Source organism: Candidatus Methylomirabilota bacterium (assembly GCA_035764725.1).
Classification (GTDB): domain Bacteria; phylum Methylomirabilota; class Methylomirabilia; order Rokubacteriales; family CSP1-6; genus DASRWT01.
Genome location: DASTYT010000044.1, coordinates 1 through 55,631, shown reverse-complemented (window position 1 = coordinate 55,631; position 55,631 = coordinate 1). Strand labels below are relative to the sequence as shown.

The following is a 55,631-nucleotide window of genomic DNA, read 5'->3' as shown; positions in this document are numbered from 1 at the left end:
GGGCCTTCATGGCCGACGGCGCCATGTCAAAGCGCGTCCATCCCGGCCGCTCGGCGGAGATCGGGCTCACCGCCGCCGTGCTCGCCCGCCGGGGCGTCACCGGGCCGCGCGAGGTGCTGGACGCGCCGTGGGGCGGGCTCTTCGCCACCTACGCCCCGGGCGAGTCCGACGCACGCGCGCCGCTGGAAGGTCTGGGCGAGAGCTTCAGGATCCTGCGCAAGGGCTTCAAGCCCTTCCCCGTGTGCTGGGGCATCAACAGCGCGGCGGACTCCATGCTGGCGCTGCGTGAGAAGCACGATCTCAAGCCGGACGACATCGCCAGGATCCGCATCGTGCTCTCGGAGATGAGCCGGCGCATGATCGGCGGCACGCGGCTGGACTCCGTGCTCCACGCCCAGATGAGCGTGACGTACTCGCTGGCCTCGATCCTCCTCCACGGCCGGCTCACGCTGCGCGAGTTCTCGCCCGCCGCGCTGGCGGATCCCGCGGCGCGCGCGCTCATGGCGCGCATGGAGCTGGTGGTGGACCCGGCCGCGCACGGCGAGCGCCAGACGGTGGAGGTGGAGACGCGCGACGGCCGGCGGCTCACGAGCCGCGTGGAGCTGCCCCTCGGCCACTGGGACAACCCGCTCTCCGACGCGGACCTCGAGGCCAAGTTCCTTCGCCTGGCCGGCGCCGCGCTGGGCGCCGCGCGCGCGAAGAAGGCCGCCGCCCTCGTGGCCGGCATCGAGAAGCCGGGCGCCCTGCGCCGCCTTTTGGCCCTGCTCCGCCCGGCCTGAGGCGGTGCTCCCCTACGTCGCGCGCCGCCTGGCGAGCCTGATCCCTCTCCTCGCCGGGATGGTGGTGCTGGGCTTCGCCATCATCCAGCTCGCGCCCGGCGATCCCGTGCAGGTGCTGGTGGGCGACTACCCCGCGCCGCCCGAGTACGTCCAGCAGGTGCGCGAGCGCTTCGGCCTCGACCGCCCTGTGATCGTGCAGCTCGGCCGCTACGCGGGTCAGGTGCTGCGCGGTAATCTCGGCCACTCGTTCTTCTACAACGAGCCCGTGCTCGATCTCGTGCTGGGGCGCTTGCCCGCCACGCTGTTGCTGATGGGCGCGGCGCTCGTCGTGTCGAGCGTGGCGGGCGTGCTGCTCGGCGTGGCCTGCGGCCGGCGCCCGGGCTCGCTCACCGATTCCACGCTGCTCGTGCTGGGGCTCGTGGGCTATTCCCTGCCCGTGTTCTGGCTGGGCCAGCTCCTCCTGATGGGCCTTTCGCTCAAGCTCGACTGGTTCCCGACCCAGGGCATGCGCTCGCTCACCGTCGGGCTCTCACCGGTCGCGCGCGGGCTCGACGTCGTGCATCACCTGGCATTGCCGGCACTCACTCTCGCAACGCGCTATCTGGCAATCAATATTCGCCTGACCCGCACGAGCATCGTCGAGGTCTCCGGCATGGAGTATCTGCAGACGGCGCGCGCGAAGGGACTGGCCGAGCGCGTGGTGATCTACAAGCACGCGCTACGGAACGCGCTTCTCCCCGTGGTGACGATGATCGGCCTCAACGTGGGTCATCTGGTCGCGGGCGCGGTGCTCACCGAGACCGTGTTCGCCTGGCCCGGGCTCGGGCGCCTGATCTTCGACGCCATCCTCCACCGCGACTACCCGCTCATGCTGGGGGGCCTCCTCGTCGTGACGGTGTGCGTGGTGGTGGGGAATCTCCTCGCCGACATTGCCTATGCGTGGATCGACCCGCGCATTCGCCTCACGAGCCGCGCATGACGAGCCGTGCTTCGCCATGGGCCGCCTGAACCTCCACGAGATCTGGCTGCGGCTGCGCCGCCATCCCGCTGGCCTCCTCGGCCTCGCGGGGGCCATCGGCTTCACCCTGCTGGCCGTCGTCGGGCCCTGGGTCGCGCCGGCGGATCCAATGGCCCTGAATCCGAACGCGCTGCGCCCGCCGGGCCGCGGGCACTGGCTGGGCACGGACGACCTCGGCCGCGACATCCTGAGCGGCGTGCTCTTCGGCGCGCGCGTGTCCCTGGTGGTGGGGCTCCTCGCCGCCGCCGGCTCGGTGCTGGTCGGCGTGGCGGTGGGCGCCGCCGCGGGCTACTGGCGCGGGCGCGTCGAGGGCACGCTGATGCGCCTCACGGAGTGGGTGCTGGTCATCCCGCAATTTCTCATCGTCTTGGTCGTCGCGGCGATCTTCGGCGCGGACCTGCGCCTGGTGGTCGTGGTGCTGGCGCTGGTGGGCTGGCCGGCCACCGCGCGGCTCACGCGCGCGCAGTTCCTCGCGCTCGGCGAGCGCGAGTTCGTGCTGGCGGCGCGGAGCCTCGGCGCGGGCGACGGCCGCATCATCGGGCGACAGATCCTGCCGAACGCGCTCGCGCCCATCGTGGTCGCCGGGTCACTGCAGATCCCCGCCGCCATTCTCGCCGAGGCGAGCCTGCGCTTCCTGGGCCTGGCCGATCCCAACCGCGTCTCCTGGGGCGGCATGCTCAATCAGGCGCAGAACTTCCTCCAGCAGGCGTGGTGGATGCCGGTGTTCCCCGGCATGGCGATCTTCCTCACCGTGCTCTCGTTCAACCTGGCCGGCGAGGCGTTGAACGAGGCGCTGGCCCCGCGCGGGCGCGGAACGCGCTGAGCCGCTAGCCGCGGATCAGCGCGGGGCGTGGCTCAGCGCCGGGCGCCGGCCGCCCAGCGCCGCCGCCACCGCGCCCACGTCGTAGACGCAGCCGCCCCAGGTGCCGCCGCCGGCCTGCTGGAGCGCTGCCCAGAGCCGCGTGTCGTCGGGCAGGTCGGGATCCGGTGCGAGATCCGGACGCGGGGCCCGCGAGGCGAGCACGCGGGCGCCTTCCTCGGGGTCGTACTCACGCCCGTCGTGGCCCACGAGGTCGATGCTGCCCTCGAGCTTGCCGCGGTCGATGACGATGCGGATGCGATCCCCATCGCGCACCTTGCCCACCGGCCCGCCGGCCAGCGCCTCCGGCCCCACGTGGCCGATGCAGGCACCGGTCGAGACACCGGAGAAGCGTGCGTCGGTGATCACCGCCACCTGCTTGCCCCAGGAGAGGTGCTTGAGCGCGGCGGTGATCTGGTAGATCTCCTCCATCCCCGCGCCAATGGGCCCGCGGCAGATCAGCACCAGGATGTCGCCGGGCTTGAGCCGCTCCGGCCCCTGGCTCTTGATGGCGGCGATGGCCGCCTTCTCGGTGGTGTAGACCCGCGCGGGGCCCACCTTCCGGTACACACCGTCCGCGTCCACCACGGTGGGATCGATCGCCGTGCTCTTGATCACCGCCCCTTCGGGCGCCAGGTTCCCCCGCGGAAACGTCACGGTGCTGGTGAGCCCTCGCTCCCGCGCCCGCAGGGGATTCATGATCACGTCGTCTGGATCCACGCCGTCGGCGGCCCGCAGCCGCTCGCGGAGCACGCGCCGGCGGTCGGAGCCCTCCCACCAGTCGAGATTCTTTCCCAAGGGCTCCCCGGTCACCGTCAGGGCGCGCTCGTCGAGAAGGCCGGCCCGGCGGAGATGCAGCATTACCTCTGGCACCCCCCCGGCGAGGAACAGGCGGACAGTCGGATGGTTGCGGGGGCCGTTCGGCAGCACGTCGACCAGGCGCGGCACGCGGCGATTCACATCGCTCCAGTCCTCCACGGTGGGGCGGCGAAGCCCCGCGGCGTGGGCGATCGCGGTCAAGTGGAGCAGCAGGTTGGTCGAGCCGCCCACCGCCGCATGCACCATCATGGCATTGCGAATGGCGGCGTCCGTCACGATGTCGCGCGTGCACAGGCCACGCGCCTCCAGCGCCATCAGCGCGCGGGCCGAGCGGCGCGCCATGTCGAGCCATATCGGCTGGCCCGACGGCGCCAGCGCGGAGTGCGGCAGCGTAAGACCGAGCGCCTCGCCCACCACCTGCGAGGTGGCCGCGGTGCCGAGGAACTGGCAGCCGCCGCCCGGCGAGCCGCAGGCGCGGCAACCGAGGTCCTGGGCCTGCTCGAGAGAGAGTTCGCCGTGGGCGAAGCGCGCGCCGATCGATTGCACGGTGCCCGCGTCTTCGCCGCGCTCGGGCGGCAAGGTCACGCCGCCAGGAACCAGCACGCAGGCGAGATCACGCAGGGCGGCCAGCGCCATCATCATGGCGGGGAGGCCCTTGTCGCAGGTGGCGACGCCCAGCACCCCTTTTCTCGTCGGCAGCGAGCGCGCGAGCCGGCGCAGCACGATGGCGGCGTCGTTCCGATAGGCGAGGCTGTCCATCATCCCGGTCGTGCCCTGGGTGCGCCCATCGCAGGGATCCGAGCAGTAGCCGGCGAAGGGCATGCCGCCCAGCGCGGTCAGCTCTTCCGCCGCCGCCTGGAGCAGGAGGCCGATCTCCCAGTGGCCGGTGTGATAGCCGAGCGCGATGGGGCGCCCGTCGGCCGCGCGGATGCCGCCCTGGGTGGAGAGCATGAGGTACTGCGGGCGGCCCAGCTCGCGCGGGTCCCAGCCCATGCCGGCGTTCTGCGTCCAGCCGAAGATGTCGCCGCTGGGGCGCTCGATCAGCATCTCAGCGGTGAGGGGCAGGCGCCCCGCCGGCCCCGCGCCCGCAGTCTTCACCTCGGCGGAAACCGCACCGCCCACGATCTCGTCGAACGCGATGCTCGGCCGCGTGGGCATGGCCTACTTCCCCGACAGTCGGCGGTTGATGCGCTTCTCGATCACGTGCGTCACCGCGGAGAAGTCCTCCTTGCCCCATCCCGAGTCGAGCGCCTCGTCGTACGTGCGCTTGGTCTCTTCCAGCATCGGCGTCGGCACGCGCACTGCGTGCGCGAGGGTCAGCGCGAGCGTCGCGTCCTTGCGCATGTGCTCGAGCATGAACGTGGGCGAAAACTCGCCGTCGAAGATGCGCTTCGCGCGGCGGTCGAAATAGGTGCCGAAGGCCATGCCGCCGCCCTTGCGCACCACGTCGTAGAAGGTGGTGGGGTCCACCCCGGCCTGCACGGCCATGGCGAGGGCTTCGGCCACCGCCACCGAGGTGACCGCGGCGAGCCCGTTGTGGATCAGCTTCACGCGGTTGGCCATGCCGGTGCCGCCCACGTACATGTTGAGCTTCCCCATGATCTCGAGGTAGGGCTTCACCGTCGCGACCTTCGTCTCGTCGCCGCCCACGATGAAGAAGATCTCGCCCGAGACGGCCTGGGGCTGCGAGCCGAGCATCGGCGTGTCCATGTGCGTGATGCCCTTGGCCTTGAGCGCGCCGGCCACCTTCACCGTGATCTCCGGCCCGACTGTCGAGCAGTCGCAGGTCACGAGGCCCGAGCGGCCGCCGTGGATGATGCCGCCGGCCTCGAGATAGACGCCGAGCACGATGTCGTTGTTGGGAAGGCACGAGAAGAGCACGTCCGACTGCGCGGCCACCTGCGCCGGCGACTCCGCCACCGTCACGCCGACGAGCCGCCGCGCGTCCGCCGTCGCGGTCGGGCTCGTGTCGTATACCACCAGCGGCACGCCGGCCTTGGACAGATTGGTCGTCATCGGCATGCCCATCGTGCCCAGTCCCACGAATCCCACGGTGTCGCTCATGTCGGTTTCCTCCGAGGAGGATTATACTTGCAGCCCATGGCCCCGAGCCCCGCGCCCTTGTCGCCCCTGGCGCCCGAGACCCTCGCGCGCTTGGCGCGCGTGTCCACTGCGACGCTCTGCACGCGGCTCTTCAAGGCCGGCTTCCGCAGCGTGTTCCTCTCCGGCCTGAAACCGGTGGGAGCCGCCATCAAAATGGTCGGGCCCGCGGTGACGGTGCGCTATGTGCCGGCGCGTGAGGACCTCTCGACATTCGAGAGCCTGGGCGACCCCGCGCATCCCCAGCGCAAGACCATCGAGGAGATCCCCGCCGGCGCCGTGCTGGTGCTCGACTGCCGCGGCATCGAGTCGGCGGCGGGGCTCGGCGATATTCTCGTCGCGCGGCTCAAGGCGCGCGGGGCCGCCGGCGCGGTGCTGGACGGCGGCGTGCGCGACTTCGCCGGCATCGAGGGCATGGGCCTGCCCGTGTATGCCAAAGGCCCCGCGGCGCCCGCCAACGTGCACCGTCACCTCGCCGTCGAGGCCAATGTGCCCATCGGCTGCGCCGACGTGCTGGTGATGCCGGGCGACATCATGGTGGGCGACGGCGACGGTGTGGTCTGCATCCCGCGCGCGCAGGCCGACAAGATCGCCGAGGGCGGACTCGAGCAGGAGGAGCTCGAGGCCTTCGTGCTCGGGAAGATCCAAGCGGGCGCGCCGCTCCGCGGCACCTACCCACCTTCGGCCGAGACGATGTCCGAGTTCGAGGCCTGGAGGAAGAAGCAGCGCGGCTAGGCGAGGGCGGGCTCGCCGGAGACAACGGACACCGCGCGCAGCCTTGCCAGCACGGGCGCGCCCGGCGCGAGCTCGGCGACCAGCGTGGCCAGCTCCTCGACGTGGCCCGCGTCGTGGGCCGCCATCATGCGGGGCACGCGCGCCAGCGTGAGCTCGCCCACGCCGTCCTGGGTCCCACGCCGCGACAGCGTGGCAGCGTCCAGCGCGGCCAGGCGCTCGATGTTCCGCGCGCGGGCCCGCGCGAAGACCTGCAGGGCCAGGGCGGGATCCCCGTGGAGGTACTCGCGCTCGCGCGCGATGCGGTCGCCATCGAAGTCGGGCAGCGCGGGGGCCGTTTCCGTCAGCAGGCGGCTGATGCGCGTGCCATAGCCCTCGCGCTCGAGGTCGGCGAGATGCCACGCGTGCTCGACGAAAGCGAAGCCTCCCGCGGCTGGACGGCGATGCGTGGCGTCTGCCAGCGCAGCGGCGACCTCACGCAGCAGCTCCGGCATGGCGCCGAGTCGCGCCAGCAGCTCAGGGCGCGGAGAATCGCTGGGCATTGCCCATGTGCGGCCAGGCGTAGGCCTGGATATTGGTCATCATCTGCTTGAGGTGATTGCGATCGTGATGCACCCACTCGTGCAGGATGTCGGACACGGTGAGCGGACCCACCTTGGGATGCTGACCCCCGCGCGAGAGCCCTGCCGTCGTCAGCGTCTCGACGACCTTGAGCCCTTCCGCGCGCGTCTTGCCCAGCTCGTCCAGCAGCGCCGACACCGGCTTGCCGCAGTCGCCCCGGCCGCGCGCGACCTCGTCCTGATCCCAGCCGACGCAGGCCGGGTTGTCGGCGTCGAGGAACTGCTGGATGCGCCCGCCGAAGCCACGCCGGTCGGCCTCGATCAGATGGCCCAGCACCTCCTTGGCGCACCACTCGCCCGCCTTGGGATGCCAGGAGGCGGCACCGTCGGACAGGGCCGAGGCCTCAGCGCGAATGGCCTCGAGACTGGCGCGCAACAGCGCGGCCGCCTCGCGGGGCGAGAGCGGCGCGGTCGAAGGCTCAGCGGACATGCACGCCTCCCGTCGCGGAGCGCGCGTCCGCGATGTCATGGCGCGCGCCGTCGATCAATAGCGTGATCCGCCCGCCCCGCTCTTCCAGGTGGGACGCGAGCTGCTGCATGGCGAGACGCCCCATGCGCGCGCGGAAGGCGCCGCGGCGCACGCGGCAGTAGAGGCGGCCTCCTTCGGCCGCGAGCGTGGCGGGGTCGAGCAGCTCTTGCAGTTCACCCGCGAGCACGAGCCCGACACGGTGGAGCCGCCCGCCCTCGACGTCCAGGCGCAGCCGCTGCACCACGAACGGCGTGTCCTCGACCTCGAACCAGTTCTGCTCGCCCTGACACGGCACGAGCCAGCGCCCGTCGACCTCGCGGCGCATGCCAAGGAGAAAGAAGCGCAGCGTGGCGGAATCGACGATCTCGGAGCCGTCGTGGAAGACGCGGCCGTCCGCGTCCACCTTGTACTGATACTCGCGCACGGTCATGCTCGCCTCACGCGACGCGCGCGGGCCACTCCGGCGGATGGGTACCAAGCGGCGTGGAGGGCCTCGCGAAGCGCCCCGGTGTCTCGGAAAGCCGTGCCACCGGCGCCACCGCCCGCATGCGGCCCCATGGGGTGTCCGTCTCCTCCATGAGGTCCGCGACGGCGTCGGCGCGAAGATCGTCCAGGGCGAGGCCGTTCACGCGCCCCAGGCGATCCAGCCAGCGGCCGGTCTGGGCGAGGGAGAGGCGCACCAGCCAGCTACCGCCCTGCGTGGCGCGCCGGGCCAGCGCCACCATGGCGCCGAAGGCGAGGAGATAGCCGCTCGCGTGGTCGAGCGCCTGACAGGGCAAGGGGCGCGGCTCGTCGAGGCCGTGAGCGCGACCGCCCTCCGCCGCGATGCCGGTCACCGTCTGCACGATGCTGTCGAAGCCGCGGCGGTCGCGCCACGGGCCCTCGTGGCCGAAGGCGGAGAGCGACACGTAGACGATGCCCGGGCGCAGCCGCGCCAGGTCCTGCGGCGCGAAGCCGTGAGCCGCGAGGGTGCCCGGGCGATAGCCCTGGCTGAAGACGTCGGCCTCGCGCGCAAGGCCGCGCAGCCGCTCGGCGTCCGCCTCCTTGTGGAGATCGAGGTATGTCGAGAGCTTGCCCCGTCCCATGTCCTGGACCAGCCGCTCCATGCTCGGCCAGCCCGGCGCGGTCACGCGCAGGACGTCCGCGCCATGCTCGGCGAGCGTGCGGCCGCACACGGGCCCCGCGATCACGTGCGTGAGGTCGAGGGCGCGGACGCCGGACAGCGGACGCGAGCCCGCGGGCAGTGGCTCGGGCGGCGCGTCGCCGATGCGGATGATCTCCAGCGGCAGCAGCATGGCGAGAGCGAGGGCCTGGGGATGCGCCTGCCACTCCTCCGGCGCGCGCAGCAGGCCCGCGCACATCCGCGCATTGACGAGCGCTTCCTCCAGCTCGACAGCCTTCCAACCCTGGACAGCCTCGGTGACCGCCTCGCGCGTGGCCTCGCAGCGCAGCACGCCGAGAGCCCGATCGCGATGGTGGGGGAAGTTACAGTGGAGCTGAATCCATCGCCGGTCGCCGGCGCGGAAATAGCCGGAGGCCGGTCCCCAGGGATCGTCGCCGCCCTTGCCGTCGACCCGGAGATAGCGCTCGGCGCGGAACGCGGCCGCGGCCGCGCGCGCGTCCACGTCCACGGTCTGCTCGCGGCCGGTGCGCAACTTCCAGAGCTCCGCGGCGGCCAGCCCGGACGCCGCGATGGAGGCCTGCGCCGCCGTGGCGATCTGGAAGATGCCTGGGAGCACCGGGTCACCGCCGTGGAAGCGGACGCGCTCGAGCGCGAACGGGTCGCAGCCGGCCCAGCGCCAGAGCTGGGCGAGGGCGATCTCGGGCGAGGTCATGAGACAGGTCCGCGGCGCGGATCAGTCTGAGTCGGCGTCGGCGTCGGCGTCCGCACCCGGCGCAACGAGGGCGCCGCAGCGGCACCGGCACAGCAGGCGCCCGTCCACCCGGACCAGCGTCCAGTGGGTCGCCCCGCACGCGTCGCAATCCTGCGGCAACGCTTCCAGCGCGGCGGCCGCCCCCTCGTCCATCATCTCGGTCTCGCCGACCTCGACGCTGGCCTCGGCGTCCTCCTCCTCACGCTGCAGGAGCTCCTCGAGGTCGGGGTGCATCCACGAGTGGCCGCAGGTCCGGCAGTGGTGCTGCTCGTCGCGAAACACGCGCTGCGCGCAGCCCGTGCAGATGAAGACATCACCGTAGAGCTCGGGCTGACAACGGAGCGGCTTGCGTCCGCATGAGGGACATTCCACGACGGGGGACGCGCCGAGGTAGATCACCTCGGAGGATTCGGCCATGTAAGCGCCCGAGCAGACGCTCTCGACGTCACGAGACCGGCAGGCTATGCAAGCTGGCATCGCCACCTCCTCGCCCCCACTCTACGCGCAGGGAGGCATCTGATCAAACTCCCGGCACGATTTTTTTTCAGAAGCGCGACGCGGTCAGGGTCACGTCCGCGCGCGCCCAGGCGCGGCGGAAGCGCTCGTCCACCGCGGCGGCCTCGTCGGCCTTGCCCTGGACCCGCAAGCTTTGGGCGAGACCGTAGAGCGACCAGCCGTTCTCGGGATTGCGGCGCAGATCCGCCCGGTACACCGCCTCTGCCTCGCCGGCACGGCCGGCCTGCAGCAGCACGGCGCCCAGAGACTGGCGCACGGGGTAGTACCAGGGCGGCGGCTCGGTGAACCAGTGCCCGTCCTGGATGCGTACGGCCTCGGCGAGATGGGTGATGGCGCCGTCGGTGTCGCGGCGCCGGGCCGCCATCTCCCCCGCGAGCACCTCGACCGCCAGTGTCAGCATCTCGCGCGTCTTGAAGAAGCCCGCCACCGTGCGGTCGGTCGGCGTGGCGTCGCGGACGGCGGTGAGCGCCGCCAGCTCGACCTGCGCGGCGGCCGGCTGATCCTTGGCGGACTGGGCGAGCCCCCGCGCGTAGTGCCAGACCCCGCGGACATAGGGCAGCTTCTCGCTGGGCGCGGGCAGCGCGAGCACCTCGTCCCAGCGACCGAAGCGCACCAGGGACACGATGGGCGCCACCGGCACCGTCTCCATGTCCGACATCTGGCCGATCATTTCTGCCGGCACCGCCGCCTCGAAGTCGCGCGCGGCTTTCAGGGTGTCGGCGCTCCGGCCATCCATGCTGGCCGCCTGCCAGATGAAGTCGAGGTTGTGCGGGTAGTACATCATCCGGTAGATCGGGCTCGGCTGGCTGCGCTGGAAATACGCACGGTCGGAGGCAGCCGCGTCCACGTTGACCGCGAAGGCGTCCTGATAGCGTCCGACCCGGTAGTAGATGTGCGACGGCATGTGGACGAGGTGGCCGGCGCCCGGGAGCAGCCCGCGCAGCCGGTCGGCCGCGGCCGCCGCCTTGCCTGGATCCTGGCTCGCCTCCACCGCGTGGATGTAGAGGTGGAGCGCGCCGGGGTGATTCGGGTTCTTGGCGAGCACCCGCTCCAGCGTCGCCACGATCTCCTCGGTGCCAGGCTGGGGCTGGCCGTCCGGCGTCCAGAGGTTCCACGGCCGGAGATTCATCATGGCGTCGGCGAAGAACGTGGCGATCTCGAGATCGTCGGGGAAATCACGCGCGGCGGACCGCATCGCCGCCGCGTAGGCCTGGTCCTTCGGGGCGCGGTCGCCGCCCGGCTGATGCCGCCGCACCAGCGCGTCGATGATCGCGCGCTCGGCGGGCGTGGCCTGTCGGCCCGCCGTAAAGGCCATCTGGGTCGCATCCCACGCGCCCTTCTCGCGCTCGGGGTTGGTGGGGTCATTGTAGTTCGACCCGTACGTGATCGCGATGCCCCAGTAGCACATCGCGCACGCGGGGTCGAGGCGCGCCGCCTCCCGGAACGCGCGCTGCGCCTCGAGGTGGTTGAAGCCGTAGGTCAGGCGCAGACCCTGGTCGAAGTACTGCTGGGCCTGCGGCGACGAGGTCGTGATCTTGTGGCTGTACGTGCCCAGATCGGTCAGCAGCGCGGGCGGTGTCGCCGTCGCGCCCGCGGCCGCCGGTGTGGCGGTCCCGTGCGCATGCGGCGTCGAGCCATCCGGCTGCCCGGCGCAGCCGGCGGCAAGGACGACGAACGCGAATGCCAGAAGACGCGTCCAGAGCGTCATGACGTGGTCCTCCGATCAGGGGGTGAGACGGAAGAGACGCCCGGTACCGCGGGCACGGGGAGCAGATCCACCTTGGAGAAGCCGGCAGCCCGCGCATACACCGCGTCCACCAGGGCATCGTCGCCCGCGCCGGCGGCCACGACCACGGTGCCGCTCGGCGCCGCGAGATGCCGCATGCGACGCAGCGTCCGAAGGGAATGCGCGAAGTCGTCGCGTCCGTCGAAGGCCACGACCAGATCGTAGGGACCGGCCAGCGGCGCCTCGTCGGGCGGCGCCACGTGGAAGACCACGCGCCCCGCCAGGCCCACGCGACTCGCCTCCGAGCTCGCGGCGGCGATATCGGCCTGGTTCTCGCTCACCGCGTCCACCTGCGCGCGGGGGAACTCACGCGCGAGATCGATGCTCGACCGCCCTACGTGCGAGCCCAGCTCCGCCACGCGCCCGCCCAGGCGAAGGCGCTCCGCCACATCCGGCATGGCGGCCATGCAGACATCCTCCAGATGCTCCCCGTGTTGCCCATTCCGACTCATCCATTCCTCCGTTCGTGTTGGGTCACGAGGCGGGGAAGACTGCAGGGGCCATGCCAGCAGGTAAGGCGCGATCCGGCGCACAATTACGACGCAGCGCAAGGTCACATTGCGGGCAGCCCGCCCTGGACCGGGCGGCGACAAGGGCATCGCGCCGGGACGCTGCGCGCGATGGCGGACATCGGCTCAGCGCGGCTTGTCACCCGCCAGGGTGATGCGGTGCATGAGGCGCCGGTGGCCCTGGTAGTCGTTTACCGCGTTGTGCTGCACGCAGCGGTTGTCCCAGAAGGCGATGGAGCGGGCGCGCCAGCGGAAGCGGCACGTGAACTCGGGCTTGATTTGATGGCGGTAGAGATAGTCGAGGATCGGCGCGCTTTCCTCGCGCGTGAGGCCCTCGATGCCGACCGTGTGCGCCACGTTGACGTAGAGCGCCTTGCGTCCGGTCTCGGGGTGCGTGCGCACGAGGGGGTGCGTGGCCACGTATTCCTGGCGCGCGTCGGCGCGGCCGCTGTCCTTCATGCGGTCCTCGCGCGTCTTCGACACGTCCGCGCTCGCCGAGCTGTTGATGCCGCGCAGCCCCTCCAGCAGGCGCTTCATGCCGTCGGAGAGCGCCTCGTAGGCCAGGTACATGTTGGCGAAGAGCGTGTCGCCCCCGGCCGGCGGGACTTCGCGCGCGATCAGCATCGACGCCATCGGCGGGATGTCGAGATAGGCGGTGTCCGAGTGCCAGATGCCGCCGAAGTTCACGTGCTCGTCGGCTTGCTTGAGCACGGGAATGATCTCGGGCGCCTCCGGCAGGCCCTTCACGAACGGATACTCGATGGGCTCGCCGAAGCGCCGCGCGAAGGCGAGGAACGCGGCGGGCGGCAGCTCCTGGTCACGGAAGAAAATCACGCCGTGCCCGAGCCAGGCGCGCCGGATGGCGGCGACGGTCGCGTCGTCGAGCGGCCCTGAGAGATCGACGCCGGAGACCTCGGCGCCGAGGGCGCCGGCCACCGGCTCCACCACGAGGGCTCGGATGGTCATGGCGTCACGCTCACGCGGGCGTGAAGGTCGGGACCGGCGGCCCGCCCTCGGTGGGCTTGAACACCACGCGCACGCGCTGGCCGATGTGGATGCCGTCGAGGTCGCAATCCACGATGTTGGTCATCATGGTCACGCCCTCCTCCAGTGTCACGTACGCGATCGCGTAGGGCACCTCCGCCCGGCGCATCACGCTCCAGGAGTAGATGGTGCCGCGGCCGGAGGCTTGCTGCCACTCGGTGCGGTCGCTCCCGCAGAAGGGGCAGATCGCGCGCGGGTAGTAGTGCACCTGGCTGCAGGCCAGGCACTTCTTGAGGAGCAGGCGGCCCTGGGCGGCGCCGTCCCAGAAGGCCCTGGTCTCGGGATTGGGGTGCGGCGCGGGGATCCTTCGCTCGGCGGTGGCCATGACGCTACTCCCGCTCCAGGATGACGGTGGCGCTGCCGTGCCGCGTGCCCAGCGAGCCGCCGGTGCCGTGGGCGAGCGCCAGGTTGCAGTTCTTCACCTGCACCTTGGGATGGGCCTCGCCGCGGAGCTGGCGGACCGCCTCGACGACCTTGGTCATGCCGCCGCGATTGGCGGGGTGATTGTTGCAGAGCCCGCCCCCGTCGGTGTTGAAGGGCAGCCGCCCCGTGCCGGAGATGAGGTTGCCGTCCGAGACGAAACGACCGCCGCCACCGCGCGGGCAGAAGCCCAGGTCCTCGAGACAGATCAGCACGGTGATGGTGAAGCTGTCGTAGATCGACACGTACTTGATGTCGCCGGGCTTCACGCCCGCTTCCTCGAAGGCCATGGGACCGGAGCGCGCCGCGCCGGTGTACGTGAGGTCGACCTTGCCGCCCATCTGATGCTTGGGTGCCTCCCCCGCCCCCAGCAGGCGCACGCGCGGCCGCTTGAGGCTCTTCGCCACCTCCGGCGCCACCACCACGAGGGCGCCGCCGCCGTCGGTGATCACGCAGCAGTCCAGGCGATGCAGCGGATCGGCGATCATCGGCGAGCCGACCACGTCCTGCACGGTGACCACCTCGCGCAGCAGCGCGTGCGGGTTGTGCTGGGCGTGGTGCGAGGCGGCGACCTTGATCCACGCGAGCTGCTCGCTCGTGGTGCCGAACTCGTGCATGTGCCGCTGCGCGGCCATCGCGTACAGGTTCACCACCGTGGGGCCGAACGGATACTCGAACTGCACGTCGGGCGCGGCGGTGCCGTAGTTGCGGGGGGCGGTGCCCGTCGCCATGCCTTCTGCGCGCGGCCGGCCGGCCAGGGTGATGAGCGCGATGCGGCATTTCCCTGCCGCGATGGCCTCGGCGGCATGAGCCACGTGGATCACGTAGGACGAGCCGCCCGTCTCGGTGCTGTCCATGTGGCGGAGCTTGAGCCCCATGTAGTCAGCCATGGAAAGCGGCCCGAGCCCCGGCGCGTCGCCGGCACAGAAGTAGCCGTCCACGTCGTCCTTGGTGAGCCCCGCGTCCGCCAGCGCGCCCTGCGCCACCTCGGCGTGGAGCTGCGCGAGGGACTTGTCGTCCGCCTTGCGGGTCGGATGCTCGAACGCCCCGGCGATGCAGGCCTTGCCCTTGATGGTCATGGGGGGATTCTACGCGAGCGCGGCCCGCGCGTGCACCATGGGCTCCGAGGCCTCGAAGCTCGCGCGATCCGCGGGATCGAGCTCGCGCGCCGTCGACTCCAGGGCGGTCATCGCGCGCGCGGCGGCGGCGCGGGCGTCGTCGGGGCGGCGGGCCTCGCGCAGGAGGCGCGCCGTCGCCAGGGCGGCGCGCCAGCGCATGGGCGCAGCCTGCAGCTCCGCGGCGAGTGCCTCGACCTCGCGCAAACGCGGCAGCGCGGCATCGATCCCTTCCAGCACGCCGAGCGCCTCCGCCTCGACGCGCTGCGCCTCGCCGATGAACGCCCGCATCCAGGGCGCCCGACCGGCAGCCTCCTTCGTCAGCGCGAGGGCACCGTGAGGGTCGCCGGCGGCCAACTTGAGCGCCGCGCGCATGGTGAGCGGCGGAATCATGTAGAACACCAGGTCGCCGGAGTCCACGACGGAGGCGGCCAGCTGCCCATCCGCTTCCTCGGGCTTTCCCAGGGCGATCAGATCCTCTCCGACGTTCGAGCGCGCCTCCGCCATCCAGATGTTGGCGCCGAGCTCGCCGGCCATACGGAGCATCTCCTCGTGAAGACGCAACGCACCCTCGGCATCGCCCACGCCGAGCCGCGCGCGGCCCAGCATGGAGAGCGCCATCACCGTCCACTCCCGATGATCGATGGCGCGCGCGATGGACAGCGCCGTCTCCGCCTCACGGCGGGCCAGCGTGTAGAGGCCCGCCGGGAGCGCGAGCTGCGCGATGGCGCCCCGCGCGAATGCCTCCGGGGCGCGCGCTCCGCTGTTCGTCGCGAGCTCCAGAGCGCGGCGCACCCACGGCTCCCCCGCCTGCCAGCCGTCGCGGTAGCCATAGCCGAAGGCCATGTTGATGAGCGCGGAGGACTCGTTCACCCAGTCGCCGAGCGCATGGAGCTGGCGCGCCGCCTCCTCGGACTGCACGATGCTGGGCCCGAAGTCCCCACGGAGGGCCGAGCACATGCCGAGCATGTCCAGGACGCGGGCCTGGCCCAGCCCGTCGCCCAGCTCCGCGAGCAGACGGTGGGATTCCTCCAGCTCCGCCCGGCTCTCGGCGCCGCGCGCGACATTGAGGAGCATGATGCCGAGCCGCGCGCGGGCCTCTGCCAGCGCGCGCCGATCGGCGCCGTCCCGCAGCGCATCGACCGACTGGCGCGTCAACGCCAGGCCGCGCGGATAGTCACGATGCCCGCCCCACAGCGCCCCGAGGGCGCCGAGGATGCGGCCTCGCGCGACGGCCTCGCCGCGCGCTTCGGCCTGGGCGAGGGCTGCCTCGAGATCCGCCCGAGCCCGATCGAAATCGCCGAGCAGCGCGTGAACCTCGGCTCGCGCCTCGAGCAGCGATGTGACATCGCCCCTTCCCTCTCCGGCGCGCTCGGCAGCCGCCACCGCTTGGTCGTAGCGGAGCACGGCCTCGCTGTTGGCGAAGGCCTGACGGGCCGAGGCCGCCGCCACCTGCGCGTGACGGGCCGTTTCCTCCCACGCCTCCGCCTCCTGATAGTGATAGGCCAGCAGCGGCGCCAGCTCGCGGGCACGGCCCGGCTCCAAGGCGAGAAGGGCATCGGCGGTACGCCGATGCAGCGCGCGGCGGCGCGGGGCCAGGAGACTGGCACGCGCCACGTCCTGGGTGAGCGCGTGTTTGAAGACGTATACGGGCTCGCCGCCTTCCGTCCGCGTATACAGGAACTCGAGCCGCGTCAGCTCACTCAGGGCGGCCGCGAGTGCCGGGCCACGGGCATCCCCCGCATCCTCCAACGCTTCAAGGAGCCGCATCGAAAATTCCCGCCCAATCACCGAACTTGTTTGTAAAACCCGCTTGGGGAGCTCGGCCAGGCGATCGATGCGCGCCGTGAGCACACCGTGCACGGTGTCCGGCACCTCGATCTCCGCCCGCGCGCCGCCGTGATCGGTCATCACGCGCGCAAGCTCCTCGAGGAAGAACGGATTGCCTTCGGCCTTGTCGAGGATGCGGGAGGCGAGGGTGCCGGCGGGGGCGGCCGCCGACAAGAGTCCGCTCACGATGGCGAGGCTGTCCTGCGGCCCTAGCGGACGCAGCGTGAGCTGGGTCGCGTACGAGCAGTCGAGCCAGGGCGGGCGATAGCCGGGCCGATAGGTCGCGAGGAGGAGGATCGGCGCGGGAGCGAGCCGCTCGACCAGCGAGGCCAGGAACGCCTCGGACGTCTGGTCGATCCAATGGAGGTCCTCCACGAGGAGCACGAGCGGCCGGCGGCGCGCGAGGCCGAGCAGCAGCTCGCGAAGCGTGTCGAAGGTGCGCGCCATGATGACGTCCGCGCCAAGCCGAGCGAGTGGGTCATCCTCGGACTTCACACCCAAGAGGTGAAGGAGATACAGGGCCCGGTCATCGGCCCCGGCCAGCCCCGCCCGCTCGCGCGTGGCGCCGACCGCCGCGGCGATCTGCTCCGGCGTGTCCATCTCGGCGAGGCCGCACGCCGCGCGCAGGAGATCGAGCACGGGCAGATACGGGATGGCGGCGCCGTACGAGAGACAGCGGCCTTCGAGCATGGTGACGTCGTGCGCCGCCGTGGCCCGGCGGAGCTCGAGGGCCAGCCGCGACTTGCCCGCGCCGGGCTCGCCCACGACGCCGACGGCCTGCCCGCGACCGGCGCGCACCTGCTCGAGGAGCTCCACGAGCACGGCCATCTCGCGCTCGCGTCCCACGAAGCGACTGAGCGAGCGGCCGCCCTCGACGTCCAGCGCCGAGCGGCGGCTGCCGCGCCCGGTGAGCTCGTGCACGACGAGCGGCTCGCTGCGGCCGCGGATGGCCATCGCCCCGCGCGATTCGAGGGTCGCGTAGCCCTCGACGAGCCGCGCGGTCGCGTCGCTCACGAGGATGCGCCCCGGCTCGGCGGCCTGCTGCAGCCGCGCGGCCAGATGCGTGGTATCGCCCACTGCGGTGTAGTCCATGCGGAGGTTGTCGCCGATGGCGCCGACCACCACGAACCCGGTGTGCAGGCCCATGCGTAGCACCAGCGGCACCACCTCGCCGGAGTCGAGCGCGATGGGGCTGGCGTCGATGGCGTGCCGGATGTCCAGCGCCGCGAGCACGGCACGGAGCGCATGATCCTCGTGGGCGAGCGGGGCGCCGAACAGCGCCATGAAACCATCGCCAAGGAACTGATTCACCGTGCCCTCGTAGCGATGGACGCCGGCGAGCGCGGTCTCGAAGAAACGGCTCAGCAAGGCGTGCATGCGGTCGGGGCCGAGCCGCTCGGCGAGCGCGGTGGAGCTGACGAGATCGCAGAAGAGTACCGTCACCGGCTTGCGCTCGCCCTCGATGGCGGTGCGTGTGGTGAGGATCCTCTCGGCGAGATGGCGCGGCGTGTAGGACTCCGGGGCGGGCCGCGCCTCCGCCGGGGGCGCGCCCGCGACGGCGCGGCCGCATGCGGGGCAGAAGCGCGCGCCATCGGGCAAGTCGGCACCGCAGGCCGCGCAGCGCGCGCCTAGCCGCGCCCCGCACGCCACGCAGAACCGCGCTCCCGGCGGACTCTCCTGCTGACAACGGGCGCAGCGCGAGCCGGGGGAAGCCGCCATGCGGAGAATTATGGCATTCCTCCCGAGAAGCCGTCGCGGTCGGGCAGGCGCCCCGAGCCGCCACCCGCCTCCGAGTCCAGCCCCGGCGGCCCGGAAACCGACGTGCCGACGCATCCTTACCAGCTCGCATGTGCGGCGCGCGACGGCTCTGGCACGGATCTCGCTCTTCGCCCCGCTCATGACGACCATGGCCCACGACGGTTCAACGCTCTCTTACGTCCATATGGGCTCCGGCACACCGGTGCTCTGCCTTCATAGCTCTGCCGGCTCAAGCGTTCAATGGAAGCGGCTCGGTGCCGACCTCGAGCGCCGGTATCACGTGCTCGCCCCGGATCTCCACGGCCACGGCGGCACCTCGCCGTGGGGCTTCGCGCGGCCCATGCGGCTGGCCGACGAGGTCGCGCTGCTGATGCCGCTCCTGAGCGAGTTGCCCGTGCCCATTCACCTGATCGGCCACTCGTACGGCGGCGCGGTGGCGCTCAAGCTGGCGCTGAGCATGCCCGAGCGCATCCAGAGCCTCACGCTCTTCGAGCCCGTGCTGTTCGCGTTCCTGCGGCGCCTGGACCCGCACGCCGCCTACGCCGAGGTATGCCAGGTCGCGGAGGCCTGCGTGAGCTCGGTGCAGGATGGCCGTCCCGCGGAAGCGGCGCGGGCGTTCGTGGATTACTGGAATGGCGCAGGGTCGTGGGCGCGGCTGCCGGATCGTCAGCGCGTGATCATCGAGCGCTCGATGCCTGCGGTGGCACGGCACTGGGAGGCGGTCTTCGGGGAGCCCATGTCGCTCGACCAGTGCGCCGGCCTGCACGTGCCGACGCTGCTGCTCACGGGCGATCGCGGGCCCAGTCCGGTGCGCCGTGTCGTCGAGCTCCTCGCCGGTGTGCTGCCGAGCACGATACACGGCGTGATCGCGGGCGCGGGCCACATGGCGCCGGTGACGCATGCCGACGCGGTCAACGCGGCCATCGCCGCACACCTCGCGCGTCACCCGATCGGGGCCGTCGCCGCCGCCTGATCTCGCGCCGACCCGCGCCGGGCCGTCCGGCTCGTCGGTCGCCCCGCTTCAGTAGCACCACGGGCCGTGCTAGGCTCCCGCCTGCCATGGCCCGCATGCTCACCGTCGGCGCCGCCCAGCTCGGCCCCATCGCACGCAGCGAGGGCCGCGGCGACGTGGTCAAGCGGCTCCTCGCCCTGCTCGCCCAGGCCCACGCGCGCGGCTGCGAGCTCGTGGTGTTCCCGGAGCTCGCCCTCACCACCTTCTTCCCGCGCTGGTGGATGGAAGATCAGGCGGAGATCGACGCCTTCTTCGAGCGGGAGATGCCGGGGCCGGAGACGCGCCCGCTCTTCGACGAGGCGCGGCGCCTCGCCATGGGCTTCTGCCTGGGCTATGCCGAGCTCGTCAGCGAGGGTGGGCGAACGCGCCGCTTCAACACCTCCATCCTCGTGGACCGCGCGGGAAAGATCGTCGGCCGCTATCGAAAAGTCCATCTCCCCGGCCATGCCGAGCACGAGCCCTATCGGGCGTTCCAGCACCTCGAGAAGCGCTACTTCGCGGTGGGCGACCTGGGCTTCCCGGTCTGGCGCGCGTTCGGCGGCGTGGTCGGCATGTGCATCTGCAATGACCGGCGCTGGCCGGAGACGTATCGCGTGATGGGACTTCAAGGGGTGGAGCTGATCTGCCTCGGCTACAACACGCCCGTGCACAACCCGCCGGCGCCCGAGCACGATCTGCTCGGCCCCTTTCACAATCACCTCGTCATGCAGGCAGGCGCCTACCAGAATGCGACATGGGTCGTGGGCGTGGCCAAGTGCGGGCGGGAGGAAGGCTGCGACATGATTGGCCAGAGCGCGATCATCGCGCCCTCGGGCGAGATCGTGGCGCTCTGCTCGACGCTGGGGGACGAGCTGGCGACGGCACGCTGCGATCTGGACGCCGCCAAGTCGTACAAGGAGACGGTGTTCAACTTCGCCCGCCACCGGCGCCCCGAGCACTATCGATTGATCGTGGACCGGACCGGGGCCGAGCCCCCCGCCTAGCAAATACCTGTAGATTCAGGGAAAAATGACCTGGAACCCGGACCCCGGGATGCGGCATCTCAATTCGTGGAGGCGAGAGACATGACTGACTCGAGCGTGCTCCATCTGGACGACAAGACCTTCGACGAGACCCTTGCGACCACTGAGGGTGTGCTGATGGTGGATTTCTGGGCCGAGTGGTGCGGCCCCTGCCGCGCGGTGAGCCCGGTGCTGGAGGACCTCGCGCGGACGTCGGGCGGCAAGGTCACCCTGGCCAAGGTCAACGTGGACGAGCATCCCGCGCTGGCCTCGCGCTTCGGCGTGCGCTCCATCCCGACCATCCTGTTCGTCAAGGACGGCAAGATCCGCGACCAGGCTATCGGCGCCCTGCCGAAGGCAGCCCTGCAGAAGAAGATCGAGACGCTGGCGTAACGACGCGACGCCCTCACCCTAGCCCTCTCCCCGTCTCACCGGGGAGAGGGTTTTTTGTTTTGCTCCAGGGCTAAGGGGTGAAGGTGTCCAGCAGCAGGCCGCCCAGGGCGGTGAGCAACACCACCGCCCACGGCGGCAGGGTCCACACCGCCAGCAGCGCAAAGGCCACCAGCGCGAGCGCGAAATCGGCGGGACCCCGCACCGCGCTGGTCCACACCGGGTGATAGAGCGCCGCGACGAGAATCCCCACGACGGCGGCGTTCACCCCGCGCATCGCCGCCTGCGCGCCCGCGTGGCGGCGGAACGCGTCCCAGAACGGCAGCGCGCCGATGAGGACCAGCAGCCCGGGCAGGAAGATCGCGACCAGGCAGAGCGCGGCCCCGGGCCAGCCGCCGGGCGGCGCGCTCATCACCGCGCCCAGGTACGCGGAGAACGTGAAGAGCGGGCCCGGCACGGCTTGGGCCGCGCCGTAGCCCGCGAGGAAGGCGTCGTGGCCAACCCAGCCCGGCGTCACCACCGCGCTCTCGAGCAGCGGCAGCACGACATGCCCCCCGCCGAACACGAGGGCGCCCGCGCGGTAGAACGCCTCGAACACCGCGAGGGGCGGGCCCGCGCCCAGCCGCACCGCCAGGGGCAGGGCGACCAGCAGCAGCGCGTAGGCCGCGAGGCAGCTCCAGGCGAGCGCGCGCGGCACCAGGATCGGCAGCGCGCCTTCCGACGGCGCCGCCGCTCCCCGGCACAGCCAGAGGCCTACCAACCCGCCGAGCACGATGGCGGTAATCTGCCCGGCGGCGGCCGGCGCGAACGTCACGGTCAGGGCGCCGAGGACGGCCATGCTCGCCCGCTCGCGGTCGGGACAGAGGCTGCGCGCCATGCTCCATACGGCCTGGGCGACGACGGCCACCGCGACGAGCTTGAGCCCATGCAGCGCGCCGCCCGCCGCCGCGCCGTCGAGGCGCCCCGCGAGCCGCGCGAAGAGCGCCAGCGCGATGGCGGAGGGAAGCGTGAAGCCGGCCCATGCCGCGAGGCCGCCGAGCACGCCGCCACGCGAGAGTCCCACCGCGAAGCCGACCTGGCTCGAGGCGGGCCCGGGCAGGAACTGGCCGAGCGCGACGAGGTCCACGAAGGCGGACTCCGTGAGCCACTTCCGGCGCTCCACGAACTCGCGCCGGAAATAGCCCAGATGCGCGATGGGCCCACCGAACGAGGTCAGGCCCAGGGCCAGGAAGACGCGGAAGATCGCGCCGACGGAGTCGCGCACGGGGCGGGCTCGCGCAGCCGTCAGTAGCGATTCGCGATGGGCAGTTCCTGGGCGGGGAAGAGCGTGATCACCTGCGCACCCTTCGGCGTCACGATCACCTCCTCTTCGATGCGGGCGGCGGAGATGCCGTCGGTGGCCGGGCAGTACGTCTCCACCGCGAACACCATCCCTGCCTGGAGCTCCATCGGCTCCTCCATGGAATTCAAGCGCGAGATGATGGGCCGCTCGTGGAGCCCCAGGCCTAGGCCGTGGCAGAAGTTCAGGCCGAACGCCGCCATCTCGCTCTCGAAGCCGATGTCCTGCGCCTTGGGGAAGCAGCGCGCGATGCGGTCCGTGCTCACGCCGGGCTTGATGAGGTCGATGGCGCTGTCCATCCAGTCGCGCGCCTTCTTGTAGGCCGACTGCTGGGGTCCGGTGGCGCGGCCCACGCTGAACGTTCGGTAGTAGCACGTCCGGTACCCCATGAAGGACTGGATGATGTCGAAGAAGGCCTGGTCGCCCGGGCGGATCAGGCGGTCGGTGAAGTTGTGCGGATGAGGTGAGCAGCGCTCGCCGGAGATCGCGTTGATAGCCTCCACGCAGTCCGAGCCCATCTCGTAGAGCCGCTTGTTGGCCAGCGCCACGATCTCGTTCTCGCGCACGCCGGGCTTGAGCGCCTCGTAGATGTCCTGGTAGACGCCGTCACCCATGGCGGCGGCCATGTTGAGCAGGGCCAGCTCGTCGACGTTCTTGATCACCCGCGCCTCCAGCATCACCTGCTGGCCGTCGCGCACCTCGATGCCTTGCTTCTGGAGCGCGAAGAGGAACGGCGGCTCGACCATGTCGATGCCGATCGGCGTGCCCGCCACCCCCTCGCGCACGAGGATCTCCTTGATCTCGCGCGCGGCCTGCTCGAAGAGCCCCGACTTCGGGGACACCGCCCCGCGCATCCCGACCATGCCGGCGAGACAGTGGGTGGCGTCGAGCCACGGCGCGTAGAGCCGGTGGTGGCGCGCCGCCGAGCCGAAGTCCCACACCCAGGGCTCGCCGCTCCCGGCGAGCAGGCAGTAGCGAATCAGCTTGTCGCGAGCCCACTCCCCGATCACGGTGCTGGAGATGTAGCGGATGTTGTACTGGTCGAACATGAGGAGGGCGCCGAGGCCGGAGCGGGCGAGGGCCTGGCGCGTGCGCCCCAGGCGGTAGGCGTGCAGGCGCCGGAAGTCCACGCGCTCTTCGAAGTCCACCTGCATGCGGCCGGGCGCCTGGATGGGCCGGTCCCAGCGATGCTTGGGGTCGATGGAATCCGGCGTGATGGGGCGGGGCTCGACGGCGGGCTTACGGGCCATGGGGCCTCCTCGGCGTGTGCGCGGCTTCGTGGCCTTCGGGTGTGCGCCCTTTAGGATCTCGGCCCGCATCCTATTATCCTGGGGTCATGGTCCGCTACCACTTCTCGGGCATCGGTGGGGCGGGCATGAATCCCCTCGCGCGGCTCATGCGGGCCCGCGGTCACGACGTGCAGGGCTCCGACCGCGCCTTCGACCAGGGCAAGAGCGCCGACCTCGCCGCGCAGCTCCGCGCCCTCGGCATTCGCCTCCTGCCCCAGGACGGCTCGGCGATCAGGCCGGGGCTCGACCGCTTCGTGTACTCCACCGCGGTGGAGGCGGACACGCCCGAGGTGAAGGCGGCGCGCGAGCTCGGCATCGAGCGCATCGCGCGGCCGGCGCTGCTCGCGGAGATCGTCAACGCGGGGGGCCCGGGCGTGGCCATCGCGGGCACCAGCGGCAAGAGCACGATCACCGGCATGGTGGGCTGGATCCTGCGCGACGCGGGGCGCTCCGCCACCGTGCTGGGCGGCGCGGCGCTGGTGGGCGAGGGCGTGAGCGGCTGCTTTCAGGCCGGGCCCGAGGGCGCGCCGGTGGCCGCCGAGGCCTGCGAGTCCGACGGCACCCTCACCGGCTATGCCGCCGGCCTCGGGCTCGTCCACAACATCAGCCGCGACCACGGCGAGGTGGAGGCGCTGCGCCCGCAGTTCGAAGCCTTCGCGCGCCAGTCGCGCCGGCTCCTGGTGAATGCCGCCTCGCCCGAGGCCGCCGCACTGGGCCGCGAGTTCGGCGCGCGGACCTACGGCGCGGCGCCGGACGCGGCCGCGCGGCTCGAGATCGCGGCCGTGGGCCCGTCACGCGCCCGAGGCGCGCTCTACACTTCGAGCGGAAACATCACGATCGACGTCCCGCAGCCCGGCGCGCACAATCTCGAGAACGCGGCGGCGGCCGCATTGGTCGCGCTCGAGCTGGCCATCGAGCCGCGCGCGGTGGAGCAGGCGATCCGCACCTTTCCCGGCGTGGCCCGCCGCTTCCAGGTGATGGGCGTCACCCCGGGCGGAGTCCGGGTGGTGGACGACTATGCGCACAACGGCGAGAAGATCCGTGCCGCGCTGACGACCGCGCAGGCCGGCGCGGCAAGGGTCGTCGCCGTGTTCCAGCCGCACGGCTACGGCCCCGCGCGCTTCCTGCGGCCCGAGCTGCGCGAGATGCTGCCGCGCCTCCTGCGGCCCGCCGATCGCTTTTGCTACGCGGAAGTGTTCTACGCGGGCGGTACCGTGACCAAGGATGTGACGAGCGGAATGCTGGCCGAGGACCTACCGGCCGCGCTCCGCTGCGGCTACGCGCCCGACCACCCCGCGGTGGTGCGCTGGGTGGCGGCGGAGGCGCGCCCCGGCGACACCGTGCTGCTGATGGGCGCGCGCGATCCCGACCTGCCCGCCCTCGCCCGGAGCGTCTTCACCGCCCTCGCGTAGGGCGCCGGTCCGCCGGTCAGCGGTGCCGCCCGAGGAGCGTGACGAGGGCGGTGATGCCCTCCTCCACGAGGTTCGTGCCCGCGGCGAGGTTGTAGCGGAGGTACGGGGCCTCGGACTCCAGCTTGCGGAAATCGCGGGAGACGGCGGCCCGGTCCTGCAAGAGCTGGGCGACGAGCAGGGGGTCCGTCCTCCCCTGCCGCGCGTCCTCCCGCCTGGCCTCGTCGCGCTTGAGCCCCGCGACCACCGTCTCCACCTGCTTGGCGTCCAGCATGGAGAGCGGCGCCCGGCAGTAGCCGCACGCGGAGCCCTTGGCGAGGTCCACCGGCGCCCCGCACGAGGAGCACGTCACGCTGCGCACGTTCCGCTTGAGATCCTCGATCTCCAGCGGGCTCAGCGGGCGCACGAAGTTCTTCTCGCGGAGGAACTCGAGGAACGTGATGAAGTGGCCGTGCTCGGCGGGGCAGCCCCAGTACGAGAAGCGCGTGCTGCGCTGCATGTTCGCGGTGCGCGCGAGGGGCGCGCGGCAGCGGGGGCACGCGAGAGCAGTGCCCATCAGCGCCGGCGCTCGCCTGTTCTCGTGGATCAGGACGAAGAGATCGAGCACCGCGCCGGGCGCGAGCGCGAGGCTCTCCATGCCGTCGAACCAGAAGGCGGCGCAGGTCAGGCAGAGATCGAGGTCGATGGGCGCGCCGTAGTTCGCCTCGAATGTCCGCTGCGTCATCTCCCCGCTGCAGCCGGGACAGGCGAGCGCCACGCTGGATCTCGGCGGAACGCTAGGCCAGCGCGCTGCCGCACTCGGGGCAGAACTTACTCGGCCGGTCGAGCCGCGTGCTGCAGCGCGGGCACACCGTGCCGACGGGCGCGGCCGCCGCGGGCGCCGCGGGCCGCTGCATCGCCTGCCCCATGGCCTGCCCCATCGCGATGCCCGCGCCCACCCCCACGCCGGCGCCCGCCGCGCCGCCCGCGTTCGCGGCGGCCGTCGGGATCGAGCGCGCGGTCTGGAACTGGGTGTAGCGCGGGAGGTCGCCCACGATGCCCATGCCGATCCGCTCGTCGAGCCGCTCCTGCAGCTCCTCCGGCAGCGAGATGTTCTGGATCTGGAAGCTCACGAGCGAGAGCCCGAGGGCCTGGAAGGCCGGCTGCGCCTTGCCGAGCACCGCGCGGGCAAGCGCCTCCTGGTTCGCCGCCATGTCGAGGAAGGGCACCTGGCTGCCGCCCAGGTGATCCGTGAGGGCGGAGACGAGCGTGTTCCGCAGCTGCCCCTCGAGGTCACCCAGGCCGTAGCTGTCGCGCGTGCCGGACAGCTCACGGAACATCACGCGCGGGTCGCCCACGCGGAAGCCGTAGACGCCGAAGGCGCGGATGCGCACCGCGCCGAACTCGCGGTCGCGGATGGTCAGCGCGCTCGCGGTACCCCAGGTCTGGCCCAGCCGCTGCCGTACGGAGAAGAAGTACACCTCGCTCTTGAACGGCGACTCGAATTGCTTGTTCCAGTGGCGGAGGTCCGTGAGGACGGGCAGATTGCGCGTGTGGATGGGGTGGGTGCCGGGGCCGAAGAGATCGGCCACCTTGCCCTGATCCACGAACAGCGCCATCTGCGTGTCGCGCACGATGAGCCGCGCGCCCTGCTGGATCTCGAGGTCGGCGGTGGGAAACCGCCACGTGAGCACGTCGTCGCCGTCCTCCGTCCACTGCAGGACGTCGATGAACTGCTTCTTCACGAAGCTCGCGATGCCCATGGGTCCCTCCCGCGCCGTCGGTGGTCGAAACGTCCCCGGGACGGAGCGCAGCAACCGATATGCCAGAAAAGTCTACAGGGATTTCAGCTACTTGGCCGGGTCTCCCGCCGAGGCGGTGTCGTGGACTGTAGGGGCGGGATGCCCCCGGGCGTCAGTCGGCGTCGCGGGCGCCGATCCCGCCCTCACGGACGAGCCGCAGGCTCCGCGCGCTCGCCTCCAGCACCCGCCGCGCCTGCGCCAGTGCCAGCAGCGGAAAGTAGTTCCGGTAGAGCGTGTAACGGAGATAGAACACGCCGGGAAAGCCCGTCCCGGTGGCGAGCCACTCGTCCCACGTGCCGTCGGCTTTCTGCGTGTCGATGAGGTAGCGCACGCCGCGCATCAGGGCGTCGCCGTCGCCCTGCCCGGCCGCGATGAGCCCCAGCAGTCCCCACGCGGTCTGCGACGGCGTGCTCGGCGCGGGCACGAACTGTCCGTCGCCGTAGCTCGCGCAGCTCTCGCCCCAGCCGCCGTCGGCGTTCTGCACCGACGCGAGCCAGCGGCCGGCCTGGAACATGGCGCGCGAGGCAGTCCGATCGTGGGCGGCACGCAGCCCCCGCAGCGCGAGGAAGGTACCGTAGACGTAGTTCACGCCCCAGCGCCCGTACCAGGAGCCGTTCTCCTCCTGCGTCTGGAGCAGATACGCGGCGCCGCGATCGACCGGCTGATCGGTGATGCTCAGCCCGCGGCGGCAGAGCGCCTCCAGCACGCGCCCGGTGATGTCCGGGCAGGTGGGATCGAGCATCGCGTTGTGGTCGGCGAACGGCACGCGGTTGAGCAGGGCCCAGTTGTTGTCCACGTCGAACGCGGCCCACCCGCCGTCGCTCGACTGCATCTGCGTGAGCCAGATCAGGGCGCGCCGCTCGCAGCGCGCCTGCGCCGCCGGATCGCTGGCCTTCGCGTGCTGCAGCGCGAGCAGGACCATCGCGGTGTCGTCGATATCCGGGTAGTGCTCGTTGTTGAACTCGAATGCCCACCCCGACGGCTCCGTCTCCGGCCGCTTGACCGACCAGTCGCCGCGCCGGCGGATCTCCTTGGCGACGAGCCAGTCCGCGGCGCGACGCTGCGCCGCCGCGGCCTCGTGGCCCTGCTCGCCGAGGGCGAACATCGCGATGGCGGTGTCCCAGACCGGCGAGAAGCACGGCTGGAAGTAGAGCCGCTCCCCGGTGTCCGTCATCAGCTCCTCGTACACGCGGAGGGCTTCGACGAGATCGGGATGATCACGCGGATAGCCGAGACACTCGAGCGCCATGATGAAGTACATCATCGCCGGATAGATCGCGCCCAGCCCGTCGCTGTGCCGCGTCCGATCGAGCATCCATTTCTCGGCCTCGCGAAGCGCCGACCTGCGGATCACCTCGGGCGCGCGGTGCTCCCACACCTTCAGCGCGGCGTCGATCTGCGTGAAGACGGCGGACAGCCGGTCCCGCCGCGGGAAGCGGAAGCTCTTGCCGGGCAGCGCCAGCTCGTCGAGCGTGAAGCCCGCGGGGACGGGCCGGCGCCCCGCGCGCGCCTGCACGATCGACAGCGGTACCACGATCGCGCGCGTCCACGACGACATCTCGTAGATGATGCCGCCGGGGAGCAGCACGAGCTCCGGCGGGATGGTGGGCACGTAGCGGCGCGGGTAGAGGCCGAACAAGCTCAGGTTGATACGGACGTAGCTGTTCGTTTCCTGGATGCCGCCCAGCCGCAGCACCGCCGCCCGCGCGAGACGCATCGGCTCGGCGTCGGGTGAAAGCCCAGCGAGCTTGAGCGCCGCATAGGCTTTCACGGTCGCATTGATCTCGCCGGGGCCGTCGGGGTAGATCGGGAATCCGCCGTCCGCTCCCTGCACGCCGAGGATGGCCTCGCGCGCCCGCAGGATGCGGTCCCAGCTGGGCGGCCGCCACGGATCGTTGTCGGGGGGATGCAGCCATAGCTGCAACACCACGTAGTCCGACTCGAGCGTGCTGTCGCCGAGGAGATCGCCGCACCAGTAGCCCTCCGGCTTCTGGAGCGCGAGCACCGCCTCGGCGGCGTGGTCGGCGACCACGCTCGCCTTCTCGGCAAGGGCCTCGCGGCTCTCCGCCGCGGGCCGGACGCGCGGGAGCGCGCCCTCGCCGGGCTCGAACGAGGAGGACGACATAGGCACTCAGTGTAAACGATCGGTGCCCCGCTCCCGGCATGCCGGGAAGGGACGGGGCCGGCAGGCCGCGGCCGGGGCGCGTGTGATACCATTCCCCCTCGACGCGCGATCCGCGCGGAATCAGCGAATCCCATCCGTCCACCGAGGAGACACTCATGGCGATCAAAGTCGGCGACAAGCTGCCCGGCGGCACGCTCACCGAGATGATCGAGACCGAGCAGCCCGGCTGCACCATCGGCCCCAACAACTTCAGCGTGGCGGATCTCGTCAAGGGCAAGAAGATCGTGATCTTCGGCCTGCCCGGGGCGTTCACCCCCACGTGATCGCAGAAGCATGTGCCAGGGTTCCTGGCCAACTTCGACAAGCTCAAGGCCAAGAAGGTGGACGAGATCTGGTGCGTCGCAGTGAACGACGCGTTCGTGATGGGCGCGTGGTGCAAGGATCAGAAGGCGGGCGGCAAGGTGCGCATGATGGCCGACGGCAGCGCCGTATTTACCAAGGCCCTCGGGCTCGACATGGATCTCACCGCGCGCGGCATGGGCGTCCGCTCGCAGCGCTACTCGATGCTGGTGGACGACGGCACCGTGAAGGCCCTCAACGTGGAGGCGCCCGGCAAGTTCGAGGTCAGCGACGCCGACACCATGCTGAAGGCGCTGTAGGACGGCACCTCCCTCGTGACTCGGCTGCGGGTCGGCGTCCTCGGGCTCAGCCACGACCACGTCTGGTCCAATCTCGCGGCGATCGCCGCGGGCGACCAGGGCGTGCTCGCGGCGGTGGCCGAGCCCGACCCGCGGTTGCGCGAGCGCCTCGCCCGCGAGCACGGGGGGGCGGCGGCGCTGACCGACTTCGCGGCGCTGCTCGAGCGCCGCGATCTCGACACCATCCTCTGCTTCACCGACAACCGCGCGTCCGCGGAGTGGGGCGCGCGCGCCCTCGGCCGCGGCTTCCCCGTGATGGTCGAGAAGCCCATGGCCGCGGATCTGGCGGGCGCCGACGCCCTCGTGGCCGCGGCCCGTGTCGCGGGCCGGCCCCTCATGGTGAACTGGCCCACCGCGTGGCGACCGGCTCTGCGCCACGGGGTTGCCCTGGTGAGCGGCGGCGCGGTTGGCGAGCCCGTGCAGCTCGCCCATCGCGGCGGCCATCGGGGCCCCCGTGAATTCGGCTGCTCGGAGCAATTCTGCGCGTGGCTCTATGATCCCGCCCGGAACGGCGGCGGCGCCCTCGTGGACTACTGCGGCTACGGCGGCATCCTCGCCCGCACGCTGCTCGGCCGGCCCGAGTCCGTCACCGCGGTGGCCGCGCATCTCCGCAAGAAGGACCTCCCCTCGGAGGACAACGCGGTGGTGGTCCTGCGTTATCCGCACGCGCTCGCGACGCTGGAGGGCTCGTGGACGCAGATCGGCGGCGAGCCCGGCTTCGCCTTCATCGTCTACGGCGACACCGGCACGCTGATCGTGCATCAGCCGCGCCCGACCCACGAGGGGCACAAGGTCGGCGGGGGCCGCGTCCAGATCGTGCGGGTGGACGGCAGCGAGACGATCGAGCCGCCCGAGCTGCCCGCCGGCGAGCGCGACGGGGTGTCGTATTTCCTCGCGCGGCTGCGCGACGGCCGGCCCATCACCGGGCTCTGCGCGCCCGAGGTGGGCCGCGACGTGCAGGAGATCCTGGCTGCCGCGCTCGAGTCGAGCGCGACCGGGCGCACCGTCGCGCTCCCGCCCGCGCGCGCGTAGCTTACTTCGCCCCCGCCTCCAGCACGTCGATGACCCGGCGTGCGGTCGTGATATCCTCGCCGGTCTCCGCGGCGAAGCGGCGCATGGCGTCGATGCGCTTGCCGTCCTTGAGGAGCCCCAGCAGCTCCACGCGCAGCGGCGCGGCAAGCCCCTGGGCGAGGGACTGCGCCTTCGCCTCCTGCGCGGCATTGGCCTGCTTCGTCGAGCGAAAGGCGGCGAGGCCCTGGGCGGTGGGACACGGCACCACCTGGTACCAGATCGCCCCGACCGGGGCGATCTCGGCGAGGAGAGTCCCCGCGCGCGTCGCGCTCATCTGGAGGTCGATCTGGATCTGATGGGTCGGGGCCACGGGATAGCGGCCCATGCTCGCGGGCATGGCCGGCGACGCATCCTTGGCGAGCGCCCGCACCGCCGCGATGCGGTAGGGGCCCTCCCATTTCCACCGGAACGCGCGCGCCGTCCAGTCGTCGAAGAAGTCGCGGTTGTCGTCGGTGATGCATTCCAGCGACTTGGGGTGGATGAGCTTCCGGTACCGCACCGCGTCCCGGGCGCGAGCCGCCGCCACGTATTGCTCGGCGAAGCGCCGGTGGTCCGGCTCGATGGCCGTATCACGGCTCTGTCCGTATACGGTCCCGCCGGCCGCCAGCAGCGCCAGCGCGACGAGGCCGATGGGGGCAAATCGGCGCATGGTCTGGTCGCCACAGCATACTAGGATCTGAGTGTGCCGGAGCGAATTGAAACACTCATCGTGGGTGGAGGTCAGGCGGCCCTGGCGCTCAGCCATCACCTCCGCGCGCGGGGCCGCGAGCACCTGATCCTCGAGCGGGCCCGCGTGGCGGAGAGCTGGCGTAGCGAGCGCTGGGACTCCCTCACCTTCCAGTTCCCCAGCTGGAGCATGCGGCTGCCGGGCCATGACTACGGGGGCGACGACCCGGAGGGCTTCGCCCCGCGCGACGAGGTGGTGCGCTTCCTCGAGGAGTACCGCGCCAAGATTGCCGCGCCGATACGCGAGGGCGTGACCGTGCGGGCCGTGTCGGCGCGCGGGGCCCGTCACCTGGTCGAGACCAATGCGGGCGACTACGAGGCCGTCCACGTCGTGTCGGCTACCGGCCCCTACCGCGAGCCGGCGCTGCCACCGGCGGCAGCCGACATCCCTCGGGAGATCGTGCAGGTCCACTCCAGCCACTACCGGAATCCGGGTGCATTGCCGCCCGGCGCGGTGCTCGTGGTCGGCTCGGGGGCGTCGGGCTGCCAGATCGCGGAGGACCTCGCCGCCGCCGGGCGCACCGTCTTCCTCTCCGTGGGTCGGCACCGGCGGGTGCCGCGTCGCTATCGCGGGCGCGACGTGTTCTGGTGGATCGAGCGCATGGGCGCGCTCGACCAGAGGCTGGCCGAGCGTCCCGACGCGCGCGGCACACCGAACCCGCTGGTGACCGGCGCGACGGGTGGCCATACCATCGATCTCCGCGAGTATCCGCGCCAGGGCATGACGCTGCTCGGCCACCTGCGCGGCGCACGCGAGGGACACCTTTACTTCGCCGACGACGCGGCGGCCGAGATCGCCCGCGGCGACGAGGGCATGACGGCGTTCGCGCGCGGCGCCGACGAGTGGGCGCTCCGCGAGGGCCTGGGACCTCCGCGCGCGGACGAGCGACTCGATCGCCTCCCGATCGACTCACTCCCGCCCACGCCGCCGGTCCTCGACCTCCGCGCCCGAGGCATCACCAGCGCGATCTGGGCCACCGGCTTCCGTCCCGACTTCGGCTGGGTCCGGCTGCCCGTGCTCGACGCCGCCGGGGACGCCGTGCACCGGGAAGGCTTCACCGCGCGCCCGGGCTTCTACTTTCTCGGACTGCCGTGGCTCTCCAAGCTCAAGTCCTCGGTGCTTTGCGGCGTGGGCGAGGACGCCGAGCGCATCGCCGCCGCGATCGCCGCCCACCCTTGAAGGCCCCGGAGCCCGAGCGTAATATTTCGCCCAAGATGCCCGTGGAGCTCATCGGAATGATCGGGGTGCGGCCCGAGGGCGCGGACGGCGCCGCGGTGCACGTGATCGGCGGCGCCATCGATCGCGACTGGCTACGCGACTTCTCGCAGGCGCACGAGCGGGCCGACTTCGACAAGGTGCTGGTGGGCTACACCACCGCGGCCGCCGACGGCTTCCTCGTATCCGCCTATGCCGCCACCCACACCGAGCGCCTCACCTTCCTGATCGCGCACCGCCCCGGCTTCGTGGCGCCCACGCTCGCCGCGCGGAAGGCGGCGACCCTCGACCAGTTCACGGACGGGCGGGTGGCCCTGCACATCATCACCGGCGGCAGCGACTCGGACCAGGCCAAGGACGGCGACTGGCTCGACCACGACACGCGCTATCGCCGCACCGACGAGTACCTGACCCTGTTGCGGCGGACCTGGACGGAAGAGCAGGCCTTCGATCACGAGGGCGAGTTCTACCGGGTGGCCCGGGCGTACTCCGAGATCAAGCCCGTGCAGAAGCCGCACATTCCTCTCTACTTCGGAGGTGCTTCCGAGGCCGCGCACGCCATCGGCGTCAAGCACTGCGACGTCTACATGCTGTGGGGCGAGCCGCTCGCCGCCATCAAGCAGCGCATCGCCGACGTCCGCGAGGCGGGCGCCCGCGCGGGCCGCGCGCCGCGCATCAGCGTGTCGCTGCGCCCGATCATCGCGCCCACCGAGGCGCAGGCGTGGGACAAGGCACAGCGCATCCTCGCCGCCGTCCAGGCCAAGCAGCCCGATCGCACCCTCCCGCCGCCCGAGGCGGTCGGCGCCAAGCGGCTGGTGGAGTTCGCGCGCCAGGGCGAGGTGCACGACAAGCGCCTCTGGACGCCCATCGCCGCGGCAATGGGGGGCTCCGGCAACACCACCGCGCTCGTGGGCACGCCCGAGCAGGTGGCGGAGGCGCTGATGGACTACTACGACCTCGGCGTCACCACCCTGCTCATCCGCGGCTTCGATCCCCTCGCCGATGCCGCCGAGTACGGCCGCGAGTTGATCCCGCTCGTGCGCGCCGAAGTAGCCCGCCGCGATCGCGAGCCCGCGGCGGTCTGATGCCGCGGCTCGTCGCCCTGGTGGGCGCGGTCACGCCCCCGGGCCGGCTCAACGCGGCGATGCAGGCCGCGGTGGACGCGGCCACCGCGCGGCCCGGCGTCACCGCGACCCTGCTGAGCCTGGCCGACCACCGCCTCGGCTTCGCCGACGGTCGCCCGCTCGAGAGCCTCACCGACGACGGGCCGCGACTCGTGCGCGCGCTCGCCGACGCTGACGCGGTGCTGCTGGCGACGCCCGTGTATCGCGGGACCTTCACCGGCGCGCTCAAGAATCTCCTCGACCTCACCCCGGTCGAGGCGCTGCGTGGCAAACCGGTGGGCATCGTCGCGATGGGAGCCTCGACCCATCACTATCTCGGCGTCGACTGGCATCTCCGCACGGTCCTGGCGTGGTTCGGCGCGCTGACGGCGCCGACCAGCATCTATCTGGAATCGGCGCACTTCAAGGAAGGCAAGCTCGCGGATCCCCTCGCGATGGCCGCCCTCGACGCCCTGGTGACGACGGTGCTCGCCCTCGCCGCCCAGCCGCGCGATCGGCTGGGCCCGCCGCCGCTGGCGGCCGGGCGCGGCTAGCCGTCGCGCGTCACTCGAGGAGATGGAAGCGCGCGCGCACGTGTCGCGCGCAGTCCGCGCAGAGGTCGTGGCTGAACGTGATCTCGCTGTGCTCACGGAGGTAGACCTCGACCGGCCACCACTCGCCGTCGTCGCCCCGGATCTTCTTGCACGACGCGCAGATCGGCAGGAGGCCGCCGCGCGGCTTGTCCGGCGCGGCCGCCGGATGCGCGGGCCGCACGGTCTCCGCGAACGACAGCACCACGCCGTGCGGGGTCGTCTCTCCCGAGCGGAACAGCGGCCGAGCACTCACCGAGATCCACAGGGGATCGGCGCCCGGCCGGAGCACGCCCATGACGACGCGCGGAGAGGCCTGGCCGGTGCGGAGGGCCACTGCGTCCGGCTGCTCGTCGCGCGGAAACGGGGTGCCGTCGGCGCGCAGGGCGCCCACGCCGAACACAGTGAGGGAAGGACCGAGGATGCGCTCCGCGCTGGGATTCCAGCCGGACAGGCTGCCGTCGGCGCTCTCGAGGATCACGCCCTCCTCGAGCGCGTCGATCACCGCGCGATGCCGCTCCTCGCCCTCGCGGAGACGCGCCTCGATCTGGATGCGATCCGTGATGTCCACCGCGTGGCCGATCACGTAGGGCTCGCGGTCGGGGGGCCGCACGAGCGCGTTGCGGTACGCCCACAGCCGCTCCTGGCCGTCGCGGCTCACCAGGCGCAGGACCCCGCGGTCGGCCTCCTTCTCGCGGATCCGGTCGAGGTACGCGCCGAAGAAGACGCGCACCGACGGCGCCAGGAACTCGCGGAGGTTGCGGCCCACGCCGTCCTCGGGCGCATAGCCGAGCTCCCACGCGGAGGCGGGGCTCACGTAGAGGAGGTTGCCCTCGAGGTCGTGGCTGCAGACGAGGCCCTGGCTGTTCTCCACGAGCTGCCGATAGAGCTCCGCGCGGTCGCGCAGCCGCTCGTACTCGCGCTGATGCGCGACGGTCAGACGCTCGAGCGCGGCCAGGCGCTCACTCATCTTGCGGAGGTCCCCGAGCAGCTCCTGCTCGTTCTGCCGATCGCTCACGTGCCCTCCGCGTCCGCTATGGCCCCTGCGCCTTGCGCTTCCACAGCTCCCACGGGCGCGCGATGGTCCCGGTGATCGACGCCTCGGCCCGCCGCGCCTCCTCGGGATCGAGGTACGTCACCGTCCCACCGAGCGCCATCGCCTGGGCCTGCAGCCGCGCGTTCACCTCAGTGTACACACTGCGGAACACGACCACCGGGAGCGAGGGTCCCACCGCCACGGCGCCGTGACCGCGCATCAGCGCGACGGGCGCGGGCCCGAGGGTGCGGGCCAGGGCGCGGCCGAGGGCGGCGTCGCGAACCAGCATGTCGGTCATGCCACCCGACGCCTGGCGAATGTCGAACACCGGCACGCCGCCCGCGAGGAACGCGCTCATGTGATACAGCGGGCGCAGCGGCACGCCGGTGACACCGAACGGGATCACCGAGGGCGAGTGGTTGTGCACGATCGCGCGCACGTCCGGGCGCGCCCGGTAGATCTCGCCGTGGATGAAGCGCTCGAGATAGCTCCCGCGGCCGCGCGCGTCCACCGGGACGCTGTCGAGGTCGTACTCCATGATGTCGGCGGCGGTGACCAGCTCGGGAGCGATCGAGCGCGCCATGAGATAGCGCTCGGCCGAGGCGGGGTGCCGCGCGCTGACATGCCCGTAGCCGTCGACCACGCCCTGATCCACGAGAATGCGATTGGCGGCGACCAGATCCTCGACGAGAGCGGGGTCGGGCGGTCCGGCGCTCGCCGGAGCCTGCGCCGCGGATGGCGAAGCCGCGCGCAGCGCAACCGCCGTCGCGGCCAGGCCGAGGAGGAGGTGACGACGGGGAAGGGCAAGCACGGCGGCCTCCTTTCTGGATCCGAACAGCAGGCCGTCTCGACCATACCACGCGGCCGTTTGATAGACTGTCCGCCGAATGAATCCCGAGTTCCTGAACTTTGCGGACGCGCCGCCGCCCCCGCCCACTGCGGCGTACAGCCACGCGGTCCGCTCAGGCGATCTCCTCTTCGTCACCGGTCAGCTCGGCGTCGATCCGAGGACGGGCGCGCTCGTCCCGGGCGGCACGGTGGCCCAGACGCGCCAGGTCATGCAGAACCTCAAGACCGTCCTGCGCGGCGCGGGCACGAGCCTCGACCGCGCGGTGATGGTGCGCATCTACCTCACGAACTTCGCCGACTATCCGGGGGTCAATGCCGAGTACGCGAGCCACTTCGCGCCGGGCCGCCTGCCCGCGCGGACCACGGTGGGCGTCACGGCGCTCGCGCTCGGCGGCGCGGTGGAGATCGACCTCATCGTCCGCCCCTGATCGGAGGTGCGCCGATGCGCTGGCTCGCCGCGCTCGTCCTCGTGGCTGCGCTGTGCACCGTCGGTGACGGCTTCGCGCAGCAGCCCGCGCCGCCGCAGTGCCCCGAGCTGCCGTTCTTCGTGCTCGTGCCCTTCAACTACCCCTGCATCATCCATCCCCGCGTGTGCCGGACGGACTACGGCCTCTGCCGGCTCGAGGTCGGCGCGAACCCGGGCGCGCCCTGCGCCTGCCTCGCCTACAACGGCATGTGGTTTCAAGGCATCTGCATCCGGTAGCCGTACCAGCGGCTCCGCGATGATCCAGAGGCTGACCGCGGTGTAGCCCACCATCAGGATGGTCAGCGGCAGGGACGCGAGCGCGGCCCGCTGCGGTCGGTCCACCACGTTGAGCATCAGACGATGGGCGAGCCAGATCGAGACCACATGGCCCGCCACCACCGCGCTCACCGCCACGTACCACTCGAACCCGGGGCTCACGAGGCGCAAGTCGGGCGTCCAGTCCGCCGTGCCGAAGAGATCCCAGCCGAGGCCGAGGGGATCCGAGATTAGGGGGATGAGATCCTGCCCGCGCACGAGCAGATAGCCCAGGTTGTGCGCCACGGCGTACCCGACGGCGATCGGCACCAGGGCCCAGACGAAGGCGGGCGCGATCAGGCGCCGCCGCTCCGCCGCAGGCAGGATGCGGGACGTGACGCGGCAGGCGGCGAGATAGGCGCCCAGCAGCAGCAGCCACACCGTGACGAGCCCGGCGGTGGCGAGTCCGTACCCCTCCTGATCCAGCCCGGGCGCCCAGGCGTCCACCGCGCCATCCATGAGGCGCCAGAGCCGCGTGCCGAGCAGGCCATCGAAGAGCACCACGGCGAGCATCGCGACGATGAACGCGGCGCCGCCTGGCGGCGAGTCCCCGGCCTCGACGAGTCCCCGTCCCAATGGACGCAGGCGGAGGGCGCGGCCGTCCGCGGTGGGGGCGAGCGGCGCGAAGCGGCCGAGCACGGTGAAGTACACCGCGAAGACATCGGCGCGCGCCTGCCACACCGCGGGGCCGAAGCAGAGCATGCCCGCCCACGTGAGCGCGGACCAGCCGAGCGCCAGCGCCGCGACGTGGCGCGGCACGGGCGCCCGGAGGTCCACCAGCTCGCACCATCCGACGGCGAGCAGCAGGAGAGCCGCGGGCCAGAGGCCGAGGGCTGCAGGATACGGGTGGCCGCGTGCGAGGCCTCGCCCGCCCCGGGCCCGGCGGACCACCGCGTCCACGCCATCGAAGAGCGCGCGCCACGGGTCGAAGGCGGGCCACGCGTTTCCGATGAAGGCCACCAGAAGCGAGAGCCCCACCCACCAGACCACCCAGACGAGCGTGGGCACGATGTTCCGCACCGGCGAGGCATCCCCCGCGAACCCCGCCACCAGCACCACGCCGAGGAGGAACACCCCGAGCGCCCGGCCAAGCCGGAAGCCCAGCGGGCCGAGCAGGCCGAGGGGCACCGTCACGGCGCGCGAACGCCCGGCCGGGACGTCGCCCCGGGCCACCAGCACGGTCAGCACGAAAGACAGCGCCACCGTCGCGCTCGCGCCCGCGATGAAGTGTGCGAGCGGGGCAGGCAGGTCGTAGCGATCGCCGACCCCGTGGGCGGCGGCCGAGACCGGCAGGCCGGCGACGGCCGCGGCGAGGGCGCCCGCGAGCCGCGCGGCTATCGCGCGAGCACCTCGCGGGGCACGGAAGGCTCCTCAATTTCCGGGGCAGCGACTATAATCGCCCCGACATCGCGCCGGGACGGCGCTGCGAAAGGGGGTGAACTCATGGCCAAGGGCACGAACATGCGGAAGGAGAAGAAGAAGCCGAAGAAGAGCAAGGGGAAGTAGGCGGCCTAGCCTCCCGCGGCCTCGCAAGCGGCGAAGCGCTCCAGGTGATGCTCGGCATCGCCGAACGTCTGGCCGATCATCGTCAGGCGTCGGAAGGTATGGCTGACTTTCAGCTCGTCGGTCATGCCCATCCCCCCGTGCATCTGCACCGCCTCCTGGCTCACGTGCCGGCAGGCATCGGCGACCTTGATCTTGGCGGCAGAGATCACGCGCCGCCGCTCCGCGGGGCCCGCGGTATCTGCCTTCACGCAGGCCAGACACGCCATGGAGCGGGCCTGCTCGTAGCTGATCACCATCTCCACCATCCGGTGCTGGAGCGCCTGGAAGCTCCCGATGGGCACGCCGAACTGGCGACGCGTCTTCAGATACTCGAGCGTGGTGTCGTTGGCGTAGCGGATGGCGCCCACCGCCTCCGCGCAGAGAAGCGCGGTGGCGTAGTCGGCGACCTCCTCGATCAGGGGCAGCGCCTGCCCCTCCGCGCCCAGCAGGGCGTCCCGCCCCACCGCCACGTCGGACAGCCAGACGTCCGCGGCGCGCAGCTCGTCGATGGTGCGGTACTCCTTCACCGTCACCCCGCGCGCGGCGCGATCCACGAGGAAGAGGCTGATGCCGCTCGCGTCGGTGTCGCTCCCCGAGGTGCGGGCCGACACGATCAGCGTGCCCGCGGCCCCCGCGTGGAGCACCGCGCGCTTCTCGCCTTCCAGCGCCCACCCGTCGCCCGCGCGCTTGGCGCGCGCGCCCACGTGCCGCAGCTCGTAGCGCGCGGCGGCCTCCGTGTGGGCCAGGGCCAGCCGCCGCTGCCCCTGGATCAGCGCGGGCAGGATCTCCTTCCGCTGCGCGTCGGACCCGGCGCGGTGCACGAGACGGCCCGCGATGCCCACGTTGGCGAGATAGGGCTCGACCACCAGCGACTCGCCCAGCGCTTCCATCACCAGCATCACGTCCACCGCGGTACCGCCGAAGCCCCCGTGCTCCTCGGGGAACGGGACCCCCAGCAGACCCATCTCCGCGAACGAGCCCCAGACCTTCTCGCTCCAGCCGGTCGGCGAGGCCACGATCTTGGCCCGCGCGTCGAACGAGTAGTCGTTGGCGAGGTATTTCCGGAGGCTGTCGCCCAGGAGCTGCTGCTCGTCGCTGAGCTCGAAGTTCATAGGCCGAGCGTCGCCTTCGCGATGATGTTCCGCTGGATCTCGTTGGATCCCGCGTAGATCGTCGCCTTGCGCATGTTGCAGTAGCGCGGCGCCAGCCGTGCGGTGAAGTGGTCGAAGTCCATCGCATCCACCGGGCGATACGCCTGGGCGAGCGGGCCGGCCGCCTGCATCATCAGCTCGGTGATGGCCTGCTGGATCTCGGTGCCCTTGATCTTGAGCATCGAGACGTCGGCGCCGGGGGGCTTGCCGCTGCGCCGCATCTGGTCGAGGAAGCGCAGGTTGGTGATCTCGAGCGCCATCAGCTCGACCTCGACGCGGGTGAGCCGGTCGCGGAAGCGCGTGTCCTCGATGAGCGGCCGCCCGTTCTTGGTGTGGTGCGCGGCCAGCTCCTTGAGCCGGACCAGCTCGCGCTTGGACGCGCCGATGCGCCCGGTACCCATGCGCTCGTAGCCGAGCAAGTACTTGGCGACCGTCCAGCCCTTGCCTTCCTCGTGCACGAGGTTCTCCGCCGGCACCTTCACGTCGTCGAAGAAGACCTCGTTGGTCTCGTGCCCGCCGTCCATCAATATGATGGGGCGCACGGTGATGCCCGGGGTCTTCATGTCGATCAGGAGGAACGAGATGCCGTCCTGCCGCTTGGCCTGGGTGGGATCGGTGCGGACGAGGCAGAAGATCCAGTCCGCGTGATGCGCGAGCGTGGTCCAGATCTTCTGCCCCGTCACCACGTAGTGATCGCCCTGGCGCGCGGCCTTGGTCTTGAGCGAGGCGAGGTCGGAGCCGCTTCCGGGCTCGGAGTACCCCTGGCACCAGAAGTCCTCGCCGTTGTAGATGCGGGGCAGGAAGCGCTTCTTCTGCGCCTCGGTGCCGAAGCGCAACAGCACCGGCGCGCACATCCGGAGGCCGAAGGCGACCAGGGGCGGGGTGGCCGCGTAGCCGCATTCCTCCTCGAAGATGTACCGCTCGGTCACGCTCCAGCCCGTGCCGCCCCACTCCACCGGCCAGTCCGGCGCCACCCAGCCCTTCTTGGCGAGGATGCGGTGCCACCCCAGGAGATCGTCCTTCGACAGCTCCTGATAGCTCTCGACCTTCTGCTTGAGATCGGCGGGGAGATTGCCCCGCAGCCACGACCGCACGTCGTCGCGGAAGGTCAGCTCCTCGGTGGAGTAGTTGAGGTCCATGAGACTCGGTCTCCTAGACGTGGTGGCGCAGAAAGCCCTCGATCATCCCGTTCACCTGCTCGGGGGCTTCGAGCATGTTGAAGTGGCCGGCGCCGACCGTCCAGCCGTTCACCACGGTGGGTAGCCACTCCGTCATCATATGGGGCGGATTGAGGGGTGGGGTGGCGGCGATGTGGAGCGCGGGTACCTTGCATCGCGCGGCCGCCTTGACGCCATCGTAGGCGAGGATGCCCCGCATGGCGGCCGACGCCACGTGGCTCGGCGCCGCCATCATCACCTTCAGCACGCGATCGACCAGCGCCTTGTCGGACGTGGGGAGGAACAGGCGCTCGGCGATGAACTGCCGGCGCGGCTCTTGGTTGCCCGCCTCGATGGCCCCGACGAGCCCCTCGATGCCGGCCTTGAGCTCGGCGGGAAACGCCAGGGGCGCGGGATCCACCATCACGATACCCGCGACCTTCTCCGGGTGGGCGGCCCCGAGCTGCAGCACCGTGATGCCGCCCATGCTGTGCCCCACCGCGACGACGCGGCCGAGCTGGAGCTTGTCGATCAGGTGGGCGATGTCGTCCGCATAGGCCGAGATCGGATACGCGCCCTGAGGCTTGTCGCTCTCACCATGGCCACGCAGGTCCACGGAGACGACCTTGTGGCGTTTGGCGAAGTACTCGGCCTGCGGCGCGAAGAAGGACCGGTCGCAGGTCCACCCGTGGATGAAGACGAAGGCCGGAGATCCCGTCCCGCGCTCGTCATAGGCCAGGTTGATCCCGTCGCGAGTGATCGTCGGCATGGCGTGGCCCTCCTCCTGTCTCGGGCGGCGGCCCCATCGCCGCGTCGCCTCGGGGAGGGCCACACCATATCACCTTTGACCGGAGCGCAGGGCCTCGGGGAAAGGGGGCGCGGGCACCCGGCGCTCGGGCCGCCGCTCGGGCTGTGGCTCGGGCTGCGACGCGGGCCGCGACGCGGTGGACCGCCGCGCATCCCAGATGTGCAGGAGCTGCTCGATCAGTAGCCAGAGCGGTAGCGAGAGCAACACCACATACGCGATCAGCTCTTCCATCGGCATGTCTGGCCCTCCCGTATCGGCGTCTTTGCGGATGGCATGCCAGCGCCACGCTTCCCCCGAGTGACGACGCGACGAAGACTTACGAGCGGCCGCGCGACGGCATCTGGACCCGGGCGAAGGCAGCACGCCCGAGGCATCGGGCCGACTGTCGGGCGCGCATAGGCGCTGACGCGCTCCCATTCCTTTCGCGTCTCTCGCGCGTATACCCGGCCGAGATGAAGAACTCGACCGGAATGGTCAACACTCATGAAGGCTCGGGAAGTGGACTCGGCGGCGCGTTTCGCCGGCTCGCGTGGTCGAACCTGGCGGCCCAATCCGCGGAGCAGATCGCCCTCGCCGCCGCGCCCATCGTGGCCGTGCTCGCGCTCGGTGCGGGCGCCGGCGACACCGGCATGCTCGCCGCCGCGCAGAGCGCGCCGTTCCTCGTGCTCTCGTTTCCGCTGGGCGTCCTCGCCGATCGGATGTCGCGGCGTCGGCTCATGACGCTGGCGGAGGCGTTTCGCGCGCTGGCGCTGGGCGCGCTACCGCTGCTGGCGCTCCAGGGCTGGATGTCGGTGCCCGCCCTCGCGGCCATCGGCTTCGCCGCCGCCACCGGCACGGTCGCGTTCAGCGTGGCGGCGCCGGCCCTCGTCCCCGCGCTCGTGCCGCGCGAGGCCTTCGCCGCCGCGAACGGCCGCCTCGAGCTCGCGCGCAGCGTCGCCTTCGCGGCGGGGCCCGCGGCCGCCGGGGCGCTGGTGGCGTGGGCGGGCGGCTCCGCGGCCTTCGTGCTCGCCGCCGCCATCTCCGTGGTGGCGGTCGTGCTGCTGATGGGCGTGCCCGAGCCGCCGCGGGCGCCTGCGGCCGCGCGCCACGTCCTGCGCGATCTGCACGATGGCGCGGCATTCGCCTGGCGGCATCACCTCCTCCGGCCCGTGCTCCTCACTGCGGTCGTGTGGAACTGCTCGTGGTTCGTGCTCCAGGCCGCCTACGTGCCGTACGCCGCCCACACCCTCGGCCTCGATGCGTCGGGCATCGGAACCACCCTGGCGTGCTATGGAGGCGGCATGCTCGTCGGCGCACTGGCGGCCCCGCGGCTCCTGCCGCAGCTCACCTTCGGGGCGGCGCTCAGCGCAGGGCCGGTGGTCTCGGTGGCCGCCGCTGCGTGCATGGTCGCCACGATCTGGCTCCCGTCCACGCTCCTCGCCGGGGCGGCCTTCTTCCTCTTCGGCGCGGGCCCGCTCCTCTGGACCATCAGTCAGATCACGCTGCGCCAATCCGTCACGCCGGAGGGGCTCCTCGGTCGCGTATCGGCGCTCATCATGACGGGCTCGACGGGCGCACGGCCGATCGGCGCGGCGCTCGGGGGCGCCATCGGTGTGACGTGTGGTCTCGAGTGCGCGATCGTCGTGAGCGCGCTGGGCTTCGTCGTCCAGGCGCTCATCATCCTCGGCTCGCCGCTCGCGGGACTCGCCACCGTGCCGGAAGCAGGCGCCGCCGCCGCGTAGGGCCAAAGTCTCACTAGCCCGCACGCCGCGGCCCCTCGTAGGCTTCAACTCGTACGCTTCAAGTGGTCGCACAATGTTTCCCGTCGCGTGAGGAGGTGCGCCATGACGAACGAGGTGAAAGAGGGAGGCGGAGGCGCGGGCTGGGATGCCACGCAGTGGCATGAGGTGAAGAAAGGCGAGACCTTGTGGAAGATCGCCGCTCAGTACTACGGCGACGGCAGCCTCTACACGAAGATCTTCGAGGCCAACAAGGACACGGTCAAGAACCCCGATCTCATCAAGGTCGGGCAGCGCCTGCGCATCCCGTGAGGAGGAAACCATGCGACGAGCCAATGTGAACCGGTGGGCGGGCTCGGTAGGAGTGCTGATGGTGGCGCTGCTCGTCTCGGCGTGCGGCAGCGCCGACAAGGCGCCGGCCGAGGCGGCGATCAAGGCGGCCGACGGGGCGCTCGCCGCGGTGCGAGGGGAGGCGTCGAAGCTCATCCCCGCTCAGCTCAAAGTCGTCGAGGACGGCCTCGCCAGCGCGAAGGCGAGCTTCGACAAGGGTGACTACACCGCGGCGCTGGGCACGGCGAAGCAGGTTGCTGCCCAAGCCGGTGACCTCTCGTCGGTGGTCGCCGCCAAGAAGGCCGAGCTGACCCGCGAGTGGACCGACGTGAGCGCGGGAGTGCCGCAGATGGCGGACGCGATCCAGTCGCGGGTGGACATCCTATCACAGAGTAAGAAGCTGCCAGCCGGCCTCGACAAGGACAAGCTCGAGAGCGCCAAGGCCGAGCTCGCCACGCTGAAGCAGTCCTGGTCGGACGCCTCTGCCGCCTACAGCACCGGCAATCTCACCGACGCCGTGAGCAAGGCCAAGGCGGCGAAGGACAAGGCCGAGGAGATCATGACCGCCCTCAACATGTTTGTGCCCACGGCGTCGAAGTCCTAGGCCGCGGACTTCAGGGGAGGTTCGGGCGCGCGCCCAGCACGCGCTCCCGGACCTCTTTCCACGTGACGCCGTCGACGATGGCGTCGAAGCCCTTGGGCGGTGCGAGGGGCAGCTCGCGCTCCTGTTCCTTGCTCACATACACATCCGCGAAGATCGACGTGAACTCGTATTCGATGATGGCGCGAAGGGCCTCTTCGAGCATCCGGATCCGTTCGATGACCTCCGGGTCCTCGAACTTGGCCTTCACCTCGTCGTACACCTCGCGAACGCGGCGCTGCTCGACGCGCGCGTAGTCCGGGCGCTCCGCACGGAGCATCCGCTCGAAATCGAAGAGCGTCCGGAACTGAAAGTCCACGCCCTTGGCGTCACCGGGGCCACGCTGCATGATCGCGATGTCCGAGAAGCACTTGTGAACGACCGCTTCCTGCTCCTTCCTGAGGTCCACCATGCGCAGAACCTCGGCCACGATGGACCCGACCGCGCCCTCCGCCCAGAGATGCGGCAGATACATCACGCCCTGGTCGAACGCGAATTGATTCTCCTTGTGCAGGAAGATCCCGAAGAAGAAGAACGCACGCACATGCAAATGCTCGCGCTCCTCCGGAGTGATGGCCGGGTCGCGGATGGCCTTGAGCGCCCGCGTCAGCTCGACGAGCGTGCCCGAGAGCGTCCCGAAATAGTCGCGGGCCATGCCCACGACCATCTGGCTCACCGCCTCCGTGGTCCGCTGCCGGCGGTTCAGCCGCCAGATCATCACCTGGATGAAGAGGGTACCGACGATGGTGACGATGGCCGCGATGATGGCGGGGGCGCTGGGCCCCACCCAGGTGGTGGGTGCGACCTCCAGGGCTCCCGCCTCTTGCGCGAGCAGCAGCCCGCCGCTGCCGTCCACGATCCACACGCTGATCGTGTAGGTGCCGGCGTGCTCGGCAAGCAGCGTGAAGGCGTGCGCGAGGGACTGACCGGGGAGGAGCAGCCGCGGGGCCAGCGCCGGCGCCGCCGGGTCGAGGGGAAGCGGCCGGATCTTCACCTCGACGGGCCCGACCGACGCCCTGCCGCGATTGAGCACGCGCACGGTGATGGGCACCCGCATCCCCGGCGTGGTCTTCTTCACCTCGAGGATGGTCTGCACCTCGAGCGGGGCGGCCGCCGATGGGGAAGATTGCGCGGCGAGACGGGCCGGCGCCGCGAGTAGCGCGAGACCCGCGAGCAGCGGCACTCCGATCCAGACCCGCATCACATGCTTGTCCCTACTTCTTCTTCTTCGGCTTCCGCGGCGGTCTCACGCGCCCCATGTCCACTCACCTCCCCCTGCCTCTCGACGGAGCATAGCACCGGGGCTTCCTGCTATGCTCCCGCCCATGCCACCGAGACTCGCCGGGAAGGTCGCGCTCATCAGCGGCGGCGCGCGCGGCATCGGCGCCGCCACCGCTCGGCTGTTCGCTCAGGAGGGCGCCCGCGTCGTCGTGGGCGACGTGCTCGAGCCCGAAGGCCGTGCGCTCGAAGCGGAGCTGTCGGGGCGGGGCGGCCAGGCCGCCTTCGTCTCCCTCGACGTGACTCGCGAGCCGGACTGGGAGCGCGCGGTCGCGGCGGCGGTGACCCGCTTCGGCAAGCTCGACGTCCTCGTGAACAACGCGGGCATCGGCGGAGCCGGCCGCGTGGAGGACACCACGCTGGAGGAATGGCACCGGGTGATGGAGGTCAACGCCACCGGCGCCTTCCTCGGCACGAGGGCGGCGATCCCCGCCCTGCGCCGCGCCGGCGGCGGGGCCATCGTCAACATCTCCTCCCAGCTCGGCCTGGTCGGGATGGACGACAGCAGCCCGCAGTACCAGGCCTCCAAGGGCGCGGTGCGCCTCCTCACCAAGCACACCGCGCTGCAGTACGCCCAGGAAGGCATCCGCGCCAACTCGGTGCACCCGGGGCCGATCGTGACCCCGATGACGGAGAAACGGCGCGCCGACCCCGCCATCCGCGCGCGCATGGTGTCCCGTATTCCCCTCGGCCGCTACGGCGAGGCGGAGGAGATCGCCTACGGCGTGCTCTATCTCGCCTCCGACGAGTCGCGCTTCGTGACGGGCAGCGAGCTCGTCATCGACGGAGGCTGGACCGCGCAATGAGAGACTCGCAGCCCAGAGGAGGAGCCATGCTCGCGCTCATCGTCGCCATGCTCGCCGGCGCCGTCCTTGCGACGCCGGTCCACGCGCAGGTCCAGGTCAACATCGGCATTCACCTGCCCGCCCCGCCGCCCCTCGTGGTGATCCCCGAGGTGAAGACGGTGCAATACGCGCCGTCCGTCTCCACCAACCTCTTCTTCTACGACAAGCAGTACTGGGCGTTCGTGGACGGCGGCTGGCACGTGAGCGTCCGGGTGGACGGCCCGTGGATCGTCGTCGCGCCCGTCTATGTGCCACGGCCCGTGCTCCTCGTGCCCGTGGCCTACTACAAGGTGCCTCCCGGCCACTGGAAGCAGTGGCAGAAGAAGGCGCCACCGCGGTGGGGCCACGAGTGGGGAAATGAGTGGGCGGCCAAGCGAGAATGGAAGGACCGCGACGACGGTGACGACCAGGGCAAGGGTCACGGACGGGGCGATGACCAGGGGAAAAAGGGCAAAGGCAAGGGGCACGGCCGCGGAAAGGAGCAGTAGGATCGGAATGAGGAAGCGCCGGCCCAGCTTCCTCGTCATCCTCATCGACGATCTCCGCCACGACGAGTTCGGCGCGGGCGGCCATCCCTACATGGAGACGCCGCACGTGGACCGCCTCGCCCACGAGGGCGCGCTGTTCGAGCGGGCCTTCCACACCACGCCGATCTGCTCGCCCAATCGCGCGTCGATCCTCACCGGTCAGTACGCGAGCCGCCACGGCATCATCGACAACGTGGCTCGTGACGCGGCCAGCCACCGCCTGCCCAACTATCACCTGGCGCTGCAGCGTCTGGGCTATGAGACGGCCCACCTGGGCAAATGGCACATGGGCAATGACGGCATGCCCCGCCCCGGCTACGACCACTGGGTGGCCTTCGACGGGCACGGACGACTCTTCGACCCGCGGCTCTGTGAGAACGGCACCTACGTCCAGCGCACGGGCTACATCACCGACATCCTGAACGAGATGGCGGTGGAGTTCGTGTCCAAGCCGCGTGAGAAGCCGTGGTCACTCTTCCTCGCGCACAAGGCGGTGCACCCCGACGCCGCGCAGGCCAATGACGGGACGCTTCAGATCGATCAGGCCGGGGGCTATCGCGTGGCACCACGCCACGAGCATCTCTACAAGGACGCGGTGTTCCCGCGGACGCCGAACATGCTGCCGCCGGAGAAGATCGTGAAGGACAAGCCCGCATGGAAGGAGGCTTTCGCCCTGCGTAAGACGGACCGGGCGCGCGCGGTGCTCGATCGCCTCCATGCCGGCGAGCAGGAGGAGATTCGCCTCCGTGCCCGCATGATGGCCGCGGTGGACGAAGGCGTGGGACTCCTCCTCGACGCGCTCGAGCACACCGGCCAGCTCGACGACACCGTCATCGTGTTCCTGGGCGACAACGGCTACTTCTTCGGCGAACATGGCCTGGGGCCGGAGCGGCGCTTCGCCTACGAGGACGGTATCCGCTCGCCGTTTCTCATGCGCTATCCGCCCAAGGTGCGGGCGGGACTGCGCCTGGAGGACCTCGTGATCTGCCAGGACATCGCGCCGACGCTGCTCGAGCTCGCGGGTGGCCGGCCAGGCGCGCAGATCCAGGGCCAGTCGCTGCTGCCCCTCTTCAGGGGCAAGCGGGCCGAATGGCGGCGCGCCTTCCTGGTGGAGTACTGGGCCGAGAACGCCATGCCGTGGCTGGTCGGGATGAGCTACAAGGCCATTCGCACCGACCGCTACAAGTACATCCACTGGGTCAACCGCGGCGAGGCGGGCGAGCTCGACGAGCTCTACGACCTCGATCGCGACCCCTACGAGATACGTAATCTCATCCGCTCGCGGCGCCACGCGCGCGTGCTCCAGATCCTGCGGCGCGATCTGGCCAGGCTCACCGCGAGCGCGCTCGGGCTGTAGTTACGGAGGTCTCCCATGGCTTCGGACGTCAAGGTGGCGATCGTGACGGGCGCGGCGAGTGGCCTCGGGCGCGCGATGGCGCTGGGCCTGGTGGGTAGCGGCATGCACGTCGTGGCCGTGGATCGCGACGCCACCCATCTTGCCACGCTCAAGCCGGCCGGTGTCGGGCGCGTCGGCGCCGTGCTCCAACACGCGGCGGACCTCTCGAAACCCGATGCCTTCGAGGGGGTCGTGAGCGCCGCCCTCAAGGAGTTCGGCCGCATCGACGTGCTGGTGAACAATGCCGGGGTCGGCCAGGACTCGGTGCGGGCCGATCAGCGCCGGAATCCCATCCGCCTGTGGGAGGTGCCGCCCGAGCAGTGGAGCCGCTTCCTCGCCGTGAACGCGACGGCGCCGATCATGATGGCGCGCGCGGTGGTCCCCCACCTGATCCGCGCCGGCTGGGGGCGAGTGATCACCGTGACCACCAGCCTCGGCACCATGGTGCGGGCGGGCTATCTCCTCTACGGCTCGAGCAAGGCCGCCGCCGAGTCCGCGATGGCGGTGCTCGCCGCGGACCTCGAGGGCACCGGCGTCACCTCCAACGTGCTCGTGCCCGGCGGAGTGACCAACACGCCTCTCGTGGGCAACGACGCGGGCGACCGGAGCAAGATGCTCCAGCCCGAGATCATGGTGCCCCCGCTGCTCTGGCTGGTGTCACGCGAGGCCGACCGCGTGAACGCACGGCGCTTCGTTGCCGTGGACTGGGACACGAAGCTGCCGCCGGCGCAGGCAGCGGAGAAGGCGGGCGTGCCCATCGCCTGGCTCGGGATCGCGCGGATGCCGATCGAGCCGAAGTAGCGATTCCGGAGTCGGAAGCGGGTGAATGTCTCGAAAAGTGGACATTCACTTCCGTGCCGCTGTCGGCCACGCCGGGCCGATGCGACGGCGTAGTGGGCCAATAACATGGACTCCGGAATTAGCCTATGTCGTCGGCCTGATCGCGACCGACGGCAACCTTTCTCGTGACCGCCGGCACCTGACGCTAGTCTCAGCGGATCTCGAGATCCTGGAGACCGCGCGGGAATGCCTCCATCTCAGCAATCGCCTTGGCCGATCCTCGACCCGAAACGGCTACGTCCCTCGACTTCAGTGGAGTGACCGCGTCCTCTCCGATTGGCTGCGCGGAATCGGCCTATCGCCGGCCAAAAGTCTCACACTGGGCCCTCTTGCGGTGCCGGAGGAGGAGTTTCATCACTTTCTCCGAGGCTGTATCGACGGAGACGGCTCCATCGTGTCGTACGTCGATCGCTCAAACACCGCCAAGAATCCAGCCTACGTCTACGAGCGCCTGTACGTCTCTCTGGTCTCGGCCAGTGGCCCTTTTGTGGAGTGGCTACGCGCGCGTGTATGGGAGCTTCGGGGTCTCAGAGGGCATGTCACCGTGCGGCGTGAGGCGGACGCCACGATCTCTGGCGTTTGAGATTTGCGAAGGCCGAATCCGTAGCGCTTCTGAGGTGGCTCTACCCGTCCGAAAATCTACCCTGCCTCAGCCGAAAGCGACACATCGCCGCGCCCTACCTGATACCGCGCGAGCGCGCCGTTGGCCGTCGTCGTGGACGACCGATGGTAGTATGTCGACCCAGGGCCGGAGTGGAGAAACGGCAGACTCGCGGCGCTCAAAACGCCGTGCCCGCCAGGGCGTGCGGGTTCAAATCCCGCCTCCGGCACCAAAATTCAGCAGCTTGGCAAGACCACCCTTTGCAGCCCCCGTAAACGCCCGCTCCGCACCTCTCGTCCTATCTGGTGAACGGCGCCGAAATCGCGACACTCACCAGCCACTCACACGACGAGACAAGGAGAGCGGACATGAAGACGCCCACGCTGTCATTGACGCTGGCCGCTGCCGGCGCCGCGCTGAGCCGCTGACTCGGCGCGAGGCCGCACGCCTCGAGCGCGGCCAGAATCACGTGAACCGGATGGAGAACCGCGCCCTCGCGGACGGCACGATCAGCCGGGGCGAATTCAAGCGCATCGAGCGCGCCCAGAACGTCGAGAGCCGCCGTATCTACCACCAGAAGCACGACCGCCAGGACCGCCCCAACCGGTAGAAAACCTACGGCCCCCGCCGCACCGGACGCGCCCGCAAGTATTTGCCATCCTTGACAGAACCGGGCGCGGTCAGTATCCTGACCGGTGCGGTGGGGCTGTAGCTCAGTTGGGAGAGCACAAGGCTGGCAGTCTTGGGGTCAGGGGTTCGAGCCCCCTCAGCTCCACCAAAATCTCGACGCGGGGTTACGGGGTCGACCCGTAGCCCCGCGTTCTTCGTCGCGACCCACGGAGGACTTCCCCATGGCGACGACCTCGACGCACCTCCTTCTGGGCTTCATCGCGGGCTTCCTCTCGCACTTGATCTTCCAGGGCGCGCTCGGCAGTGCGCTCTACGCCGCGCATCTCTTGCCGACATTGCCCTGGAGCCTCGCGCCGGTGCCGCCCCTCGGCGTGCCGATGAGCCTTTCGCTGGCGTTCTGGGCCGGGCTCTGGGGAGTGCTCTACGCCGTGATCGAGCCGCGCCTCACGGCTCGCTTCGGATGGTGGGTGGGCGGACTCATCTTCGGCGTCGCCCCGCTGCTCGTCTACTGGTTCGTGGTGCTGCCTCTGAAGGGTCTCGGCGTCGGTGGCGGTTTCGCTCCCGCGACGGCGGCGATCCACATCGCCTTTCACCTGATATTCGGTATCGGCGTCGCGATCATATTCCGCTCCGGCCTCGCCCTCACCCCGCGGAGGATCGCGGCCTAGCCAACATCGCAGGGTCACGGAGTTTTGCGGCACATGAAGACGGGGTCTCTCGGGTAGATCCCCGTTCTCACCAGCTGGTCGGGCGGGATGAGCTGATCCCCGAAGACGGTCTCCACCTCGAAGCCGGCCTCGGTCAATCGATCCGCGATGTCCAGGCCATAGAGCCGTACGTGATCCGCTTGCCAGAACAAGCGCTCGCGCTCGGCCGGGTCGGTAATGGAAGGGTCCTCGAAGGTCGGCCTGCGCGAGATCGGCACCTGGATCATGGCCCAGCCCTCCGGTCTCAAGATCCGACACAGCTCGCGCATCGCGCGACGATCGTCAGGCACGTGCTCCAGCACATGGCTACACAGGATGACGTCCAACGAGGCGTCCTCCATGTCGATCCTGGTGATGTCGAGCACGATCCGGGCGTGCGGGCTGTCGAGATCCGCCGACACGATCTCGATGTCCCGGGCATTGCGCAAGAGCCGGGCGAGAGCGGGCTCGGGAGCCACGTGGAGAAGGCGCTTCGGCCGCCCATCCAGCAGGTCGGTCCGGGTGGTGAGGAAGAGCCAACCGAGGCGAAGCCGCGGGTGGGACAAACAGATCGGACAGACGACGTCCTGAACTCTGCGTGAGGGCGGGCCGTGGGTGAGGAATCGCCGGCAGCGACTCTCGCACACGGGGCAGTATCTGGCGCGGCCGAAGAACGCCACTCGGACGATCGGCCGAAAGAGATACCAGGCACGGATGGCCAGAGGCTCGACGGCAGCCGGCAAGAGCGCCTTGATCCTGGACACCATGGCCTGAAGGAGAGTACCGGGCGACCCAGTCAATCTCCAGCGGGTTATAATTCCATTCGCTGGTCGAGCACCTGTCGGAGGGAAAGCGATGAACATCGAGCTGGCGCTGAACCGGCTGCGTGAGGCGATCGAGGAACGAGGCTCCGGGGTCTACCTGATCACCGTCTCCGGCGACGCCCGTCCACACGCCGTTTACCTGCACGCGGCGTGGGAGAACGGCCGGCTCGCCGTATCCGGCGTGGGCGCAACCACCGCCGCCAACGCCGTCGCGCGGCCGAACGTCTCGCTCCTCTTCCCGGTGAGCGCCGCCGCAGACTACACGCTCTTCGTCGACGGCCCCGCCACGGTCGAGACGCGCGGGGACGACCACTGCGTCGTGGTCACGCCCACCCGCGCCGTCTTCCACCGTCCCGGCGCGCCGCGCGATCCCGCCTCGTCCTGCACGTCGGACTGCGTCCCGATCTTTCAGGCGCCCACGCGAGTCGCGCCGCCCCGCTGATCGAGGCCGCGCTCCGCTTCGCCGCTACGCTGTCGCGGGCCGGAGCACGGGTTCCGCGAACATCTCGACGGTGCCGCGCACGTTGTCGGTGAGCGCGAACACTTCGTAGAACTCGATCTCCGGTCGCATGCCGTAGCGCTCGACGATGCCGTCGAGCCACGAGCTCTCATAGAACGCCCTGGCCTCCTCGAGCGTCTCCCACTGATAGACGCCGCCGGCCCATCCGCTCGCGCTCCAGATGAAGTGCTTGCTGATCAGGCCCTTCACGCCCCGGAAGCCCGGCGCGATCGTGTGGAAGTGCGCCCGGCAGGCCGCGTAGTCGATGTGCGGCGGCAGCTTATAGCGGACGGTTGCGGTGATCATATGGCCCTCCCGCCTGAGACGTTCCCCCCGGGGTCCGGCGCCTTCCCGAACGATACTCCAATGTTGCGAGGCTTGCGGAGCGGCGCGCTTCGCGGCAGAGTAGCGGCCACTCACTCAGAAGGAGGGCCCTATGCCGTTCTACGATCGCGGCGCCGTACGCATCCACTATGAAGAGGTCGGCTCCGGATTTCCGCTGCTGCTGATCCCGGGCGGCGGGCTCAATTCCGCCATCAGCTGGTGGGCGAGCGGAGCCGCCTTCAACGCGATGGAGGAGTTCAAGGACGACTTCCGCTGCATCTCCATGGACCTGCGCAATGCCCTCACCGGGCAGTCGACCGGCCCCCTCGAGGTCGATCGGCCGTGGGACGCGTACGCCGACGATCAACTGGGCCTCATTGATCACCTGGGCATCGGGAAGTTCCTCGTGCTCGGCAACTGCATCGGCGGCCCGTTCATCTGGAAGCTGCTCCAGCGCGCGCCCGACCGCGTGGTGGCCGCGGTGATGAGCCAGCCGAGCGGCCATCGGCCGGAGGAGCCCGACCTCTTCTGGAACAACAACACCACGAACTGGGGCCCGGCGCTCTGCGCCAAGCGCCCCGACGTCACCATGCCGATGGTCGAGCGCTTCCTGACCAAGATGTACCGCTCGCCCGCCGACTTCGTCTTCACGGTGACGCGCGATTTCGTGCGCAGCTGCCGCACCCCGATCCTGGTGCTGCCGGACGACATCCCGGCGCATCCCTACGCGGTCGCGATGGAGGTCGTGAGCCTCGCGCCCAACGCCGAGGCGTCCATCTATCCGTGGAAGGAATCCAAGGACACGATCCGAAAAGTCGTCGAGCACGTGCGGACGTTCCTCAAGACGCATGAGCCCGCCGCCACGAGACGCTGAGCTCTCAACTTCGAAAGGACCCCTCCATGAACACGCTGCTCAGGACGAAGGCCCGCGGGATCGTGGCGATTCTGGTGACGCTGGCGATGGTGTCGGGACTGGAAGTAGCCGTCGCCCAGACCGAGGAAGGCATCGCCCACCACTACAGCGACAAATTCGAGGGCAAGAAGACGGCCAGCGGCGAGATGTACGACAAGGCCAAGCTGACGGCGGCGCACAAGAAGCTCCCGATGGGCACCAAGGTCAAGGTGACCAACGTCGAGAACAACAAGAGCGTGGTGGTCACCGTCAACGACCGCATGGGCGCCTCGAGCAAGGCGGTGATCGACCTCACCCCGCGCGCGGCCGAAGAGCTCGGCTTCAAAGGCAGGCAGGCCAAGGTCAAGCTGGAAGTCCAGAAGTAGCGCGGCGGCCCGAAGCCCGGACGTGCGTCGGCGGCGCTCAGCGCGCCGGCGACGCCACGAACAGGGGAATCTTGCGGGCGGTGCGCGCCTGATAGTCCGCGTAGGGCGGAAAGGCGGCGACGGCGAGGTCCCAGAGCCGCGCCCGCTCCGCGTCGTCGTGCGCCTCGCGGACGCGCATCGGCTGGACCACCGTGAGGTCACGGATCTCCACGACGGGGTTGGCGCGCAGGTTGTAGACCCACACCGGATTGTTAGGGGCGCCGCCCACCGAGCCGACGAGGATGTAGTTGGCGCCGTCCTTGACGCGCATGAGCGGCGTCTTGCGGATCGCGCCCGTCTTGTTCCCGGTGTGCGTCACGATGATGACCGGCAGCCCGGTGTCGCGGAGGGTGGTGCCGGCGGTGCCGCCGCTTCCTTCGTAGAGCTCGACCTGTTCGCGCACCCACTGTCGGGGGCTCGGGATGTAGTCCGGCATGCTCTCTCCTCGCTGAGGTCTCTCGTTAGATTTGGCGGCGGCGTCCGAGCACGGGCTCGTGCTTGGCGCCCTGCCCCGCCTCCGCGATCGGCACGTACTGACCGCGGTCGGGATCGAAGGCGTGCACGCTGCCCTCGGCGATGTCGTAGATCCACGCGTGCAGCGTGAGCCGGCCACACGCGAGCGCCGCCATCACGCTCGGGTGCGTGCGGAGATGCTCGATCTGCACCAGCACGTTCTCCTCCACCGCCGTCTCGACCAGCTCGTCGCCGATGACGTCCGGATAGGCGGCGCGAAGGATGCGACGCGTGCCGTCACAGTGAGTAAGCCAGGTGGCGACGGCGGGCATGTCTTTCACCTCGGAGGGATCAATCACCGCCTTCATCGCGCCGCAATGGGTATGGCCGCAGACGATGATGTCGGAGATGCCGAGGGCCTCCACCCCGTACTCGATGGCGGCCGACTCTCCAGACGGCACGCCCCAGGGCGGGATGATGTTGCCGGCATTGCGCAGGATGAAGAGCTCGCCCGGCTGGGTCTGCGTGATGAGATTCGGCACGATGCGCGAGTCCGAGCAGGTGATGAACAGGGAGTCCGGCGCCTGCTTATCCACCAGCCGCCGGAAGAGGTCGCGCTGAGGGCCGAACACGCCGGCCTGGAATCGGTGGATGCCTTCGACGAGGTTCCTCACGCGCGGTCTCCCTCGCGGCTCGGTTAGTCGGCGTAGGCCGCGCGCGCGGCTGCACTCTGCGCGGCGAAGATCGAGCGATAGCCCACGCGGTCCCAGCGCGGCGGAAGCTTCGCGGGATAGGGCTCCATGTGCACGTAGGCCGGCTCCTCGCCCCGCACGAGCTCGCCGGTATGCGTGGTCGGCGCGGGCGCAGGCGTGAGGGGCAGCGCGTCGGCGGCGGCGTAGACGTTGAGGAGCAGCGGCCGCATGCGCGGCGAGTGATTGGCGGCCGAGCCGTGCACCACGCGGCAGTCGATCAGCACCACCGTGCCCGCCGGCCCGCACGCCTCGACCGCGCGGTCCACCGGCAGGCCCGCGACGTCGCCCGGGCTGAGGGCGCCCGTCCAGACCCCGCGCTCGTCGAACTGGTCGAAGAGGGGGCCGCGCTGCGTACCGGGCAGCAGGGTGAGCGGTCCCTGCGCGGGCCCGGTGTCCTCGAGGTAGACACCGAAGGTCAGCACGCCGCAGTGGGTGTGCGGCCACCCCTGGATGTCCTGGTGCCAGCGCACGGCGTCGCCACCGGCCGACCACTTGAAGTTGAGCTTGGAGCTGTGGAAGCGGAGATCGGGCCCGAGCAGGTCGGCAACGAGATCGACGACGGCGGCGTCCCGGGCAAAGGTCCAGAGCTCGGGGTGCTGGTCCACCGCTTTGCGCAGGCGCCGGATGTTCGGCTTCGCGGCAGTGT

56 protein-coding genes, 2 tRNA genes and 1 pseudogene (1 of these 59 running past the window's edge) are annotated in these 55,631 nt (G+C 70.7%); 28 read left to right on the top strand and 31 right to left on the bottom strand.

The genetic code is table 11. The annotated features are described in order from the left end of the window. The 3 genes in view from VFX14_06285 to VFX14_06275 are tightly spaced (at most 16 nt apart) and all read left to right on the top strand, a layout consistent with a single transcriptional unit that may run on beyond the window. Nucleotides 1-779: the 3' portion of an MmgE/PrpD family protein gene (locus VFX14_06285; protein HEU5189278.1), read on the top strand. 577 nt of this gene lie to the left of the window's left edge; only the last 779 of its 1,356 coding nucleotides appear in the window; its start codon lies beyond the left edge, outside the window; it ends in the stop codon at nt 777-779. A 4-nt stretch (nt 780-783) separates the two neighbouring features. Beyond that, nucleotides 784-1,758 (top strand): ABC transporter permease, encoded by a 975-nt coding sequence (locus tag VFX14_06280; protein ID HEU5189277.1) that lies wholly within the window; start codon nt 784-786, stop codon nt 1,756-1,758. A 16-nt stretch (nt 1,759-1,774) separates the two neighbouring features. Further along, nucleotides 1,775-2,620 carry an ABC transporter permease gene (locus VFX14_06275; GenBank protein HEU5189276.1) on the top strand — a complete coding sequence of 282 codons (846 nt, stop codon included), beginning with the start codon at nt 1,775-1,777 and terminating at the stop codon, nt 2,618-2,620. A 15-nt stretch (nt 2,621-2,635) separates the two neighbouring features. Here VFX14_06275 and VFX14_06270 read toward each other — a convergent pair whose 3' ends face one another. Beyond that, a complete protein-coding gene (locus VFX14_06270; GenBank protein ID HEU5189275.1) occupies nt 2,636-4,633 on the bottom strand; it encodes a YjhG/YagF family D-xylonate dehydratase in 1,998 nt (665 codons plus the stop codon). A 3-nt stretch (nt 4,634-4,636) separates the two neighbouring features. Then, nucleotides 4,637-5,539 (bottom strand): NAD(P)-dependent oxidoreductase, encoded by a 903-nt coding sequence (locus VFX14_06265; protein ID HEU5189274.1) that lies wholly within the window; start codon nt 5,537-5,539, stop codon nt 4,637-4,639. Between the two features lie 36 nt (nt 5,540-5,575). Between VFX14_06265 and VFX14_06260 the strand changes: the two genes are divergently transcribed. After that, nucleotides 5,576-6,310: a ribonuclease activity regulator RraA gene (locus VFX14_06260; GenBank protein ID HEU5189273.1), complete on the top strand. Its 735-nt coding sequence runs from the start codon at nt 5,576-5,578 to the stop codon at nt 6,308-6,310. Here the strand turns inward: VFX14_06260 and VFX14_06255 are convergent. The 11 genes from VFX14_06255 to VFX14_06205 all read right to left on the bottom strand — a co-directional run bounded on the left by VFX14_06255 (nt 6,307) and on the right by VFX14_06205 (nt 18,209). After that, complete coding sequence (locus VFX14_06255; protein ID HEU5189272.1) at nt 6,307-6,801, bottom strand: DinB family protein; 495 nt, start codon at nt 6,799-6,801, stop codon at nt 6,307-6,309. The genes VFX14_06260 and VFX14_06255 overlap by 4 nt on opposite strands. Nucleotides 6,802-6,823: 22 nt before the next feature. Continuing rightward, nucleotides 6,824-7,357 carry a DinB family protein gene (locus VFX14_06250; protein ID HEU5189271.1) on the bottom strand — a complete coding sequence of 178 codons (534 nt, stop codon included), beginning with the start codon at nt 7,355-7,357 and terminating at the stop codon, nt 6,824-6,826. Beyond that, entirely contained in the window at nt 7,347-7,826 is a 480-nt protein-coding gene (locus VFX14_06245; GenBank protein HEU5189270.1) for a hypothetical protein, read from the bottom strand. The genes VFX14_06250 and VFX14_06245 overlap by 11 nt, the downstream gene beginning before the upstream one ends. A 7-nt stretch (nt 7,827-7,833) precedes the next feature. Then, nucleotides 7,834-9,231, bottom strand: coding sequence for a CoA transferase (locus VFX14_06240; GenBank protein ID HEU5189269.1), 1,398 nt, complete (start codon nt 9,229-9,231; stop codon nt 7,834-7,836). Between the two features lie 21 nt (nt 9,232-9,252). Continuing rightward, nucleotides 9,253-9,687 carry a hypothetical protein gene (locus VFX14_06235; GenBank protein HEU5189268.1) on the bottom strand — a complete coding sequence of 145 codons (435 nt, stop codon included), beginning with the start codon at nt 9,685-9,687 and terminating at the stop codon, nt 9,253-9,255. 127 nt (nt 9,688-9,814) lie between these two features. Further along, entirely contained in the window at nt 9,815-11,494 is a 1,680-nt protein-coding gene (locus VFX14_06230; protein HEU5189267.1) for a hypothetical protein, read from the bottom strand. Beyond that, on the bottom strand, nt 11,491-12,024 hold the full coding sequence (locus VFX14_06225) for a class I SAM-dependent methyltransferase (protein HEU5189266.1): 534 nt from the start codon (nt 12,022-12,024) through the stop codon (nt 11,491-11,493). The genes VFX14_06230 and VFX14_06225 overlap by 4 nt, the downstream gene beginning before the upstream one ends. A gap of 183 nt (nt 12,025-12,207) precedes the next feature. Next, nucleotides 12,208-13,047 carry a TauD/TfdA family dioxygenase gene (locus VFX14_06220; GenBank protein ID HEU5189265.1) on the bottom strand — a complete coding sequence of 280 codons (840 nt, stop codon included), beginning with the start codon at nt 13,045-13,047 and terminating at the stop codon, nt 12,208-12,210. 10 nt (nt 13,048-13,057) lie between these two features. Continuing rightward, nucleotides 13,058-13,450 carry a Zn-ribbon domain-containing OB-fold protein gene (locus VFX14_06215; protein HEU5189264.1) on the bottom strand — a complete coding sequence of 131 codons (393 nt, stop codon included), beginning with the start codon at nt 13,448-13,450 and terminating at the stop codon, nt 13,058-13,060. A gap of 4 nt (nt 13,451-13,454) precedes the next feature. Further along, the gene (locus tag VFX14_06210; protein ID HEU5189263.1) at nt 13,455-14,624 is read right to left on the bottom strand and encodes a thiolase domain-containing protein; all 1,170 of its coding nucleotides are present in this window, start codon (nt 14,622-14,624) and stop codon (nt 13,455-13,457) included. Between the two features lie 9 nt (nt 14,625-14,633). Then, entirely contained in the window at nt 14,634-18,209 is a 3,576-nt protein-coding gene (locus VFX14_06205) for an AAA family ATPase (GenBank protein ID HEU5189262.1), read from the bottom strand. Here VFX14_06205 and VFX14_06200 point away from each other — a divergent pair. The 3 genes from VFX14_06200 to trxA all read left to right on the top strand — a co-directional run bounded on the left by VFX14_06200 (nt 18,208) and on the right by trxA (nt 20,654). After that, nucleotides 18,208-19,221, top strand: coding sequence for an alpha/beta fold hydrolase (locus VFX14_06200; protein ID HEU5189261.1), 1,014 nt, complete (start codon nt 18,208-18,210; stop codon nt 19,219-19,221). The genes VFX14_06205 and VFX14_06200 overlap by 2 nt on opposite strands. A gap of 86 nt (nt 19,222-19,307) precedes the next feature. Continuing rightward, nucleotides 19,308-20,243: an N-carbamoyl-D-amino-acid hydrolase gene (locus VFX14_06195; GenBank protein HEU5189260.1), complete on the top strand. Its 936-nt coding sequence runs from the start codon at nt 19,308-19,310 to the stop codon at nt 20,241-20,243. 81 nt (nt 20,244-20,324) lie between these two features. Then, entirely contained in the window at nt 20,325-20,654 is a 330-nt protein-coding gene (trxA, locus tag VFX14_06190; GenBank protein ID HEU5189259.1) for a thioredoxin, read from the top strand. Nucleotides 20,655-20,724: 70 nt separating this feature from the next. Here the strand turns inward: trxA and chrA are convergent, their stop codons facing one another. After that, nucleotides 20,725-21,915, bottom strand: a complete 1,191-nt coding sequence (chrA, locus tag VFX14_06185) for a chromate efflux transporter (protein ID HEU5189258.1) — start codon at nt 21,913-21,915, stop codon at nt 20,725-20,727. A gap of 20 nt (nt 21,916-21,935) precedes the next feature. Continuing rightward, complete coding sequence (locus VFX14_06180) at nt 21,936-23,240, bottom strand: Xaa-Pro peptidase family protein (protein HEU5189257.1); 1,305 nt, start codon at nt 23,238-23,240, stop codon at nt 21,936-21,938. Between the two features lie 86 nt (nt 23,241-23,326). On the opposite strand from VFX14_06180, the gene VFX14_06175 reads away from it, so the two are divergent. Continuing rightward, a complete protein-coding gene (locus VFX14_06175) occupies nt 23,327-24,691 on the top strand; it encodes a Mur ligase domain-containing protein (GenBank protein HEU5189256.1) in 1,365 nt (454 codons plus the stop codon). Nucleotides 24,692-24,707: 16 nt separating this feature from the next. Here the strand turns inward: VFX14_06175 and VFX14_06170 are convergent, their stop codons facing one another. From VFX14_06170 to shc, 3 genes are all read right to left on the bottom strand, one after another. Next, entirely contained in the window at nt 24,708-25,445 is a 738-nt protein-coding gene (locus tag VFX14_06170; protein ID HEU5189255.1) for a hypothetical protein, read from the bottom strand. 19 nt (nt 25,446-25,464) lie between these two features. Continuing rightward, nucleotides 25,465-26,430, bottom strand: a complete 966-nt coding sequence (locus VFX14_06165; protein HEU5189254.1) for an SPFH domain-containing protein — start codon at nt 26,428-26,430, stop codon at nt 25,465-25,467. 151 nt (nt 26,431-26,581) lie between these two features. Then, complete coding sequence (shc, locus tag VFX14_06160) at nt 26,582-28,594, bottom strand: squalene--hopene cyclase (GenBank protein ID HEU5189253.1); 2,013 nt, start codon at nt 28,592-28,594, stop codon at nt 26,582-26,584. 155 nt (nt 28,595-28,749) lie between these two features. Between shc and VFX14_06155 the strand changes: the two are divergent. Then, nucleotides 28,750-29,253, top strand: a pseudogene (locus VFX14_06155) (peroxiredoxin). A 15-nt stretch (nt 29,254-29,268) separates the two neighbouring features. After that, nucleotides 29,269-30,324: a Gfo/Idh/MocA family oxidoreductase gene (locus VFX14_06150; GenBank protein HEU5189252.1), complete on the top strand. Its 1,056-nt coding sequence runs from the start codon at nt 29,269-29,271 to the stop codon at nt 30,322-30,324. Between the two features lies 1 nt (nt 30,325). Here the strand turns inward: VFX14_06150 and VFX14_06145 are convergent, their stop codons facing one another. After that, complete coding sequence (locus tag VFX14_06145; protein HEU5189251.1) at nt 30,326-31,012, bottom strand: hypothetical protein; 687 nt, start codon at nt 31,010-31,012, stop codon at nt 30,326-30,328. A gap of 33 nt (nt 31,013-31,045) precedes the next feature. On the opposite strand from VFX14_06145, the gene VFX14_06140 reads away from it, so the two are divergent. Genes VFX14_06140 through VFX14_06130 form a run of 3 tightly spaced genes read left to right on the top strand, consistent with a single transcriptional unit; the run spans nt 31,046 to nt 33,962 of the window. After that, nucleotides 31,046-32,269 carry an NAD(P)/FAD-dependent oxidoreductase gene (locus VFX14_06140; GenBank protein HEU5189250.1) on the top strand — a complete coding sequence of 408 codons (1,224 nt, stop codon included), beginning with the start codon at nt 31,046-31,048 and terminating at the stop codon, nt 32,267-32,269. A 35-nt stretch (nt 32,270-32,304) separates the two neighbouring features. After that, nucleotides 32,305-33,390: an LLM class flavin-dependent oxidoreductase gene (locus VFX14_06135; protein HEU5189249.1), complete on the top strand. Its 1,086-nt coding sequence runs from the start codon at nt 32,305-32,307 to the stop codon at nt 33,388-33,390. Next, nucleotides 33,390-33,962 (top strand): NAD(P)H-dependent oxidoreductase, encoded by a 573-nt coding sequence (locus tag VFX14_06130; GenBank protein ID HEU5189248.1) that lies wholly within the window; start codon nt 33,390-33,392, stop codon nt 33,960-33,962. Before VFX14_06135 ends, VFX14_06130 begins: the two co-directional genes overlap by 1 nt. Before the next feature lie 10 nt (nt 33,963-33,972). On the opposite strand, the gene VFX14_06125 is transcribed toward VFX14_06130, so the two are convergent. Then, nucleotides 33,973-35,016 carry a PAS domain S-box protein gene (locus tag VFX14_06125; GenBank protein HEU5189247.1) on the bottom strand — a complete coding sequence of 348 codons (1,044 nt, stop codon included), beginning with the start codon at nt 35,014-35,016 and terminating at the stop codon, nt 33,973-33,975. Nucleotides 35,017-35,032: 16 nt separating this feature from the next. After that, nucleotides 35,033-35,845, bottom strand: coding sequence for a class II aldolase/adducin family protein (locus VFX14_06120; GenBank protein ID HEU5189246.1), 813 nt, complete (start codon nt 35,843-35,845; stop codon nt 35,033-35,035). A 76-nt stretch (nt 35,846-35,921) separates the two neighbouring features. Here VFX14_06120 and VFX14_06115 point away from each other — a divergent pair, with 76 nt between their 5' ends. Then, nucleotides 35,922-36,311: a RidA family protein gene (locus VFX14_06115; protein HEU5189245.1), complete on the top strand. Its 390-nt coding sequence runs from the start codon at nt 35,922-35,924 to the stop codon at nt 36,309-36,311. Nucleotides 36,312-38,175: 1,864 nt separating this feature from the next. Here the strand turns inward: VFX14_06115 and VFX14_06110 are convergent. The 4 genes from VFX14_06110 to VFX14_06095 form a co-directional block, all read right to left on the bottom strand. Next, on the bottom strand, nt 38,176-39,321 hold the full coding sequence (locus tag VFX14_06110; GenBank protein HEU5189244.1) for an acyl-CoA dehydrogenase family protein: 1,146 nt from the start codon (nt 39,319-39,321) through the stop codon (nt 38,176-38,178). Beyond that, nucleotides 39,318-40,499, bottom strand: a complete 1,182-nt coding sequence (locus VFX14_06105; protein ID HEU5189243.1) for an acyl-CoA dehydrogenase family protein — start codon at nt 40,497-40,499, stop codon at nt 39,318-39,320. The genes VFX14_06110 and VFX14_06105 overlap by 4 nt, the downstream gene beginning before the upstream one ends. Nucleotides 40,500-40,512: 13 nt before the next feature. Then, the gene (locus VFX14_06100) at nt 40,513-41,286 is read right to left on the bottom strand and encodes an alpha/beta hydrolase (protein HEU5189242.1); all 774 of its coding nucleotides are present in this window, start codon (nt 41,284-41,286) and stop codon (nt 40,513-40,515) included. Between the two features lie 69 nt (nt 41,287-41,355). Then, nucleotides 41,356-41,562 carry a hypothetical protein gene (locus tag VFX14_06095; GenBank protein HEU5189241.1) on the bottom strand — a complete coding sequence of 69 codons (207 nt, stop codon included), beginning with the start codon at nt 41,560-41,562 and terminating at the stop codon, nt 41,356-41,358. Between the two features lie 215 nt (nt 41,563-41,777). Between VFX14_06095 and VFX14_06090 the strand changes: the two genes are divergently transcribed. The 3 genes from VFX14_06090 to VFX14_06080 all read left to right on the top strand — a co-directional run bounded on the left by VFX14_06090 (nt 41,778) and on the right by VFX14_06080 (nt 43,977). Beyond that, complete coding sequence (locus VFX14_06090) at nt 41,778-43,046, top strand: MFS transporter (GenBank protein HEU5189240.1); 1,269 nt, start codon at nt 41,778-41,780, stop codon at nt 43,044-43,046. A 102-nt stretch (nt 43,047-43,148) separates the two neighbouring features. Beyond that, nucleotides 43,149-43,355 (top strand): LysM peptidoglycan-binding domain-containing protein, encoded by a 207-nt coding sequence (locus VFX14_06085; GenBank protein ID HEU5189239.1) that lies wholly within the window; start codon nt 43,149-43,151, stop codon nt 43,353-43,355. Between the two features lie 10 nt (nt 43,356-43,365). Continuing rightward, the gene (locus VFX14_06080; GenBank protein ID HEU5189238.1) at nt 43,366-43,977 is read left to right on the top strand and encodes a hypothetical protein; all 612 of its coding nucleotides are present in this window, start codon (nt 43,366-43,368) and stop codon (nt 43,975-43,977) included. Between the two features lie 10 nt (nt 43,978-43,987). On the opposite strand, the gene VFX14_06075 is transcribed toward VFX14_06080, so the two are convergent. Next, nucleotides 43,988-45,214, bottom strand: coding sequence for a hypothetical protein (locus tag VFX14_06075; protein HEU5189237.1), 1,227 nt, complete (start codon nt 45,212-45,214; stop codon nt 43,988-43,990). 124 nt (nt 45,215-45,338) lie between these two features. On the opposite strand from VFX14_06075, the gene VFX14_06070 reads away from it, so the two are divergent. The 8 genes from VFX14_06070 (at nt 45,339) to VFX14_06035 (ending at nt 50,798) form a co-directional block, all read left to right on the top strand. Beyond that, on the top strand, nt 45,339-46,097 hold the full coding sequence (locus tag VFX14_06070) for a glucose 1-dehydrogenase (GenBank protein HEU5189236.1): 759 nt from the start codon (nt 45,339-45,341) through the stop codon (nt 46,095-46,097). A 26-nt stretch (nt 46,098-46,123) separates the two neighbouring features. Beyond that, nucleotides 46,124-46,624, top strand: a complete 501-nt coding sequence (locus VFX14_06065) for a hypothetical protein (GenBank protein ID HEU5189235.1) — start codon at nt 46,124-46,126, stop codon at nt 46,622-46,624. Between the two features lie 7 nt (nt 46,625-46,631). Then, on the top strand, nt 46,632-48,020 hold the full coding sequence (locus VFX14_06060) for a sulfatase-like hydrolase/transferase (protein HEU5189234.1): 1,389 nt from the start codon (nt 46,632-46,634) through the stop codon (nt 48,018-48,020). 15 nt (nt 48,021-48,035) lie between these two features. Further along, the gene (locus VFX14_06055) at nt 48,036-48,860 is read left to right on the top strand and encodes an SDR family oxidoreductase (protein ID HEU5189233.1); all 825 of its coding nucleotides are present in this window, start codon (nt 48,036-48,038) and stop codon (nt 48,858-48,860) included. 786 nt (nt 48,861-49,646) lie between these two features. Beyond that, nucleotides 49,647-49,732: transfer RNA gene (locus VFX14_06050), tRNA-Leu, on the top strand. A gap of 237 nt (nt 49,733-49,969) precedes the next feature. Then, a complete protein-coding gene (locus tag VFX14_06045; protein HEU5189232.1) occupies nt 49,970-50,110 on the top strand; it encodes a hypothetical protein in 141 nt (46 codons plus the stop codon). Between the two features lie 92 nt (nt 50,111-50,202). Beyond that, a tRNA-Ala gene (locus VFX14_06040) sits at nt 50,203-50,278 on the top strand. Nucleotides 50,279-50,351: 73 nt separating this feature from the next. Continuing rightward, the gene (locus VFX14_06035) at nt 50,352-50,798 is read left to right on the top strand and encodes a hypothetical protein (protein HEU5189231.1); all 447 of its coding nucleotides are present in this window, start codon (nt 50,352-50,354) and stop codon (nt 50,796-50,798) included. A 14-nt stretch (nt 50,799-50,812) separates the two neighbouring features. Here VFX14_06035 and VFX14_06030 read toward each other — a convergent pair whose 3' ends face one another. Continuing rightward, entirely contained in the window at nt 50,813-51,496 is a 684-nt protein-coding gene (locus VFX14_06030) for a methyltransferase domain-containing protein (GenBank protein HEU5189230.1), read from the bottom strand. A 175-nt stretch (nt 51,497-51,671) separates the two neighbouring features. On the opposite strand from VFX14_06030, the gene VFX14_06025 reads away from it, so the two are divergent. After that, on the top strand, nt 51,672-52,082 hold the full coding sequence (locus VFX14_06025) for a pyridoxamine 5'-phosphate oxidase family protein (GenBank protein HEU5189229.1): 411 nt from the start codon (nt 51,672-51,674) through the stop codon (nt 52,080-52,082). Nucleotides 52,083-52,106: 24 nt separating this feature from the next. Here VFX14_06025 and VFX14_06020 read toward each other — a convergent pair whose 3' ends face one another. Then, nucleotides 52,107-52,445, bottom strand: a complete 339-nt coding sequence (locus VFX14_06020; protein HEU5189228.1) for a hypothetical protein — start codon at nt 52,443-52,445, stop codon at nt 52,107-52,109. A 130-nt stretch (nt 52,446-52,575) separates the two neighbouring features. Here VFX14_06020 and VFX14_06015 point away from each other — a divergent pair, with 130 nt between their 5' ends. After that, nucleotides 52,576-53,337: an alpha/beta fold hydrolase gene (locus VFX14_06015; GenBank protein ID HEU5189227.1), complete on the top strand. Its 762-nt coding sequence runs from the start codon at nt 52,576-52,578 to the stop codon at nt 53,335-53,337. Between the two features lie 26 nt (nt 53,338-53,363). Continuing rightward, entirely contained in the window at nt 53,364-53,741 is a 378-nt protein-coding gene (locus tag VFX14_06010; protein HEU5189226.1) for a septal ring lytic transglycosylase RlpA family protein, read from the top strand. A 37-nt stretch (nt 53,742-53,778) separates the two neighbouring features. On the opposite strand, the gene VFX14_06005 is transcribed toward VFX14_06010, so the two are convergent. The 3 genes from VFX14_06005 to VFX14_05995 form a co-directional block, all read right to left on the bottom strand. Next, nucleotides 53,779-54,216, bottom strand: a complete 438-nt coding sequence (locus tag VFX14_06005; protein HEU5189225.1) for a nitroreductase family deazaflavin-dependent oxidoreductase — start codon at nt 54,214-54,216, stop codon at nt 53,779-53,781. 25 nt (nt 54,217-54,241) lie between these two features. After that, on the bottom strand, nt 54,242-54,907 hold the full coding sequence (locus VFX14_06000) for a carbonic anhydrase (protein ID HEU5189224.1): 666 nt from the start codon (nt 54,905-54,907) through the stop codon (nt 54,242-54,244). A 23-nt stretch (nt 54,908-54,930) separates the two neighbouring features. Further along, nucleotides 54,931-55,631: phytanoyl-CoA dioxygenase family protein (locus VFX14_05995; GenBank protein HEU5189223.1), on the bottom strand; the 701-nt coding region annotated here is incomplete at its 5' end.

Coding starts and splice junctions, on each gene's coding strand:
- VFX14_06255 (HEU5189272.1), bottom strand. CDS start 6,801: ATGCCGGAGCTGCTGCGTGAGGTCGCCGCTGCGCTGGCAGACGCCACG.
- VFX14_06015 (HEU5189227.1), top strand. CDS start 52,576: ATGCCGTTCTACGATCGCGGCGCCGTACGCATCCACTATGAAGAGGTC.
- VFX14_06010 (HEU5189226.1), top strand. CDS start 53,364: ATGAACACGCTGCTCAGGACGAAGGCCCGCGGGATCGTGGCGATTCTG.
- VFX14_06260 (HEU5189273.1), top strand. CDS start 5,576: ATGGCCCCGAGCCCCGCGCCCTTGTCGCCCCTGGCGCCCGAGACCCTC.
- VFX14_06065 (HEU5189235.1), top strand. CDS start 46,124: ATGCTCGCGCTCATCGTCGCCATGCTCGCCGGCGCCGTCCTTGCGACG.
- VFX14_06195 (HEU5189260.1), top strand. CDS start 19,308: ATGGCCCGCATGCTCACCGTCGGCGCCGCCCAGCTCGGCCCCATCGCA.
- VFX14_06175 (HEU5189256.1), top strand. CDS start 23,327: ATGGTCCGCTACCACTTCTCGGGCATCGGTGGGGCGGGCATGAATCCC.
- VFX14_06230 (HEU5189267.1), bottom strand. CDS start 11,494: ATGACGCTCTGGACGCGTCTTCTGGCATTCGCGTTCGTCGTCCTTGCC.
- VFX14_06215 (HEU5189264.1), bottom strand. CDS start 13,450: ATGGCCACCGCCGAGCGAAGGATCCCCGCGCCGCACCCCAATCCCGAG.
- VFX14_06060 (HEU5189234.1), top strand. CDS start 46,632: ATGAGGAAGCGCCGGCCCAGCTTCCTCGTCATCCTCATCGACGATCTC.
- VFX14_06235 (HEU5189268.1), bottom strand. CDS start 9,687: ATGGCCGAATCCTCCGAGGTGATCTACCTCGGCGCGTCCCCCGTCGTG.
- VFX14_06240 (HEU5189269.1), bottom strand. CDS start 9,231: ATGACCTCGCCCGAGATCGCCCTCGCCCAGCTCTGGCGCTGGGCCGGC.
- VFX14_06130 (HEU5189248.1), top strand. CDS start 33,390: ATGCCGCGGCTCGTCGCCCTGGTGGGCGCGGTCACGCCCCCGGGCCGG.
- VFX14_06245 (HEU5189270.1), bottom strand. CDS start 7,826: ATGACCGTGCGCGAGTATCAGTACAAGGTGGACGCGGACGGCCGCGTC.
- VFX14_06110 (HEU5189244.1), bottom strand. CDS start 39,321: ATGAACTTCGAGCTCAGCGACGAGCAGCAGCTCCTGGGCGACAGCCTC.
- VFX14_06205 (HEU5189262.1), bottom strand. CDS start 18,209: ATGGCGGCTTCCCCCGGCTCGCGCTGCGCCCGTTGTCAGCAGGAGAGT.
- VFX14_06080 (HEU5189238.1), top strand. CDS start 43,366: ATGCGACGAGCCAATGTGAACCGGTGGGCGGGCTCGGTAGGAGTGCTG.
- VFX14_06035 (HEU5189231.1), top strand. CDS start 50,352: ATGGCGACGACCTCGACGCACCTCCTTCTGGGCTTCATCGCGGGCTTC.
- VFX14_06180 (HEU5189257.1), bottom strand. CDS start 23,240: ATGGCCCGTAAGCCCGCCGTCGAGCCCCGCCCCATCACGCCGGATTCC.
- VFX14_06085 (HEU5189239.1), top strand. CDS start 43,149: ATGACGAACGAGGTGAAAGAGGGAGGCGGAGGCGCGGGCTGGGATGCC.
- VFX14_06145 (HEU5189251.1), bottom strand. CDS start 31,012: ATGCGCCGATTTGCCCCCATCGGCCTCGTCGCGCTGGCGCTGCTGGCG.
- VFX14_06220 (HEU5189265.1), bottom strand. CDS start 13,047: ATGACCATCCGAGCCCTCGTGGTGGAGCCGGTGGCCGGCGCCCTCGGC.
- VFX14_06090 (HEU5189240.1), top strand. CDS start 41,778: ATGAAGAACTCGACCGGAATGGTCAACACTCATGAAGGCTCGGGAAGT.
- VFX14_06100 (HEU5189242.1), bottom strand. CDS start 41,286: ATGCCGACGATCACTCGCGACGGGATCAACCTGGCCTATGACGAGCGC.
- VFX14_06270 (HEU5189275.1), bottom strand. CDS start 4,633: ATGCCCACGCGGCCGAGCATCGCGTTCGACGAGATCGTGGGCGGTGCG.
- VFX14_06025 (HEU5189229.1), top strand. CDS start 51,672: ATGAACATCGAGCTGGCGCTGAACCGGCTGCGTGAGGCGATCGAGGAA.
- VFX14_06095 (HEU5189241.1), bottom strand. CDS start 41,562: ATGCCGATGGAAGAGCTGATCGCGTATGTGGTGTTGCTCTCGCTACCG.
- VFX14_06200 (HEU5189261.1), top strand. CDS start 18,208: ATGCGGAGAATTATGGCATTCCTCCCGAGAAGCCGTCGCGGTCGGGCA.
- shc (HEU5189253.1), bottom strand. CDS start 28,594: ATGTCGTCCTCCTCGTTCGAGCCCGGCGAGGGCGCGCTCCCGCGCGTC.
- trxA (HEU5189259.1), top strand. CDS start 20,325: ATGACTGACTCGAGCGTGCTCCATCTGGACGACAAGACCTTCGACGAG.
- VFX14_06105 (HEU5189243.1), bottom strand. CDS start 40,499: ATGGACCTCAACTACTCCACCGAGGAGCTGACCTTCCGCGACGACGTG.
- VFX14_06165 (HEU5189254.1), bottom strand. CDS start 26,430: ATGGGCATCGCGAGCTTCGTGAAGAAGCAGTTCATCGACGTCCTGCAG.
- VFX14_06265 (HEU5189274.1), bottom strand. CDS start 5,539: ATGAGCGACACCGTGGGATTCGTGGGACTGGGCACGATGGGCATGCCG.
- VFX14_06135 (HEU5189249.1), top strand. CDS start 32,305: ATGCCCGTGGAGCTCATCGGAATGATCGGGGTGCGGCCCGAGGGCGCG.
- VFX14_06275 (HEU5189276.1), top strand. CDS start 1,775: ATGGGCCGCCTGAACCTCCACGAGATCTGGCTGCGGCTGCGCCGCCAT.
- VFX14_06250 (HEU5189271.1), bottom strand. CDS start 7,357: ATGTCCGCTGAGCCTTCGACCGCGCCGCTCTCGCCCCGCGAGGCGGCC.
- VFX14_06225 (HEU5189266.1), bottom strand. CDS start 12,024: ATGAGTCGGAATGGGCAACACGGGGAGCATCTGGAGGATGTCTGCATG.
- VFX14_06075 (HEU5189237.1), bottom strand. CDS start 45,214: ATGCGGGTCTGGATCGGAGTGCCGCTGCTCGCGGGTCTCGCGCTACTC.
- VFX14_06055 (HEU5189233.1), top strand. CDS start 48,036: ATGGCTTCGGACGTCAAGGTGGCGATCGTGACGGGCGCGGCGAGTGGC.
- VFX14_06020 (HEU5189228.1), bottom strand. CDS start 52,445: ATGATCACCGCAACCGTCCGCTATAAGCTGCCGCCGCACATCGACTAC.
- VFX14_06070 (HEU5189236.1), top strand. CDS start 45,339: ATGCCACCGAGACTCGCCGGGAAGGTCGCGCTCATCAGCGGCGGCGCG.
- VFX14_06210 (HEU5189263.1), bottom strand. CDS start 14,624: ATGACCATCAAGGGCAAGGCCTGCATCGCCGGGGCGTTCGAGCATCCG.
- VFX14_06115 (HEU5189245.1), top strand. CDS start 35,922: ATGAATCCCGAGTTCCTGAACTTTGCGGACGCGCCGCCGCCCCCGCCC.
- VFX14_06005 (HEU5189225.1), bottom strand. CDS start 54,216: ATGCCGGACTACATCCCGAGCCCCCGACAGTGGGTGCGCGAACAGGTC.